This is a genomic window from Arsukibacterium perlucidum DSM 18276 (assembly GCF_000382165.1).
Lineage (GTDB): Bacteria > Pseudomonadota > Gammaproteobacteria > Enterobacterales > Alteromonadaceae > Alishewanella > Alishewanella perlucidum.
Genome location: NZ_KB907720.1, coordinates 1 through 57,002, shown reverse-complemented (window position 1 = coordinate 57,002; position 57,002 = coordinate 1). Strand labels below are relative to the sequence as shown.

Sequence of the window (57,002 nt, the reverse complement as noted above, 5' to 3'; positions counted from 1 at the left end):
AATAGGCCTGCAACACCCTGCCTTAAGGTAAATATTACTGTGCTGAGGTGTAATTAATTGATTCCGCCAAGTGTGCAAGATGATGATGGTTAAGTTTGCTTTAACCAGATGGCCACTTTTTTGGCAAAGTAAGTCAGAATGCCATCGGCTCCGGCCCGTTTAAAAGCCAGCAGGGATTCCATAACTACCGGCTGTTCAGCCAGCCAGCCGTTTTCAATAGCTGCCATATGCATGGCATATTCACCGCTAACCTGATAAGCAAAAGTCGGCACCCCAAATTCGTCCTTTACCCGGCGCACAATATCCAGATAGGGCATGCCGGGTTTTACCATGATCATATCGGCGCCTTCTTCCAGATCCATCGCCACTTCGTGCAGCGCTTCGTTACTGTTGGCCGGATCCATCTGATAGTTCTTCTTATTGCCACCTTTTAAATTGGCAGCAGAACCGACAGCATCCCGGAACGGGCCATAATAGCTGGAGGCATATTTAGCCGAGTACGCCAGAATACGGGTATTAACATAACCAGCTTCTTCCAGGGCTTCCCGGATCGCCCCAATCCGGCCGTCCATCATGTCTGATGGTGCAACTATATCAGCGCCGGCTTCGGCATGTGATAACGCCTGCTTAACCAGCGCAGCGGTAGTGATGTCATTCTGAACATAGCCATGCTCATCAATAATGCCGTCCTGACCATGGGTGGTAAAAGGGTCGAGTGCTACGTCGGTAATGATGCCGAGCTCAGGGGTATGTTGTTTCAGCAGTCGCACCGCCCGCTGAGCCAGGCCGTCCGGATTCCAGGCCTCTTCCGCCTCAAGCGATTTACAATCAGCCGGTGTCACCGGAAACAGGGCGATGGCTGGTATGCCCAGTGCCACCAGTTCTCTCGCTTCGCTGACCAGTAAATCCAGACTTAAGCGCTCGATGCCCGGCATCGAAGTAATGGTTTGCCGCTGATTTTTACCCTCGATAATAAACATCGGATAAATTAAATCGTTGACGGTAAGTTGATGCTCAGCCATTAACCGCCGGCTGAAGTCGTGCTCACGCATCCGGCGCGGCCTGCTGGCCGGGAAAAAACGGTTAGCTTTCATTTGCTGATTCCTGAATGATGGGGGTCACATTGACATTGGCATTGGCATTGGCACTGGCCGTGCGGTTTCGCCCGAGTTTTTTAGCCTGGTACAGTGCACTGTCTGCCGCAGCAATATAGTCATTGCTGCTACTATTGGCGTCTGCGACAGCAGCATAACAGCCAGCGCTGAGCGTCACGTTTAAATTAAGTGAGTCAATCTCGATTGGCGTGGCACTGATTTTCTGCCGAACGTGCTCAGCCAACTCGATACAGCCGGCGAGTTCAGTGCCAGGCAGCAACAGGGCGAACTCTTCTCCGCCATAACGAAATACCGCATCGCTGCTGCGCTTTAAACTGGCAGCCAGCACACTGGCTATTTGTTGGATCGCCGCATCGCCTGCCAAATGGCCATGGCTGTCATTAATTTTTTTAAAATGGTCGATATCCACAAAAACCAGGCCTAAGGTGGTTTGTTCCCGCCGGCTGCGTTTCAGTTCATTGCTTAACCGTTTATCGAAACAGGCGCGGTTATAAATACCGCTTAAGGTATCCAGCATATTTTGTTGTTCCAGCAGCCGGTTTTTTTCAGCCAGCTCATCCAGGGCAATTTGCAGTTCCAGATTATGACTCTGCATGCTGGTCTCAAGCTGCTCAGTATGTTGCTGTTGCCAGCGTCGCCACTGCCATGCAATCAGCATGGCGGTGATGAGGGCCCCTGCCAGAGCCCCAGCAGCCAGCCATAGTATGCTGTTCATGCCTGCTCCCCGGTTAGCTTGAACAAACTGCGGGCATTGTCGCGGCAAACTGCAGCGAGTTGCAGGCTATCGATATTTTTCAGGCGGCAAACTTCGGCAGCAATGGCGCTCAGCAACGCCGGCTCATTATATTTGGGGCGGGGTTTTATGGTACGTGGCAGCAAATAGGGGGCATCGGTTTCCAGTAGGATCCGGTCCAGTGGCAGATAGCGGATAGCCTGTTGCAGGCTCTGGCCACGGCGTTCATCACATAGCCAGCCGGTAATGCCGATATATAATCCTAAATCAAGGTATGCTTTAAGCTGGCTGCTATCGCCGGTAAAACAGTGGGCAACGCCCTGGTTTATTTGCTGCTCTGTCAGCATGGCTAGCTGCGTATCAAAAGCATCACGTTCATGTAAATAAACAGGTTTTTTCTGCTGTTTTGCCAGTTGTAACTGACTGGCAAATATTTGTTGCTGCACGAGGCGTGGTGAAAAATCACGGTTGAAGTCCAGACCACATTCACCAACGGCTACTACTGCCGGCAGCGCGAGTAAGTGGTTAAGTTGTGCCAGCCAATCCTCTGTTACTTTAGCCGCCTGATGCGGATGCACGCCGGCGGTAGTGAAGCAACCAGAGTGGCTGCTGCAGAACTGTTGATTCTGTCGGCTTTCAGTGATATCTGAGCCAATAAGCAACATATTACTAACCCCGGCTTGCTGCGCCTGGAGCCATATTTGTTGCTCAACCCCGGCAAACTGCGCACTGAACAGGTTTACCCCGCAGTCGAACCAGCCTGGCTTGGCATTATCCATATTATTCGACCCGGCGAACCTTGATGGTCCGGTTATTGTCGTCATTACCCAGGCTAAAAGAATTCAGCATGCCACGTTTGATGTAGTGACGCTCACCTACGGCTATCTGATAGTTTCCTCTGCCAGTCTGGCGCCAGGTCTGGCCGTTATCAAACCCGACGATCAGTTCTTTACGTGGGCTGTAGCTGATGCTGCTGACCGTCAGATACAATTGGTCAGTTTCTTTATCCGCTGCTTTTTTATGCTCTAAACCAAAATCGTTTTGGGCTGGCGCGGCAGTTACCGCTGGCGTTGGGCGGCTGCTGGCAGCTGCCGGGCGAACCGGGGCCTGGCTATGGGTTTGCACTGCGCTATTTGTTGAGGTTACTGCTGTATCTACCTTGATTTCATCGTAGCAAACCAGCCGTTTTAAGGCGTTCTGTTGCTGTCGGCATTCTGTAAGGGCAGCATTTACCTGATCAGCATGGGCCAGTTGAGAGTGCAAACTGCTGGTTGTCAGCAATAGCATAGTGGCCAGGCATAACGGTTTGTTCATTGTTGTTCTTCCTCTGCAGCATGTTCGGGATCGGGCTTTGGTTGATAAAAGCGACTTAGCCAAAGTCCGGCTTCAAATAATAACCACATTGGTACGGCCAGCAAAGTCTGTGACAACACATCAGGCGGGGTAAGGAACATGCCCAGCACAAAAGCGCCCACTATTATGTAGGGCCGCTTGCTGGCAAGGGTGGCCGGGGTGACGGTGCCGGTCCAGACCAGCAATAAAATAGCTACCGGAATTTCAAATGACAAGCCAAAGGCAAAAAACAACTTTAAGACAAAGTCGAGATAGCTGCTGATATCGGTAGCCACGGTAACGCCTGCCGGCGCGACACTGGTAAAAAACGCAAACACCAGTGGAAATACCACAAAATAGGCGAAGGCGATGCCGCTGTAAAATAGCAGGGTGCTGCTGATAACTAATGGCGCTACCAGTCGCTTCTCTTTGCCATATAAGGCCGGAGCAATAAACTGCCACACCTGCAGTAAAATATACGGAATGGCCAGACAGATAGCGACGATAAAGGTCAATTTAAATGGCGCAAAAAAAGGCGCTGCAACGTCGGTGGCGATCATGCTGCTACCCTCTGGCAGCACCGCAATCAGCGGTGCGGCCAGCAACTGATAAATATCAGCGGCAAAATAGGCCAGGCAAGCGAATACTGCAATCACTGCGATAACACAGCGCAGCAGCCGATTACGAAGTTCCAGCAAATGACCGAGCAGACTATCGGCTTCCGGTTTAGTTTTCATGTTTATGTTCAACAGACTTGGTGTCAGTGTCAGTTTTCACTGCTGCAGTATCTCTGGTTTCTGGTTTAGCCAGATCTGCCGGCGGCGGGTTAACGGATTTTGCCGCTGCCCTTAATTCATCTAACGCAGCTTGCTCATCCGGGGTCAGATTAAGCAGGTTTTTGCTCTCTGCATCTTTTAATTTCCGATGCAGCTCATGGACCCGCAGGTTTTCGCTAAGCTCTGCCTGCATCTGGCTGCCAAACTGTTTAATGCTACGTATCGTTTTTACGGTGCTGCGGATGGCGCCAGGTAATCGTTCCGGCCCCAGCACCAGTAAGGCAATAACAGCAATAACCAACAGCTCCCAGAAACCCATTTAGTGCTTTTCTTTATCTGTATGTTTGGCTTTGTCAGCCGGAATATCGCTTTGGTCGCGCTTTTGTTCAGCCAACTGTTCCGGCTTGTCTTCTTCTGCCGTTTCATCTTTTATAGAGCTGCGAAAGCCCTTAATGGCCGAACCCAGATCGGTACCAATACCCCGTAATTTTTTCGTACCAAAAAGTAAGACAATAATTGCCAGAACAATAAGTAACTGCCATATACTAATGCCGCTAATACCCATAATAACACCCTCTGTAATCTGTGCTGAAATGCTGCGCTAGTTTGCAACAAGTTTATGACAATAGTGCTTTTACGCCGAAAAAGATAGCCCCGCCCAGCAGCGTACCCGCCAGCCATAGTGGGCCGATGCTGAAGGCTATAGTACCACTTATCAGGGTGCCTGCAGCAAGCGCCGCTGCAATAATTTGCCGGTTGGCTTTATGTTGTTGTAACTGTAATAACTGAAGTTGTTGCAACATTATTGCCTGCTGTTTGGGCCCCTGTTCCAGATAGCGGTGCAGCAGGGTTGGCATTTGCGGCAGCTTTTCAGCCCAGAAAGGTGCATTGTCTTTTATCTGGCGCCATAACGCAGGTAAGCCCACCTGTTGCTTTACCCAGCTTTCAAGAAAGGGCTTGGCGGTTTTCCATAAATCGAGCTGCGGATAGAGCTGCCGGCCCAACCCTTCGACATACAATAAGGTTTTTTGCAGCAATACTAATTGCGGCTGAACCTGCATATTAAACCGCCGCGCGGTACTGAATAAATTCAGTAACACATGACCAAAGGAAATCTCTGCCAGCGGCTTTTGAAAAATTGGCTCGCAAACGGTACGAATTGCACTTTCAAATTCTTCAACGTTGGTGTCTACAGGCACCCAACCGGAATCGAGGTGTAACTGGGCGACTTTGCGATAATCGCGGTTAAAAAAGGCGACAAAGTTTTCAGCCAGATAACGTTTGTCTTCACTGTTCAGGGTGCCGACAATACCGCAATCGATGCCAATATATTTCGGGTTGTCAGGGTGTTCGCGCGAGACAAAAATATTGCCCGGGTGCATATCGGCGTGAAAAAAGCTGTCACGAAATACCTGAGTAAAAAAGACTTCTACGCCGCGCTTCGCCAGCAATTCCATATCGGTATGCTGCGCATTAAGCGCCGCAATGTCTGATACTGGAATGCCGTAAATCCGTTCCATTACCATCACATTCGGCCGGCTGAAATCACTGTATACATAGGGAATGTATAGTGAGTCAGAACCTTCAAAATTTCGCCGCAGCTGAATAGCGTTTGCTGCTTCGCGCTGCAAGTCGAGTTCGTCGAGGATAGTTTTGCGGTATTCAGATACGACTTCACGTGGCCGCAAGCGTTTACCATCGGGTAAGTAGCGGGCAGCAATAGCTGCCAGACCGTCCATTAAATCAAGATCAGCGATAATCTGTTTGCGGATATCCGGCCGGATAACCTTGATGACAACATCGGCGTCATTGCCATCAGCCTGGCGCAGCACGGCGGCATGCACCTGCGCGATGGAAGCAGATGCCAGGGGTGTCACGCTAAAACTACTGAACAGCTCACTGATATCTGTCAGCTCCAGCGCCTGCTCAATTAGTTGCTGTGCCTGTTCGCCTGGAAAGGGGTCTACTTTATCCTGCAGCCTGGCCAGCTCGTCAGCAATGTCGGCTGGCAATAAATCGCGGCGGGTGGATAACATTTGGCCGAATTTTATCCATACCGGCCCCAGGCTCTGCAATGCCAGCCTTAACCTTTTACCTATCGGATAATTCGGATAACGGTTGCGCAACCAGAACGCGCTTTTGCGCATAGCCCGGGCATACCAGGGTTGCCAGGTAGCTGGAATGAGTTCGTCAAGGCCGTATTGCAGTAAGGTTTTCTGTATGTGGTAAAAACGGCTGAATCGCACCTGTTACTCCTTAACGCCAGGCAGACGGGCGAGCAACCGGTCAACCCGGGCACTGATTTCGCTGACATCCTGGCTAAACTGTTGCAATTCAAGGCTGCCGGGAGTGAGTAATAACTCGTCTTGCGCCAGCATGGTGAAGCTTTGCTCAAGTAAGCCCGCTTTTTGCTGCATATATTGTTGTAGCTGGCCGATACTCAGAGCGATTTTATGGGCCATGGCATCGCCAACATAGCCGGATAAGGCTTCCTGCCAATCGGGATTCAGACTTTGCAAAAAAAAACTGTATTGTTGAGCAACCTGAATATCTCCATCAATCTGCAGGGCATCGGCTTTAATTAACCGGGTTAGCTGGCTGGCGTCACGCAGTTGGCGCAGACTGGCCAGGTCGGTGCTGATGGCGCAGTCAACCACTTCATTATGCTGGTTGAATAGTAAGCGATCAGCCCCGGCAGTAACCACTAAGCGCACATTAAATTCGCGCACCGTAAAGGCCAATTGTTTGCCCTGCAACCTTTTTAAGCGCGCAATAGCACCGCTATCCATATTTATCAGACTCTGGCACAGGCGTTCGGCACTGGCACAAAGCAGTTGTGGTAGCAGCGCAGTTAACATCAGAATTTAAAGCCGCGGTGCAGGGCGACAATGCCACCGGTCAGGTTGTGGTAGCTGACTTCGGCAAAGCCGGCTTCAACCATCATAGTTTTCAGCGTTTCCTGGTCCGGATGCATCCGGATAGATTCTGCCAGATACTGATAGCTTTCTTTGTCATTGGCGATTAACTGGCCCATTACGGGTAACAGCTTAAAGGAGTACATATCGTACACTTTACTTAACCATTGTTGCTCAGGCTTGGAGAATTCTAAAACCAGCAGGCGGCCGCCGGGTTTCAGCACCCGGAACATCGATTTTAACGCGGCAGCCTTGTCTGTTACGTTTCTAAGGCCAAAACCAATACTGATAATATCAAAGCTATTGTCGGCAAACGGCAGAGCTTCGGCATTCGCCTGCACGAATTCAATGTTATTAATCAAGCCTAAATCGCGAAGTTTATCGCGACCAACATTCAGCATAGACTCGTTGATATCAGCCAGCACCACTTTGCCAGACGGGCCCACCCGGCGCGAGAACAGGGCAGCAATATCACCGGTACCACCTGCCAGGTCAAGTACTTGCTGGCCGGGTCTTACGCCGCTGCAATCAAGAGTAAAACGCTTCCATAAGCGGTGAATACCCAGTGACATAACGTCATTCATAATGTCGTATTTGGCGGCAACTGAATGAAACACATTTGCCACCAGCGAGACTTTTTCAGCTGCAGGAACGGTTTTATATCCGAAATGGGTCGTATCGTGTTTAGGTTCAGTCATCAGGTTGCCTGTTTCAGCGCTAAAAAGAATGGTTAGTGTAAAAGAATTGGCTGCGCTAGCCAACTGCTGCTTATATACGGGACTGATGGTTTAGGGTTCAGCCAGCTTGCAACATTAATTCATCTGCCACCTGATTGCGTCCGCGCTCTTTCGCCAGTTTCAACACTTGTGAACTGCGGGCCAGAAACTGATACCAGCTTTCTTTCGCCTGAAACAACGCTACGCCGAGAGATATAGTGACTTTAGGCAGGCTTTTTTTATCGCGGGATGATACAAATCGCAGTTTTTCGACACCTTTACGCACTTGTTCAGCAATTTCATTGGCGGTACGTAAATCAATATCAGGCAGTAACAATAAAAACTCTTCACCACCTGAACGCACCGGCATGCCGCTGGCCTGGACATAACTACCGACTTTACGCGCCACTTTGCTTAAGATTACATCGCCAATGGTCTGGCCATAATCCTGATTAAACCGACTGAAGTGATCTATGTCGACAACAATAGCTGCAATTCGGCGATCCGGCTGCTCAGTTAACCAGAGATCAACCTGATTTTGCATGGCAATTCGGTTATACAGGCCAGTGAGAGGATCCTGCATCCGCTGTAATTTCAGCTGCTCCAGTTCATGGCGCAGCTGATGGCTTTGCTTATTAGCCATCGCCAGCTGGTTATGTAATTGTTGTTGTTGTAGTTGATAAGACTGCGCCTGAGACTTAATAACGCCGGCAATATCTACCAGCTTGGCAGGAGCTGCAGCTAAATTATCTAATTGTTGTTCCAGTTGCTGGATAAACTGACCTGTCGCTTCAGCCGCCAAATCGGTATAACCTGATAACCGGCCAACAATACCGGTGACCTCTTGCAGCAGCTGTTCTTGTTCGGCATTTTCGTCGGCCAGCCAGCGTTGATACAATTCGGCCATAATAAAATCATCTAATGCCGTTTTGCTGGCCAGTTTTTGCTCAATAGCCTGACACAGACCAGCATTATTGCCGCTTATATAATCGTATACCACCGCATAATTGATTGGGTGGATAGCAAGTTGGTTGTGCTGCAGGAAAGCTTTTACTAAGCCCGCTTTTTCCAGCGCTTGTTGCAGCGAATCCTTATACTTCATAAGACGATGTATAGCTCCGGGGCCAATCACTTTATTAGATGCGGCTCCCATAGTAACCGAATCCGGCTCGCAGGCAACCTGCTATGTAAACAAAATCGTTCAGTCGCTGAAAATAGCGGCAAACAGATCGGAAAATGTCGGTTCAGTTGCCGGTTTTGTCAGTTTAACTGGCTTTCTTCCGGGGTAAATCGGGTTACAATCGAAGGACAAGCACCTCAAAGGAACAACAAAATGCGTATTTTGCTTCTCATCATTACTTTACTGGCTGGTTTGGCAGGTTGCGCAGTGGTCCCATTGCAGACTGATCCGAACCAGCGTTTTAGCCAGTTGGCAGAGCAAATCTGGCAGGCAGAAACCAGGTTAGCTGCCAGCGAACCAGACCGCTTACCCGATATGTCGCCGGCAGCACTGAGTGTAAGACAGCAAAAGCGACTTGAGTGGCAACAACAATTGCTGCAAGTGGATGTGGCACAATTATCAGAACAAAACCAGATTAATCACGCCATATTGCAGTACCGGTTAGCTGATCACATAGATGAGTACCGGTTTAATGCTCACCTTACCCCGCTGACTTCAGAGTCTGGCTTTCATACATCGGTAGCCATGCTATTGCAGCGAACCGGCCTGCAGCAAAAAGCGGATTATGAAAACTATCTGCAGAAGCTGGCGACCGTGCCGCTGTATATGCAACAACAAACAGACTGGATGCGCCAGGGGTTGCTCAGTGGCATTACCCAGCCGAAAGCCGTGCTGACGGGCTTTGAGCATAGCATCAGCTCTTATATCACTGAAGATATGCCAGCGAGCGTGTTTTACCGGCCTTTTTTGACCAGACCCGACACTATTAATAACTCGGAGTGGCAACAGCTGCAAGCCAGAGCGCAGCAGTTGATTGTCAATGAGGTGAATCCGGCATATCAGGCATTTTATGAGTTTATGGTGCAGGAATATATTCCTGGCGCCCGCAGTTCTATCGCCGCCAGCGCTTTGCCAGATGGTGCCGCATTTTACCAGAACAGGCTGGAGCACTATACCACCCTCAAATTGACGCCCCGGCAGGTTCACGATACCGGCTTAGCTGAAGTAAAGCGGATTCGCTCTGAAATGCAGGCGATTATTGAGCAACTGGAATTTACTGGCAGCTTTGCCGAATTTATTCACTTTTTGCGTACTGATCCGCAGTTTTATCCGCAGTCTGAGCAGGAGTTGATGCGTTATGCTGCCTGGTTGTCCAAGAAAGCCGATGCCGAATTGCCCCGTTTATTTAAAACGTTGCCACGAACGCCTTATGGTGTAGTGCCGGTGCCGGCAGAAATCGCGCCTAAGTACACCACTGGCAGGTATTCCGGAGCCTCACGGGATGAACAGGCAGGCTATTATTGGGTAAATACTTATGCGCTGAATCGCCGGCCTTTATATGAAATGCCAGCACTAACGTTGCATGAGGCAGTGCCAGGACACCATTTACAAATATCGCTGGCCCGCGAACAAGCCAGCCTGCCTGATTACCGGCGTAGTTTTTATACCTCTGCCTTTGGTGAGGGGTGGGGCTTATATGCAGAATATCTTGGGTTGGAAATGGGCTTTTATGACGACCCTTATGCTGACTTTGGCCGTTTAACTTATGAGATGTGGCGTGCTGCACGATTGGTAGTTGATACCGGCATGCATAGTATGGGCTGGAGCAGACAGCAGGCTATTGATTTTCTGGCCGAGAATACTGCGCTGTCCATGCACAATGTGATGACGGAAATTGACCGTTATATCAGCTGGCCAGCTCAGGCATTGTCTTACAAATTAGGTGAGCTGACCATCAGGCGGCTGAGAGTGGAAGCTGAGCAAAAGCTGGCTGACAAATTTGATATTCGTCGTTTTCATGACGTGGTGCTAAGTAATGGTAGTGTGCCGCTGGCAGTGCTGGAACAACAGGTTGCTGCTTACATAGCAGCAGATCTGGCTAAATAGCTCTGATATAAAAAAGCCGGCAAAGGCCGGCTATTTAGTGATGTAATGACGTTAATGCCTTAAGGCAACCGTGGGCTCAGTGTCAATTTGACCTTCGCTGTCTATGGCTGCCATCTTGTTACCAGCAAACAATACCGCCACTTTGTGATTGTTTTGTTGCCGGACAAACCTTAACTCATAGCCGAATCGCTGCAACTCTGCTACAGAAAACTTCTGTGCTAAATTGAGTTCGTCCCAGAAATAATGCATATCCTTATCCGTCTGGCGCCGCTCTTGAATCATACCTGGCTCCAACTACATGGATTTACGTTTTGGGATTCAGTCAGGCCGGTCAGGTTAGCGCTGAAATGGTTCGCCACTCTGCACAGGTAACAGGCATAACAGAAAGTCTGTTGCCTTTGCGTACCAAGGGCAACTCTATCAGAGTAGCTAAAGTTTTCAGTTTGTCCAGTCGGATGAGTTGGGGAAATTTACTAACAAACAGTAAATCAACCGCTATCCAGCGTGGATTGATGGTTGTCGATTTCTGATCAAAATAAATACTGCTGTGGTCAAATTGACTCGGATCAGGGTAAGCCGCCCTGACCACTCTGGCAATACCGGCGATACCTATATCTTTGCAACTGGAGTGGTAGATAAAAACCTGATCGCCAACCCTAACATCATCCCGCAGATAGTTTCTGGCCTGATAATTACGGACTCCCTCCCAGACTACAGGCGTGTCGGGTGCATTGGCAAAATCGTCAATACTGCATTCGTCCGGTTCAGTTTTAAATAACCAGTAGTTCATCTTTGCCAGGCACCTTGCTTTGCGGCAGAATAGAGACTGCAAAGTGTAGCAAAAGGGCCCGCTGAATGAGTCAGGTATTAGAAAATTTGTTGTCGTTGTTAAAACTGGAGACGATTGAGTTGGGGCTGTACCGTGGGCAAAGTCAGGACTTAGGTTTTAAAGCGGTTTTCGGTGGTCAGGTTATGGGCCAGGCGCTGTCAGCGGCGAAAGAAACCCTGACCGAAGAACGTAAGGTGCATTCATTTCACTCTTATTTTTTACGGCCGGGTGATGCCAGTAAACCGATAGTGTACGAGGTCGAAAACATCAGGGATGGTAAAAGCTTCAGTACCCGCCGGGTTAGTGCCATTCAGTATGGTAAACCTATTTTTTATATGACAGCATCTTTTCAGACGGAAGAGCAAGGGTTCAGCCATCACGATCCTATGCCTGAGGTACCCGGACCAGATGAACTGGTTTCCGATTTAGCTTTTTATCAGCAGCATGCTTCGCTGATCCCGGAGGCATTGCGCAGTAAGTTTATTTGTGAAAAGCCAATCGAGATGCGGCCGGTAGATTTTCAGAATCCGTTTCAGCCGCAAATCAGTGCGCCTAAACGCTATGTCTGGTTTAAGGCTAACGGTAATATGCCCAATGATATCCGGGTACATAAATACTTACTGGCTTACGCCTCTGATTTTAACTTTTTGCCTACCGCATTGCAGCCGCACGGAGCGTCATTTATGGCTGCGAATATGCAGGTGGCGACAATTGACCACGCCATGTGGTTTCATCAGGACTTCCGTTTCGATGACTGGTTGCTATATGCAGTAGACAGCCCGCGGGCCAGCGGGGGGCGGGGCCTGGTGCGGGGCCAGTTTTTCAATCGCAGTGGCGAACTGGTTGCATCAACCATGCAGGAAGGAGTGATTCGCCAGTACGCCAGCGCCCGCTAAGACGCCTCCTGCTGCGGCATAATGCTCTGCAGGCTTTGCAGAATATCATGGCGCAGCAAGGTGTTGACAGTCTGAGTAAGTTGCTCCAGACGAAGAGTGCTGCAAACCTGATTACTACTGTTGGTATGGCTTAATCCTGCGTCTTTTAATGCATTTATCAGCGTGGTAAACAGCCCTTTATCATAGTATTCAGGTGCGACAATGCCATGCAGATTAAGTAACCGCTGGGCCAGTTGGTGGCCACGTTGTTCCAGTTCAGGGCGGCTTAGAGGCCCCTGCGCCTGGAGCAGATTCAGCACTATGGCATAGCGTTGCAGGGTATCTTCGGCATTGTGAGCCAGCAGGCTTAATTTAAAGTATTGGCGGCTTTGCTGAGCCGGCGCGCAGTAATTGTCGCCTTCGCACTCGATTAAACCTTGTTCGGTCATAAATTGCAGCAATGCCTGACAGTAGGTATGTAGTGAGCTGACATATAAAAACAATTCTGCACGCAGTAATGGATACAACTGCTCTATATAACCAAGTAGCTGCTGACTGCTGATAGTGCGCTGATGCAACACCGCTGAGGCCAACAATGAGGGCAGCATAAATAAATGCAGCACGTTATTCCGGTAATAAGTCGCCAGAATGCTGTGATCTTCGCTAAAACCAATCAGCTCGCCAAAACCGTCGGTGCTGCTTTGCACTTTCTGTAACGCCAGGGCATGGTTAATCAGGCTGTCAGCATCGCCTTCCGGCAGGCTGACATGAGGGTGATAAGGCACCTGACGTTGCAAATTAAGATATAAGTCGAGTTGCTGGGTCAGCTCATGCCTGGTCAGAATATGTTTGTCCGTAGCAAGAATGCTGAGCGCAATCAGGTTGGTGGCATTGAGGGCGGCTGCCTGATTAATATGCTGCATCACCTGGTTGGCCAGCTTGGCGACCACCGGATTAAGCCAGTTAGGTTTCTGTACCTCCAGTGGGTGAATACTGCTTTTCCAGTTGCTTACCTGCTGGTTAAGGTACTGGTTAAGCTGAATGGGCTCACCAAAATTGACATAGCCGTAGCCGTAGTCGCGCAAATTCCTGATGGCCTTTAATACGCCACCGATCGATTCTTTTTTCTTACCAGAACCCTGTAACTCGTTGACATAGGTGCTGACCTCCATCACATGCTCATAGCCCAGATAAACCGGTACCAGGGTTACCGGGCGTTCAATACCACGTAACATTGACTGCACCGTCATTGCCAGCATGCCGGTTTTCGGTTGCAACAGCCGGCCGGTGCGGCTGCGGCCACCCTCTGAGTAATACTTAACGGCATAGCCTTTACTGAATAACTGACTCAGGTATTCGCGAAACACTGCTGAGTACAATTTATTGCCGCTAAAACTTCGCCGGATAAAAAAAGCGCCACCGCGGCGGAAAATAGTCCCGGCCGGCCAGAAATTTAAATTAATACCGGCTGCGATATGAGGTGGTACCAAACCCTGATGATAAATGACATAGCTCAGCAACAGGTAATCCATATGACTACGATGACAAGGCACGTAGACAATCTCATGGCCTTTTTGCGCCAGATCGCGCAACATATCGGCATTATTAATTTTGATGCCGCTATATAGCTTTTTCCAGAGCCAGCTCAGGACTCTGTCGCCAACCCGCAAAGTAGACTCCCGATAATCGGCAGCGATTTCCTGCAATAACTTATGTGCCTCGTTCCGGGCAACCTTTACAGAGATTTTTTTACTGCGGGCTTCATCTTCAATAGCTTGTTTTAATGCCGGTGATGCCAGCAAAGCATTAAACAGCTGACTGCGATTGACCAGTTTTGGTCCGGTTGCCGCCAGTTTTTGCCGGTAAAAATGAAACCGTGACATCCTCAGTAGCTTGCGCGCCGTATCTTGTTTGTCGCCAAACTTTGCTGCCATCTGGTTAAGAGATACTGCGCGGCTTAAGCGGACCAAGGTGTGACGACCAGATACCAGTACAATTAACAATTTAGCCAGCCAGTGTGGCGCATTTGCCTCGCCGAGTAGCCATTTGATACTGTTTTCCTTGCCGGGCGCCCGTCCCCACAATATGGCGACAGGGACCAGCTGCGCATTCAATTCAGGGTCGGCCAGATGCAGCTGCAAGAGGTGTTGGCCCTGCTCCAGCGCCCGGGTTTTTGATCTGGCGCCAATAACACTATGGGGCTTAGCCAAAAACAGGGTGCGGGGCAGTTGTTGTCCTGCCAGTGAAACGGGGAGCAGTGGATCTGGCAGCGTCAACTTCTGACATACCCGACGCAATGTCGCCAGATCGCTGGCCGACTCAGTATGGCAAATATAGAAAATAGGCCGGTTCACATCCAGCGCCAGTTCACTGACAGGGTTGCCAGGTACAACTTTAAACTTTACTAACAGCCTTAAAGGCCATTTTAATAAGGCAGTAAACAACGACAACGGAGAAAACATAACAATACCGGCGGCGAATCACAGACATGCAAGAATATCATGGATGCGAATACTGGCAACTTTGTCGTGTTGACAAAAACTTGGCAATTGCAAAAAGGCTGTATATACTCACAGTACTAACTGTATAGGTAGCCAGCATTATGAGACCACTTACGCCTCGTCAGGCAGAAATTCTGCAACTTATTAAAGATTATCAGGCTGAGACCGGCATGCCTCCCACCCGTGCTGAAATAGCCAGCCAGCTTGGTTTTAAATCTGCTAATGCAGCGGAAGAGCACTTAAAAGCGTTGGCTAAAAAAGGCGTGTTGACCATGATGCCCGGTACTTCGCGCGGCATTCGGTTGCTGGAGGACGAAAATGAACCGGAGCAACTGGGCTTACCATTGATAGGTAAAGTTGCCGCAGGACAACCGATTCTGGCGGCAGAACATATCCAGAATCATTACCAGGTTGATGCCCATTTATTTAAACCCCATGCTGACTTTCTACTTAAAGTTGAGGGTATGAGCATGCAGGATATTGGTATTCTGGATGGTGATTTACTGGCCGTGCATAAAACCTCTCAGGCACAACCCGGGCAAGTGGTTGTTGCCAGGGTTGACGAGGACGTAACGGTTAAGCGGTTCCAGCGCGATGGCCATCAGGTGCTGCTATACCCCGAAAATAAAGAATTCAGTGTCATTAAAGTAGACTTACGCCAACAGCAATTTGCCATAGAAGGATTGGCCGTTGGAGTAATCCGCAATGGAAGCTGGTTATAAAAAACTATTAGCTCAATAAGTTAATTGTTAATCAAGGCGCTGGTATGACCTGTTGGTTTTGCCTGCGCTTTTGTTATTTAGGGGTTTACACTGGCGCTGATTTGGATGATTCTTAGACAAAGGTTGCTGAAATAATATCAGTTACCAATTTGGGTTACTGCACGGGCAGTTAAAATTAAAAAAACTATAACAATAATAAACTAAAGAAACGTCATACATAGGTTCGGGGGCTAGCGGTATTCACCGTATTTTCTATCGGTATTCGCTGTGTATTACTGTGTACAGGTTTCTGCGGTTTGCTTTGCAAATGACAGAGGAGAAGTACAGTGGCGAAGACGCGTAGTATACGTTGGTCGCTGCCGACCTTGCTTTTAGCCGCATCGGCTAATGCAGCAGCCATGCCTTTAAATATGACTAAAGGCGTAACGGAGATCAGTCAGGAGGTGTATAACCTGCACATGACAATCTTCTGGATTTGCTGTGTTATCGGAGCAGTGGTTTTCGGGATAATGTTTATATCTATCCTGTTACACCGAAAAGCGCGGGGCGTGCAACCGGCTCAATTCCATGAAAGTACCAAAATTGAAATTCTGTGGACTGCTATTCCGGTAGTCATCCTTATTGGTATGGCCATACCGGCCACAAAAACTCTGATTGCTATGGAAGACAGCTCAGCTGCTGACGTAACAGTGCAGATTACAGGGTCGCAGTGGAAATGGCATTACAAGTATCTTGGTAGTGATCTGGAGTACTTCTCTGTTCTGGCAACCCCTCGTGAGCAAATCACTAACCGGTTCGAAAAAGGCGAAAACTATTTGCTGGAAGTCGACCGGCCGTTGGTTATTCCTACTGGCCAGAAAGTGCGTTTTTTAATGACGTCGGATGATGTTATCCACTCCTGGTGGGTACCTGCTTTTGCAGTGAAAAAAGACGCCAACCCCGGCTTTATTAACGAAGCATGGACCAGAGTAGATGAGCCCGGCATATATCGTGGCCAGTGTGCTGAGCTTTGCGGTAAAGACCATGCCTATATGCCGGTAGTGGTTGTTGCAAAGAGCCCTGAAGACTATGCAGCCTGGAAACTGGCAGAAGAAACCCGGATTGCCGACGCTAAAGCAGCAGAGCAGGAACTACTGGCAATGAACATGGATATGAGTGAGCTAATGGCTAATGGCGAACGCACTTATATTGCTTACTGTGCAGCCTGCCATCAGCCCAATGGTGGTGGTTTGCCGGGTATTTTTCCGGCTTTGGCTGGTAGTAACCTGATTCTTAACGATAAAACGGCACATATCGATATTATCTTAAATGGTAAAGCCGGCACGTCAATGCAGGCGTTCGGCCGTCAGTTAAGTTTAAAAGAATTAGCTTCTGTTGTGACATACACCCGTAATGCCTGGGGTAACGACACTGGTGACGCTGTCCAGGCTGCCGATGTTTATAAAGTGCAGCAGGGTGAGGGAGAATAACAATGACTGTAGTAATTACTGAACCAAATGATCACGAGCATCATGAACATGAACATCATGATCATAAACCCGGCGGTATAAAACGCTGGTTGTACACTACCAACCATAAAGACATTGGCACCATGTACCTGGTGTTCGCGTTAATCATGTTCTTTATTGGTGGCGCAATGGCGATGGTTATCCGGCTGGAGCTGTTCCAACCGGGAATGCAGTTTGTCGACCCACACTTTTTTAACCAGATGACAACAGTGCACGGCCTGATTATGGTATTCGGAGCTGTGATGCCAGCTTTTACCGGCTTAGCTAACTGGATGATTCCGATGATGATTGGCGCACCGGATATGGCGCTGCCAAGGATGAATAACTGGAGCTTCTGGATCCTGCCGTTTGCTTTCCTTATCCTGTTATTGTCATTGTTTATGCCTGGCGGCGGGCCAAGTTTCGGTTGGACTTTCTACGCACCTCTGTCAACTACTTATAGTGGTGACAGCACGGCATTATTTGTGTTCTCTGTCCACATTATGGGTATATCGTCTATTATGGGCGCTATTAACGTCATCGTAACCATCTGGAATATGCGGGCGCCGGGCATGACCTGGATGAAAATGCCACTATTTGTCTGGACCTGGTTTATTACCGCGTTTCTGCTGATCATGGTTATGCCCGTGCTGGCTGGTGTGGTAACTATGGTATTGACTGATAAGTACTTTGGCACCAGTTTCTTTGATGCTGCAGGCGGAGGAGACCCGGTACTGTTTCAGCATATCTTCTGGTTCTTCGGCCATCCTGAAGTTTACATTATGATCCTGCCGGCCTTTGGTATTGTCTCGGCTATTATTCCGACTTTTGCCCGCAAGCGGCTGTTTGGCTATGCCTCAATGGTGTATGCCACTGCCAGTATTGCGATATTGTCGTTTCTGGTCTGGGCGCACCATATGTTTACCACTGGCATGCCGGTGTTTGCCACGCTGTTCTTTATGTATGCCACCATGCTGATTGCAGTGCCAACCGGGGTTAAAGTATTTAACTGGGTGGCTACTATGTGGCGGGGTGCCATGACTTTTGAAGTGCCGATGATGTTTGCCCTAGCCTTTATTGTGCTGTTTACCATAGGCGGTTTCTCGGGTCTGATGCTGGCGATAACACCGGCAGACTTCCAGTATCATGATACTTACTTTGTGGTTGCTCACTTCCATTATGTACTGGTAACCGGTGCGGTATTTTCGATTGTTGCCGCTGTGTATTACTGGCTACCAAAATGGACCGGTAATATGTATGACGAAACGTTGGGCCAGTGGCATTTCTGGTGCTCGTTAATCTCAGTTAACCTGTTGTTTTTTCCTATGCATTTTGTTGGCTTAGCGGGTATGCCACGGCGGATCCCTGATTATGCCCTGCAGTTTGCTGATTTTAATGCCTTTATCAGCATTGGCGGTTTCCTGTTTGGTCTGTCGCAACTAATCTTTGTCTGGGTGCTGATCAAATGTGCCCGTGGTGGTGTCAAAGCAACTGATCAAGTGTGGGAAGGCGCCGAAGGCCTGGAATGGGAAGTGCCTTCACCTGCGCCATACCATACCTTTGAAACTCCACCGGTAATTAAGTAAGGAGCAAGCCATGGCGCAAAACAAACCATTAATTGGCAAGCTACTGCTGGTAACTCTGGCAATGTTCGGCTTTGGTTTCGCCCTGGTTCCGCTATACGATGTATTTTGCGACATCACGGGTATTAATGGTAAAACCGCGGAGGTGGCAGCGACAAGCGACAATGCAATTGTTGATACCAGCCGCGAGATAACTATTGAGTTCCTGGCGCGGCCCAATAAAGACATGCCATGGGTGTTTAAACCTGAAGTGCACAGCATGAAGGTGCACCCTGGTGAAATTCATATTATGAATTATCTGGCGCTGAACCCGACTGGCAAGATGATCGTTGGTCAGGCTGTACCCTCTGTATCACCGGGCCAGGCTGCGTTATATTTTAATAAAATTGAGTGTTTTTGCTTTAGTCAGCAGCAGCTGGCTGCTGGCAAAGATATGCTGATGCCGTTACAGTTTTATGTGGATCCGGCGTTGCCGGCGCATTTTCATACTATAACCCTGAATTATACTTTGTATGATGTCACTCAGGCTTGGGCAGCACAGCAACCACAACAAGATAATATTGGGGAATAAGATGACAACAAAAACCTACGAAAAATATTATGTTCCCGCTCAGAGTCCGTGGCCGATTGTTGGCGCGATAGCGTTGTTTTTTATAGCATTTGGTGCCGGGCACTATGTTATTGATATTAGTAACCAGCAAAGTGGTTTTGGCGGCTATTTGTTGCTGCTGGGTTTTGCTGTATTGGTATTTATGCTGGTGGGCTGGTTTCGCAATGTAATAGATGAGTCGATGAGTGGCTTGTACAGCGCCCAGATGGATCGTTCGTTCCGACAGGGTATGAGCTGGTTTATCGTCTCTGAAGTAATGTTCTTTATGGCGTTTTTTGGTGCGCTGTTTTACGGCCGGGTCATCGCCATGCAGTGGCTTGGCGGCTCCAGCAATAATGCCATGACCTTCGAGCTGTTGTGGCCAAATTTTGAACCGGTATGGCCACTGGTAAAAACACCTGGCGGCATTGAAACTCAGGCAATGCCCTGGACGGGTTTGCCGCTGATCAACACTGCTATTCTGATAGTGTCATCGGTTACCTTACATTTTGCCCATACCGGGCTGGAACAGCAAAAACGCGGCCAGCTGAAGCTGATGTTGTTACTGACGCTGTTGCTGGGTGCTACCTTCCTGAGCTTGCAGGTGTATGAGTATATTCATGCTTATCGTGATCTGGGGTTGCGGTTAGATTCCGGTTTTTACGGCAATACCTTTTTCTTACTGACAGGTTTTCACGGCTTGCACGTGACATTGGGTGCCATCATTCTGTTATTCGTGTTTTTCCGGGTATTAAAGGGGCACTTTACCCCGGAAAAACATTTCGCGTTCCAAGCGGCAGCCTGGTACTGGCACTTTGTTGACGTCGTTTGGATCTGTCTGTTCGTAATAGTGTATATGCTGTAACCGGCAGGATTAATAAGGCCTGGGGTTGGGGGTTATCCAACCCAGTGCCATCGCCACCAGAATAATCAGTAGCACCAGCACTGAGTAAAATACCCGGCGTCCAAGAAAACGCGACATTTGTTTTTGTTCCGGATCGTTTCTAAGCATAATAAATCCGGCCCGGAACAGGTTGAAAACAATAAATAGTAGTAATGCAATGATAACAAGCTTAAGCAACATTCTTCTCGATCTCCGGTTGGCAAATTATGCGGGTTAAAATATTTGGCCGTTATTTCGGCATTCACAAAATGTGGTTGCTGATTACTCTGACGGCTTTTGCTATTTTAAGCAAGCTCGGCTATTGGCAGTTGCAGCGAGCAGAGCAAAAAACTATCCAAATCAGTCAGCTAGAACAGTTGCAACAACAAGGTGCCGTTAGCTGGCCGCAGTTGGCGGTGCTAAGCGCAAGCGCAGCCGATGGCGTGTTGTTTGCGGGGACGGGACAGTGGTTACGGCCTTATATCTGGTTGCTGGATAACCAGATTGTTGAAGGCAAAGTGGGTTACGATGTCATTATTCCAGTGCAATATACTGATAAAAGCCGGCTGCTGATGGTTAATCTGGGTTGGGTTGCCGCCGGAAACAACCGGGCAGTACTGCCTGAGTTGAACATTCCTGAACAAATACAGTTGCAAGGGCTTATTCGCAGTAAAGTAGGGGGCTTCCGGCTGGGTCCTAATACCGAGAGCGAAGGCTGGCCTCAGCGCATCCAACAGCCAGAATTGGAGCAAATGGCAGCTCAGCTATCGCTAAGCTCTTTTCCGGTACTGTTGTATCAACAAGGTGACAGTCCTTTCTTACCTCATTATCAGCCGGTGGTGATGCCACCGGAAAAACACCACGGCTATGCCTTTCAATGGTTTATGCTGGCAATCGCGGTAGTGGCTGTGGCACTTGCTGCTGCCAGACGCAGCGGGAGAGAAAATGAATAAAAATAAATTTATGCTGTTGTTTGTTATATGTTGTGCACTACCGCTGGCCGCCGCTAAATTGGTACTGGAACTGGGTTGGTTTAATCCTGGTTCATCCAGTAAAGGTCATTGGCTGGAGCAGGAAATTTTTTTACTGGACGATATTAGCGGCCAGAAAAAACATTGGCGTATAGTGATGCTGGCGGATACTCCTTGCGATCAGCGCTGTCAAAATGCCTTGCATACGGTAAAGCAGTTATATATTGGCCTGGGACGCAAACAAGAGCAGGTGCAGCCGATAGTCGTCGGTACCCTGAATGAACCCGATGCTTATCCGATGTTTGTATTGCAACAGGCCGAGATTAACGATGTGTCGTTACTGCAGCAGCAAATTTTACTGGTAGATCAAAAGGGCCTGGTTCTGCTGAGCTATCCGATGCCGGAGCAAGAGACAGAAATGGCAGATATTGCCCGTAATATCCGTTACGACTTATTAAAGTTATTAAATTATGACAGGACCAGCGTATGACCAGACATAAATGGTTAGTATCTATTACTTTACTGCTGACAATGGTAGTGATTATTTATGGCGCTTTTACCCGGTTAACCGATGCCGGTTTAGGCTGTCCTGACTGGCCAGGCTGTTATGGTTTTTTGAAAGTACCGGCAAAACCAGAAAGTATTGCCATGGCAGCTCAGGCTTTTCCTGAGCGACCTTTAGAGCCGCAAAAAGCGTGGAATGAAATGATCCATCGTTATCTGGCTGGTACCTTAGGCTTATTAATAGCAGCGATATTTATTTCCAGTATTGCCAGCAAGGGACAGCAACCACGCGCCTTACCTACGGCTTTGTTATTGTTGGTGATATTTCAAGCGGCATTAGGTGCCTGGACAGTAACCCTGGGCTTGCTGCCAATTGTAGTATTGGCGCATTTGCTTGGAGGGTTTACGCTTTATTGTTTACTGGCGTTGTACTGGATGCAGCTGACACCAGAATTAAGGGTGGCAGAGCCGGCATTAGCAAAATTAAAGCCACTGGCAATAGGTGCAGCCATAGTGGTGATGTTACAAATTGGTCTTGGTGGCTGGACTGCCGCCAACTATGCTGCTCTTGCCTGTATTGAACTGCCGATATGTGAGCCCGGCTGGTTAAGTCGACTGGCTCTTGATGAGGCCTTTGATTTACATCTCGGATACAGTGATTATGAGTATGGCGTAATGTCAGCAGAAGCTCGTCAGACGGTGCACGTGTTTCACCGGATAGGCGCATTTATAACGCTCGGCTTAGTTAGCTGGTTCGCCGTTAGCTTATATCGGGCTGCAAAAACTAAAGTAATGCAGAATTTTGCTCTGGCGATTGGCGTGGTATTGTTGTTGCAGTTTATTCTGGGCCTGCTAAATGTAATGCTGCATCTGCCACTGGCCAACGCTGTGGCGCATAATTTTGTCGGGGCGAACTTACTCATGATCATGGTGGTTGTACTGTATCAACTTTACCGCCCCGCTAGCAGGGAGGCATAAATGGCAACAATAATTGCATCTAGACTGGGTATTTCCCGCTGGCGCGACTATCTGGAACTAACCAAGCCTAAGGTTGTAGCTTTGCTGGTGTTAACGGCCTGGGTCGGGATGATGCTGGCCTCACCAGGCTTGCCTGATATAGCAGTAGTGATATTCGCTACCATTGGTATTGGCTTGCTGTCCGGAGCTGCTGCAGCGCTAAACCACGTTGTTGATCAGCGAATAGATGCGCAGATGGCCCGCACTCACAGCCGGCCGGTTGCTAAAGGCCGTGTGAGCTCTCAGCAGGCTATTACCTTTGCCTGCGCATTGGCGGCCACCGGTTTTGTGTTGTTATATACCGGTGTTAACGCACTCACTGCCTGGCTGACCCTGCTAAGCTTATTTGGTTATGCTGTGGTTTACACCATGTTTTTAAAACGGGCCACCCCCCAAAATATTGTGATTGGCGGCCTGGCCGGTGCAATGCCACCTTTGCTGGGCTGGACAGCTGTTACCGGCGATATTCATGGTTATGCATTGCTGCTGGTAATGATCATCTTTGCCTGGACGCCGCCGCATTTCTGGGCGCTGGCGATCCATCGTCGCGACGACTACGCCAAGGTCAATATGCCGATGCTGCCAGTTACCCACGGTATTGAATACACGAAAAGTGCCATTTTGCTATATACCGTGCTGCTATGTCTGGTGTGCTTGCTGCCTTATATAGTAGGGATGACAGGTGCAGTGTATCTGCTGGGCAGCACCTTACTGAATTTGCGGTTTCTGCAGTATGCCTGGAAGTTAAAATTTAATGCTGACAGTACAACGGCAATGGCAACTTTCAAGTTTTCAATTGTGCATTTAATGATACTGTTTTTAGTGTTGCTGGTTGATCATTACTTTAAGGTGTCACCATTTTATGTTTCGTAATCTAATAATTGTTATGTTGTCGGCTGCCGCCGTTGTGGCCGGCGTACTGTTATATTTGTTGTTGCAACATCAACCGTTACCAAAGCAAGCATTAGTTTATCCGCAACCGCGCAATCTGGCTGAATTTACGCTAACAGATCAGGACAATAAAGCGCGTAGTCGCGCTGATCTGATGGACAAGTGGACACTGGCGTTTGTTGGCTATACTTTTTGTCCGGACATCTGCCCGCTAACACTTGCCAAGCTGGCTGGTGTGCAAGAGGAGCTGGCAGCTAACGTCACTCAGCCCCTGCAAATCTGGTTTATTTCGGTTGACCCACAACGTGATACGCCAGAGCAACTCAAGCAATATGTTGATTATTTTAATCAGCCGGCATTAACCGGGTTAACCGCCGGCCATGATCAGTTATTTCCATTCGTTCGTGAACTGGGGTTAATGTATGCCATGAGCAGTACTACAGAGCAGGACTATCTGGTTGACCATAGTGCTTCGGTAGTATTAATAAACCCGCTGGGACAGGTTGATGCAATTTTTAAACCTGAAATGGCGCCTGGTGAGGTGCCACTTATTAACAGGGAGCAGCTACTAAGCGACTTCCCGTTGGTGCTGAATCAATTACAACTTCGTTAATTTAACCAGGGCTGCGAATACCAGTAAAAATAGCCTTTTTTACTCAGTGAAGGTGCGGTGCAGTTATACCGACTGCGGCCGCGATTAACTGGCTTACTGGCAGTGACTTCAAAAGTATTTTCATCCAGCCATTTTGGTTCAAGCGTTTCGGTACCAGCGTAACAGCGTAACTGGCCAGGCAGAAAATCTGCCACTTCAAGTTGCAGGCGCAAAGTAGGAGGATTAGCACTAATTTGCTGATCAGCCGCTAAATAATCAGTGATATTAAATGCCAGGGTGCGTAATTTCTGCGCCAGATTAGTCAGTTCGCTGTACTGACCGGCTGCCGGGTAGCGGGGAATGCGAGTTAGCAAGGTAGCAGGGCCTATAGCGCCAGATTGCTGACCAATACCAATAAAGCCCAGTCTTTTTACCAATGCCTCCAATTGATTATTGAATTCACCGTATGGATAGGCCAGCCACTGGTGATTCTGACCGGTTTCCTGTTTGATCCGTCGTTCGGCTTCCAGAATATTCTGTTCCATCCGGGTCAGCCATTCGGCTTCACTTTCACCAGATTCAAGTCGGGTCATATGTTCGTGGTTCATTGCGTGATTGGCTACCAACACACCATCATCTGCCATTTTTCTGACCTGGTCCCAGTTAAGGACTGGACCTACCCGGTTGTCTATGCTGCCAGGGCTGATAAAAATAGTGTAGGGATAACCGAACTCCATCAGGATGGGGTGAGCGGTGGTATAGTTATTCTCGAAACTGTCGTCGAAGGTTAATACTACAGCGTTGTCGGCGATGGGTTTATCGTTTTTGAGCTGGTCAACTAATATGTCCAGCCCGATAACCTGAAAATTATTATCTTTCAGATATTGCAGATGTTGGCGCAGTTCATCTGCAGTAACACTACTTACCCGGGGAGTGTCATCGGCAACGTGATGGTAGATCAGCATTACTGCCGCCTGAGCCGGCAACAGCAAACTAAGCAACAAACTAAAAATAAAAAAAATGCGCATAAAAAACCCCGGTAATTAGCTAAACCAGGGTTGTTATACCATAAGCGGGAGCGAGCTTAATAGTATGAGTGTTCGCCACGCTGGTGCTCGGTAATGTCACGCACACCGTTTAATTCGCCACTAAAACGGGCCAGCAATTCTTTTTCAATACCCTCTTTCAAGGTTAAATCGACTTGCGAACAGCCGTTACAGCCACCACCAAATTGCAATACGGCTACGCCATCTCCGGTTAATTCCATAACCGACACCCGGCCACCATGATTAGCCAGCTGCGGATTAATTTCAGCATCAATAACATACTGCACCCGCTCCATTAGTGGCGCGTTGTCATTCACCTTGCGCACTTTGGCGTTCGGCGCTTTTAATGTTAGCTGTGAACCCATCTGATCGGTTACAAAATCAATCTCTGCATCCACCAAAAAGGGTTTGCTTTCCGCGTCAACAACAGCATTAAAACCGTTAAATTCGATTTGCATATCGCTAGTTTCAATGGCGTCTGCCGGACAATAAGATACGCCACACTCCGCCTGAGCCGTGCCAGGGTTAACAACAAATACCCGGATGCTGGTACCGGCAGCTTGTTTTTCCAGCAGCTTTGCAAAATGGGCTTGCGCCTGTTCTGAAATAGAAATCATCTTAGTACCTGACTAAATTACTAGGTTAATGGCTATCATACTCCGAGTCGGGCGCTGATGCCAGCCCTGCTTGAGTTTTGCTGCAGTTTCTGGCTAACTGAACAAGCAAAAAAATTAAAGGAAGCAGGCATGAAATTGAGTGTAGTGGTTTTTTTCGCACTCTGGGCCGCAATGGCGCAGGCGCAGTATTTTAATGAGCCGGTAGACACGACGCTACCGTCACCGCAACAAAGCCTTGGCCATGCCGTGGGCGACTGGCACGCCCGGCATGATCAAATACAGCGCTATTTCGAACAACTTGCCAACCAGTCAGACCATGCCATGTTAGAAGTGATCGGCTACAGTCATGAACAGCGGCCGTTATTGCAACTTGTTATTTCATCACCTGAAAATTTAAGCCGGCTGGACGATATACGTCAACAACATCTGGAGCAGGCGAAACAAGATAAAAGCATTGCCAGTGACGCTCCCATCATTATCTGGCTGGGTTATGGTGTTCATGGCAACGAGCCCAGTGCGGCGAACGCCGCTTTGGTGCTGGCTTATTATTTAACAGCTGTTAAAACTGAAGAAGTCGCAGCCTGGCTCAGCCGGGCGGTCATTTTAATTCAACCCAGCCTGAACCCGGATGGCCACGATCGCTTTGCACTGTGGGCAAATATGCATAAAGGTAGTACGCCGGTTGCTGATCCCCAGCATCGCGAACATATCGAGCCCTGGCCAAATGGCCGGCCTAATCATTACTGGTTTGATTTAAACCGGGACTGGTTACTGCTGCAGCATCCGGAAAGCCAGGCCCGGATTGCCCAGTTTCACCAATGGCTGCCAAATGTCGTGGGTGATTTCCATGAAATGGGCACTAACAGCAGTTATTTTTTTCAGCCTGGTATTCCCAGCCGCAATTATCCACTAACGCCAAAACGTAATTTTGAATTAACAGCAGCAATGGCACAATTTCATGCGTCGGCTTTTGACGAGCGAAAGCAGCTGTACTATAGCGAGGAGAGTTTTGACGATTTCTATATTGGTAAAGGGTCAACTTATCCGGATGTGAACGGCAGTGTTGGTATCCTGTTTGAACAGGCCAGCAGCCGCGGCCATTTACAGGAATCGATTAATGGCTTGCTGAGTTTCAGTGATACCATCAAAAACCAGTTTACAGCGTCGTTATCGACTATCCGTGGCGCGGTGGCAAAACGGCAGGAGCTGCTGGCATATCAGCAGGAATTTTATCAGAGCGCGCTGGCTCAGGCTAAAGCCGATAAGACCAAAGGTTATATGTTAACGGATGACGGTGACCACAGTCGCTTGCACGCTTTGCTGGATTTGTTGCAACGCCATCATATTGCGGTATATCCGTTGAATCGTGACTGGCAGGACGACGATGACAACTATCTGGCTGGACAAAGTTATTTTGTCCCTTTGCAACAAGCTCAATACCGTTTAATCAAAGCCGCATTCTCAACCGAAAAAAACTTTAAAGACAATACTTTTTATGACGTATCAAGCTGGACCTTGCCTTACGCCTACAACATCGAATTTAAGGCGGTAAGCCGTGAACCGGGGCGTGCGCTCGCCAGTCAGCAATGGCAGGCAAAGCCCTTGCTGAAGCAGTCGTTAGCGGCCGGAGCTTATGCTTATGCATTTAGCTGGCAAGACCAGCAGGCACCATTATTGCTGCAGGCATTATTGGCTGAGGGGGTGGTAGTGCGTTCAGCCCTGCGCAGTTTTAGCGCCCTGACTAACGACAGCACAGTGCAGTTCCCGCCCGGCAGTATGGTGGTTGCCGCCGGCCTGCAACAGGACAAAGAATGGTTTAGCCATTTGCAGCAACTGCAGCAGCGTTATCCGGTAAAAGTACATGCGATTCACAGCGGTCTGACGCCGGAGGGCAGTGATTTGGGTAGTCATAATTTTGCCGTCATTAACAAACCTGAAGTACTGCTGATTGCCGGACCGGGGGTAAGCTCCACCGAAGCGGGCGAAGTATGGTACAACCTCGAACGATTAGCCGGTATTTCGCCAAGTATGGTGGAACCCGATCGCATAAGCAGAATCAATTTAAGTCGTTATACCCATATTATTCTGGCAGATGGCAACTACCGGCAATGGCAGGACAGCCATAGCAGCCTGCTTAAAGAATGGACCGAGCAGGGCGGCGTGCTTTGGGGGCACAAAGATGGCGCGGCCTGGTTGGCTAAAGCGGGGCTGTTGCAGGCGGGTGTATGGCAAAGCAAAGAAATGCAGCAGCTGATCCCACAACAAGATTTAAGCTACGCTGATCGGGAGGCGTTAGCGGCAAAGCAGCGGATCGCCGGCGCGATTTTCAGTGCGGAACTTGATTTAACCCATCCGTTAACTTTTGGGATCCCCCGGGTACGCTTACCATTGTTTAAAAACGATATTATGTTACTGCAGCCCAGTAGCTCGCCTTTTGTCAACGTGGCGTTATACAGTGCAAATCCGCATTTAGCGGGTTATAGCGCCAGTGAATATGTACCAAAAATTGCGCAGGGGGCGGCAATTATTGCCCATAACCTTGGGCGAGGTCGGGTTATTGGCATGACGGATAACCCGGTATTCCGCGGTTATTTCTTTGGCTCCAGCCGTATCCTGGTTAACGCAATGTTTTTGGGCAACAGCTTTAACGCGCCTCTTCAGGCAGAGTAACCTGGCGCAGGCGTGACTGTCAGCGTCCAGACGCTGACAGTGCAGACCCCGGCCCGGCGTAATAGCCTGGTCAGGGCGTTGGCTGTGGCGCCGGTGGTAATCACATCGTCAACTAATGCAACATGCGATGGTAGCGGCTCTGGCAGTGGCTTCAGCTTAAATGAATGTCGCAAGTTGTGCAGCCGCTGCCGCCGGTTAAGGCCGCGCTGGCTGTGGCTGGCTTCTTTACTGAACAATGCCAATACCGGTATCTGTAATTGCTGGCCTAATGCCTCTGCCAGTAACTGCGCCTGATTAAAGCCGCGCTGTTGCTGTTTGCGCCAATGCAGCGGAACATAAGTCAGCGCCTGTGGCATCTGCATATTGTTGGCTTTACATCTGATCAGTAGATGACACATTTGCTGCTGTAACAACTGGCCTGCAGCTAAATCTGCATAGTATTTCCAGTGCGGTATCCAGTGCTGGTAGGGCAGTTGATAATGGGCCAGACACAACAGGCGATCAAACTTTGCTCTTTTCAGGCCACGTGCTACTGCTGGTAACCAGAGTAAATTGCAATGGCATAGTTGGTAGGGTAGCTCAGGCAGTGCTTGCTGACAGTAAACACAGAGTTGTTTCTTGGGTTCAGCCAGCGGTAAACTGCACCACATGCATTGGGCCGGTAGTAAGTAATGCCAGCAGCGGCGATATAAAGCGCCAATTAAATTAATCATAAAATTAACACATTGGATACATAAAGATAGCATGGCAGATATTAGCAATACTGACAAACCTGTGCTGGTACTTCTGCATGGCTGGGGAGTTAATCAGGGCGTCTGGCAAACGATTCTTGCCGCTATTACGCCGGGTGTACAAGTGATGACCCTTGATATTGCCGGCTTTGGCCTGGCGCAGCAGCTACCAGAGCCTTATAATTTTGACACTGTATTGGCTGAATTAGCTACTCAGGTTCCAGCTAACAGCTTGGTCTGTGGCTGGTCGATGGGCGGATTGCTGGCTATTGCGCTGGCTGAACGATATCCGGCTAAAGTAAAGCAGCTGGCTCTGGTGGCGGCAACGCCCTGCTTTTTACAACAAGCGGGCTGGCCCGGAATGAAAGCTGCAGTAATGCAACAGTTTGCCCAGTCATTACAGCGTGATCTGGCTCAGACTATCAGCCGGTTTTTAGCTATCCAGGCGATGGGCTCGGCAACGGCTAAAAGTGATGCAGCAGCGCTTAAGCAGGCGATCACTGCCTTTCCGCAAGCCAGTGCAATGGCGCTGAGTGCCGGGCTGGACTTTCTTTCCAGTCAGGATATGCGGCAATGCTTTGCAGGTTTAAGCCAGCCGCTGGTGGGGTGTTTTGGTGCGCTGGACTCGCTGGTACCGGTTGCAGTGGTTCCTCAACTGCAGAGATTACAGCCGCAAGCCAGATTTCACGTGCTGGCTAAAGCATCACATGCACCTTTTATCTCCCATCGTGCTGAATTTCTGATCTGGCTGAACAACTGGCTGGCCGAAATAACGGAGTCTGGCGTTTAACCACCTTTCTTTTTAGTGGATTTTGGTTAATAATTAAGCATTATTTAAGCGAGTGGAGGCAATGATGGAGATTCAATCAGCATTTAATGCCGGTTTGCAAGGATTTCAGCGTGCTTCAGCCGGCATATCAGAGGCGACAACTGATATTAACCGGCAGACCAGCGCCAACCGCGAGCAGGTTGCGGCTGCCGAAACTGATGTGCGTCAGGCTGAAGCGCCGGAGCAAAGCCGGGCTACCCAGCCACAAACACCGTCGGTAGAGCAAAGTTTAGTGCAGCTAACCAACGAGTCACGTAATGCAGAAGCAAACGTGCGCTCTATTCAGGCGGCAGATCAGGCGCTTGGAACTATTATTGATGTTCGGGTGTAAGCAAAATGCAGATCACCTCCCATTATCCTAACGTCAGCTTAAACACGGCTAACCCACCTACCGAGTTGGCTCGTCGTGAGATGCAGCGACGTGAACTGGTAGAGCCGGTTCGTGAGATGGATAAGGGTAAAGCAGAACGAGCGGTTGCGACCGATGAAAAAGGTCGGAGCAGCACTGCCGGGTCGGTAAATGGTTACGATGCTAGCGGTAAATCTACAGAAACTCAGCAGGCTATAGAGGGTCGGTCTGAGCAGCCTGAAGATAAAAACCCGCAGCAACAGCAGCGGGATTCAGAACAGCAACAAGCCGAGCAGCAAGAATTGCAAGAGTTGCAGGCGCGTGACCGGGAAGTTCGCAGCCATGAGCAAGCCCATGCCAGTATTGGCGGGCGCTATGCCGGTGCGCCCAGCTATAGTTTTCAGCAGGGTCCGGATGGCCGCCAGTATGCCATAGGCGGTGAGGTGCAAATTGATATTGCACCGATAGCAGGCGACCCGCAGGCGACAATCCAGAAGATGCAACAAGTCAAAGCTGCAGCCTTGGCGCCGGCAGAACCCTCTTCGGCTGATCGGCGGATTGCCGCCGAAGCCAGTCAGCGTATGTTGCAGGCGCAAACAGAGTTGGTGGCTGAAAAAACCGCGCCTGTAGAGACAAAACCGCTGGACGCCGGTAAAGCTTCAGCTAGTGAAGACACCGCTCAGGCTGGCGCTGCTATCGACAATTCGCAAATCCGTTATGATAACGAAGCCATCAGTAATACTAGTAGCGCTGCGGGTTTAGTTTTTCCCGAGCTTGACACCCTGGCACAAATGCAGCGCCGCAGCCAGGTTATCAGCCAGTTTTATCAGTTGGCGACTGAGCCGGCCCAGCGACCTCTGCGCCAGCAAGCCTGAGTAATTACCCTTTGTAAATTAATCCCTTCACTTTTTAAATTTTGCCAGTGCTTCGGCGAAAGCATTACCCATGGCCGCATTGGCTGGTTCGGTTTTAGCGGCTTTTGGCGCCAGGCGGTTGGTTTTGGCGTTATTCTGATTTGCCGCTTTAGCCGCAGGTTTATCCTGGGTTTTAGCTTGAGGTTGCTCGTCCAGTCGCATGGTAAGAGCAATTCGCTTACGATTAATATCAACTTCCAGTACTTTTACTTTGACAATGTCACCTGCTTTTACCACCTGATGCGGGTCGCTGACAAACTTATCGGTTAGTGATGAAATATGCACCAAACCATCCTGGTGTACACCAATATCGACAAAAGCACCAAAATTTGTGACGTTGGTAATTACCCCTTCCAGCAGCATGCCAGCTTTCAGATCCTGCAGTGTTTCCACGCCATCTTTAAAGCTTGCAGTTTTAAACTCCGGCCGTGGATCGCGTCCGGGTTTATCCAGCTCTTTCAAAATATCACTGACGGTAGGCAAGCCAAAATAGTCATCAACAAAAGCGGCCGGGTCGACACTGCTAAGAAAGCTGCTGTTGCCAATTATGGCGCTAACTGGTTGGCTGGCCATTTTAAGAATTTTCTCGACCAGAGGGTAGGCTTCAGGGTGCACGGCCGACGCATCCAGCGGGTTGATACCATTGTTAATCCGCAAAAAACCGGCGGCTTGCTCGTAAGCTTTTGGCCCCAGCCGTGGTACTTTTAGCAGTTCCTTCCGTTCATTAAAGCGGCCATTGTCGTCGCGGTACTGCACAATATTCTGAGCCAGCGTTTTATTCAGGCCGGCTACCCGGGCGAGTAAAGCAGCAGAGGCAGTGTTTAGATCTACGCCAACCGCAGTCACACAATCTTCAACCACGGCATCCAGTGAACGGGTAAGCAGGCTTTGGTTTACATCATGCTGATATTGGCCTACACCAATGGCTTTTGGCTCAATTTTTACCAATTCGGCCAATGGGTCCTGCAAGCGACGACCAATTGACACTGCACCGCGTAGTGACACATCCAGATTCGGAAACTCCTGCGCCGCCAGCTCGGATGCCGAGTATATTGAGGCGCCAGCTTCCGAAACCATTACTTTACTTAAGGTTTCATTGTTAACGGCCTTGATAACATCGCCGGCCAGTTTATCGGTTTCACGAGAGGCCGTGCCGTTGCCAATCGCTATCAATTCTACTTTATGTTGCTGACACAACTGGCTTAGGGTGCGCACTGACTTATCCCATAAGTTTTGTGGCGCATGCGGAAAGATCGTGGTGTGAGTTAAAAGCTTACCGGTTTCATCGATAACTGTGCATTTAACACCGGTACGCAAGCCTGGATCCAGCGCCAGGGTGCGGCGCATGCCCGCTGGCGCCGCCATCAATAAATCGGCCATATTACGCGCAAATACTTTAATGGCCTCCAGTTCAGCACGTTCACGCAGTTCACTTAATAAGTCGTTTTCCAGATGCAAATGCAGTTTTACTTTCCAGGTCCATTGCACCACGGTACGTAGAAATGTATCTGCCGGCCGCTGCTGTTGTCGAATGTCAAAGTGCTCGGCAACCATTTGTTCGCACAGTGCATGGGCATTGGCCTCGTCGCTGTCAGGCACTAGCTGCAACTGCAGCACGCCTTCATTGCGACCACGAAACATCGCAAGGGCACGGTGCGACGGAATATTTTTCCATAGCTCGGTATGACTGAAATAATCGCGGAATTTCGCGCCTTCCTGCTCTTTACCGGCGACGACAGTACTTTTTAATACGGCATCGCGGCTGAGCTTAGCCCGCAGCCGGGCCAGCAGGGTTGCATCTTCGGCGAAGCGTTCCATTAAAATAAACTTAACGCCCTCCAGCACAGCTTTCACGTCAGCAAAGCCGGCATCAGCATTGAGGTAGGCGGTGGCTTGCTGCTCCGGGTCCAGCTCTGGGTTAGCAACAATTGCATCAGCCAACGGCGCCAGGCCGGCTTCAATCGCCATCTGGCCTTTGGTGCGTCGTTTTGCCTTGTAAGGCAGGTATAAATCTTCCAACCGGGTTTTGTTATCGGCGGCCAGAATATCGAGTTCCAGTTCCGCGCTAAGCTTACCTTGCTCGGCAATAGTTTTTAAAATAACCTGCCGCCGCTCTTCCAGCTCTCTCAGGTAATTCAGTCGTTGATCGAGTAAACGTAATTGGGTATCGTCCAACGCGCCGGTGGCCTCTTTGCGGTAGCGGGCAATAAAAGGTACGGTTGCGCCTTCATCTAAAAGGGCGATTGCGGCAGCCACCTGTTCTGGCCGGGCGGCAATTTCGCTGGCTATTTGTTTAACAATCATTGACATAACTATAGAATCCTTCGACTTTGCAGCCCCTGTGGCAGGCAAAGTATGATACGAAATATGAAAAGCAGGGTGAATTGTCTACTTTCAGCACCAAAAAATCCAATCTGATTACACGTGAAGGCTACGATACCCTCGAGCGGGAATTACGTTTCCTTTGGAAAGAGGAGCGGCCGCGGGTAACTCAGCAGGTATCTGACGCCGCCGCGCTGGGTGATCGTTCTGAAAACGCTGAGTATATCTATGGCAAAAAACGTTTACGTGAAATTGACCGGCGGGTGCGTTTTTTAACTAAACGGCTGGAGCAATTGCAGGTGGTGTACCCGTCGCCAAAACAGCAGGGCAAAGTATATTTTGGTGCCTGGGTGCAGCTGGAAGACGAAGCCGGTGGATTAAGGCAGTACCGGTTGGTTGGCGCGGACGAATTTGATTTACGCTTGAATAAGCTGAGTATTGACTCGCCACTGGCCCGGGCGCTGCTGGGGAAGTCGCTGGATGACGAAGTAAAAGTGCTGACCCCAACCGGTGAGCATTGGTATGTGATAACAGCAATTAGCTACCAGCCAATAACGGACAAGGAATAATTTGCTGGTTAAAAAATGTACTATACTCAAGTTGGATTTTAGCTTTATGGGAGGGCCTTAAGATGAAATCCCGTCGCCAGCTATACCTGCTTATACCAGCCGTTGTGTTAACGGCTTGCAGTAGCACGCCAGCACAGTATGTGATGGAACCCGATTACGATTATATTCAGAAAGTGGAAGCCTCAAGTAAATACAGCACGCATGCTGCTCAGATTTACTGGGTTAATCCGCCAATGAAACGTCAACAGCTACCGAATAACAAGCAAGACTGAAAAGTTTTGTAACACAGTTTAACCGCCATGGTAGTAACAATGGCGGTTTTTTCGTTTATAGTGAGCAAAAACAACGGAAGCATGTGTGATGACCAGCCAGGAAACTCTGAAAATTATTGTAGTAGATGATGATTTACGTTTGCGCGCTTTACTTGAGCGCTACCTGGTTGAACAGGGTTATCAGGTGCGCAGCGTTGGTAACTATGAGCAGATGCAACGATTGATGGAGCGTGAGCATTTTCATCTGGTGGTTCTCGATCTTATGTTGCCCGGTGAGGATGGCTTATCTATTTGTCGCAAGTTACGCCAGCAAAATAATGATGTACCTATTATTATGTTAACCGCAAAGGGAGATGAGGTTGACCGGATTATTGGTTTAGAAATGGGGGCAGATGATTACTTGCCTAAACCTTTTAATCCCCGCGAGTTACTGGCACGCATTCGCGCAGTGTTGCGGCGTAAAAGTAAGGACTTGCCTGGCGCTCCGTCGCAGGAAGAAACCATTATCAGCTTCGGCCCCTTTACGTTTAACTTAGCCACCCGCGAGATGCGCAAAGGCGACCAGCCCCTGCCGCTGACCAGCGGTGAATATGCGGTGCTTAAAGTGTTGGTTAGTCACCCGCGGGAGCCGCTGTCACGCGATAAGCTGATGAACCAGGCCCGTGGCCGCGATTATTCGGCGATGGAGCGCAGTATCGATGTTCAGGTTTCACGCTTACGACGCATGCTGGAAGACGATGCGACTAACCCGCGCTATATCCAAACCGTTTGGGGTTTAGGGTACGTTTTTGTGCCTGACGGTAGCATTGCCTGATGCGGTTGCTACCCCGTAGCGCTTTTGGCCAGACCGTATTTTTAATTGGTTTTTTATTGCTGATTAACCAGCTGGTGTCCTATGTGTCGGTAGCACTGTATTTTATAAAACCTACCACTCAGCAAATAAACCACTTAATAGCCAAACAAATTAAAGTGGTATTTATCGATGTGGGCCAGAACACGCCGCTGTTATCAGCAGAGCTGACCCGCCGTTTTAGTGAGGCCACCGGAATTGAGGTTTACCACGAAGCTGAGGCTATGCAACAGGGTTTGGCCAATGCCCGCTACTATGGTTATTTTTCAGAGCAAATGTCGGCTGAGCTGGGTGGCGAGGCCGAGGTGCGTATTGAGCAGGGCAATGCTTTTGCTTTTTGGGTAAAGCCGCCGCAAGCACCAGAATTTTGGGTGAAGGTGCCATTATCCGGGTTGGACGAAACTGACTTTTCACCCCTGACGTTTTATTTATTATTAATTGGTATTTTAAGTGTTGGTGGTGCGTGGGTATTTGCGCGACATTTAAACCAGCCTTTGAAATCGTTACAGCAAGCAGCGTTGCAAGTGGGGCGCGGCGATATTCCGCCACCGTTAAACGCAGACAAAGGCTCTACCGAAATTATTGCCGTGATCCGGGCATTTAATTACATGGCAGAGGGCATTAAACGGCTGGAACAGGATCGGGCATTGCTAATGGCTGGGGTATCCCATGATTTACGTACGCCACTAACCCGGATCCGTCTCGCCTCGGAAATGATGACTGAGCAGGATAGCTGGATCCGGGATGGTATTGTAAACGACATTGAAGATATGAACGCCATTATCGACCAGTTTATTGATTTTTTACGCCACCATAAGCAAGAAGGCCTGCAAAGTGTCAATTTAAATGACTTGATAGAAGAACAAGTACTGGCTGAGCAGGTACAGCAGCGAAATTTTATTACCGAGCTTGACCCAAAACTGCCGGCAATTATGCTGCGTAAAATAGCGATAAAACGGGTTCTGAATAACCTGTTGGAAAATGCGTTGCGCTATAGTGATGGTGATATAGAAATTAACACTGGCTATGAGAAAAGCCGCAAACAGCTATATCTTGAAGTGCGGGATCATGGCCCTGGGATTCCCGAGCATAAAATGGAAGCGATGTTTGCGCCTTTCACCCAGGGTGATGAAGCCCGTGGCAGCGGTGGCTCAGGTTTAGGCCTGGCTATCATAAAGAAAATTGTTGATATGCATCAGGGCAGTATCAGTTTATTTAATCATGCTCATGGTGGTTTGGTAGTACGGGTTTACTTGCCGGTTTAAGGCCGCAAATACATCCTGGAATATTCGGTTAAGTATTCGATATTAAATCCATTTTATGGATGGCGGCTTTCGCTGTTGATATTAAATGCTCGGATTTTTGCATTTGAACTGTCAACTTTTGATAACAAAGTTGACTTTATTTAGACTGACTTCTAAATTCTTTTATAATTTTACTATTACATCTGATTTTATCTGTGATAAAACCAATATGCTAGTCATCAAATTAAAACTCATTTTATTGGCTACCAGCCGTTAGGCGAAAGCTGGATAACAGATAAAAATTAACGTTATATGTGCTTTGAGCTAAATCCTCTTTAGCAGCACGGTCACGCAAAAATAATATAAAGTACAACAGCAGCACAAAAGGAGTATACCTTGGGAACCATGAATAAAGCTTTATTGGCGACGGCTATCAGCCTCGCTATTTCTGGCACAGCAAATGCGAGCATTGAACAATACCGAGCTGGTTTTGGCCAAAGCGTGCACGAAGTCATTGGCAAAGTTACCGTTAGCCTGAATGAACAGGAGCAAGCTCCAAGCGCTTGGTTTGTAGTCTTAAATGCTCCGGCAGCGGGTGCAGCATTGTCTGGATCTGACTTTGATCAGCAACGTGCTCAGCTCTATGTTGCTCAGGCAGAACAAGCCCAGCAGCAAGTAAGTGCAGCATTAATGCAATTGGATACCGATGCACAAATTCTGCTTACGACGAAAAACCTGGCAGCAGGTCTGGTGGTCAATGCCTCTGCTCAGGCATTAAATGCATTGCAGCAAAATCCATTGGTGGCGTCTATTATGCCACTTTACGACAGTGAGCTGCATGTGGCCGATAGTGCTGCCTATATTAAGGCAGTGCAAACTGTTCAGTCTGGTAAGGCAACTGGCGAAGGTGTGCGGGTAGCAATCCTGGATACCGGTATCGATTATACCCATGCTGCCTTCGGTGGCCCAGGCACTGCAGAAGCTTATGCAGCGGCAATGGCCGACCCAACTGCCGCACCAAGCTGGCCTCAAGGTCAGGTGGTGGGTGGATATGATTTCATCAATATGGACCCGGACCCAATTGACCCACCGTTTGCTGGTCACGGCACTTCAGTGGCGCACTCTGTTTCGGGTATTGCACCAAACGTTCAATTGTATGGTTACACTGTTTGTGAGCAATTTTGTCCTGCTGTGGCGCAAATAGGCGCTTTGGAAGCGGCAATGGATCCAAATGGTGATGGCAATCTGGCTGATCGGGTTGATATTGTTAACATGTCACTGGGTGGTCAGTTTGGCTCAACTCAAACTCAATCTGGGGCCCAATTTTTAATTCAGCGTGCCGCTGAGTTGGGTGTAAATATGGTCATCTCAGCCGGCAACGACGGCAATGTGCCATTCAGGGTCGGCGGCCCCAGCACTACCCCTAACGCCCTATCTGTGGGTGCGATGACTCATCCAACTGGAATGGTAGGTGTCTTTAGCAGTGCTCAAATTGACGGCGACACCGTAGCGATGGTTGCTGCCGGTTTTAACCCGGATTTTAACTTTTCCTTTAATTCAACTGACGCGCCGTTAGTGCTGGTACCTGGCCCATACACTGCCTGTGACGCCCTGGCCGAAGATGTTGACCTGACTGGTAAAGCGGTGCTGATTTCCCGTGGTGTTTGTGCATTCGTGCAAAAAGTGATGAATGCGCAGGAACGTGGTGCAGCTTTTGTTATTATTGCCAATAGCAATCCGGGCGAAGCTCCGTTTGTAATGGGTGGCGGAGATGCCAATATCTCCATTCCATCAGTGATGGTTAGCAAAGCTGTTGGTGATGCAATGCGCGATAAGCTGCTAGAAAATATAGCAGTGAGTTATGCTATTACTTCAGAAGCGAAATCAGGCGCTGGCGCGGTAGCGGGTTTCACTTCACGTGGGCCATCAATGGATGGTTTATTAAAACCTGAAATTACTGCGCCTGGCGTAAATATCATGGTAGCTGATGTTGGTTCAGGTGACGGTTTGGCACCTGCAACAGGGACGTCATTCTCTGGCCCTATTACCGCTGGTGCTGCAGCGCTGGTGCGAGGTGCTCTGCCAGAACGGAATGCCTTTGAAATAAAAGCCACCATGATGAACACCGCTAATATGACGGTCCATCGTCAATCGGTTGAGATAAACCCGGACGCGGCATTAGCGCCAATCAGTATGATTGGTTCCGGCTTGGTTGATGTTGAAAAAGCGGTTAACAGCCCGGTGGCTGCCTGGGTGTATAGTGCTGAGCACAATACTCGGCAAGCGGCGTTGTCATTTGGTTTACAGACATTGTCAGAAACCAGCAGCATGACTAAAACGGTTAGCCTGAAAAACTTCAGCGATCAGGCAAAAACCTATTCACTGTCAATCAGTGACCGTTTTGCTGATAAAACGGAAACAGCAGCATTAAGCTGGCAGTACCCTGCGACTGTTACCGTGCAACCAGGCCAAACCATCAACTTTGATGTCACTGTGACCGTTAACCCTGCCAATTTACCTGACTTTACGCTGTCTAACGGGGTAACCTGGATGTCGTTAATGGCGGCGCAAATGATGGATCAGTCGGAATACGACGGTGCCTTAATCTTTAATGACACCAGTACAAGCACCAGCCATGATCTCCATCTGGTGTATCACATGGTACCAAAAGCGGCCGGTAAGCTGGCGTTAAGCAGTGAGATGGCGGCTGATCAGATTGCGTTGAAATTGACCAACACCGGTGTAATTGACGTTGAGCCTTTTGCCTCAGCACTGGTTGCAACATCTCCTGTCAACCCTGCGTTACAACCTATGCATGATATCCGGGCGATAACCATGGATATTGCAAGTGCGCCTTGGTGTAGCAGCGGTTATGCACTATATCCATCCATCCATCTGGAAGGTGGGTTAAACCATCTGTTGCAGGGCAATTATGCGCTGGATCTGGATATCGATAATGACGGTATGCTTGATTACACAATGAATACCTTGCTGGTAACCCGCTTTGGCCCTGCCTACGCCGCTTTCCCGGGTGTGATGGTGTCTTTTAATACGGCTTACGGCACGCTGTCTGGTGCGTTTGGAGACGTGTATCACTATGCTGGTGGTAAGCAGGTTACGCTGGAGTCTTGTTTTGAAGACGTTGGCTTAACCGCTTCGGATATCGGACGTACTATTACGGCACGGTTCCGTACCGATACCAACAGCTTCTCGCTCTTTGCAAACTCTATTGCGGATCAGGTGATTACTCCGGTGGAAATAGCAGCCTCTCCGGCAATTGGGTTAGTAAGTGAGCTGCCAGTTGGGCCAGCAGGTGTTAGCAATGTTGATGAAGTCGTTGATACTGCAGTGGAAGTGTTAGCACCAGGTGAGTCAGCGTTCGTCATGCGTGCCAGCGATGATAATCGCAGCTTTGTAATGATGTCGGGCCAGGCAGAAGCGGTTGCAATTGCTAATTTTGCCGCACCAATGGCACAACCTGTTGTTACTGCAGGACAGACCCTGAATGTTAACGAAAATGCGGCTAATGGCACTGTTGTCGGTCAGTTGTCAGCTACCGCTGATTTCCGTAGCGCGATTACCGAGTTTGTAACTCTGGCAAGTACATCTGATGCAGTTGTATTGCAGGCTGATGGTTCTGTGGTAGTGGCAAATTCTGCAATACTGGATTTCGAAGCTGGAATGACTCAGATAGAAATGGAAGTTGCGGCCCTTGATTCTAACGGCGGTGTTTCTGCACCGGTTACTGTGACAGTTATGGTAAATAACGTGCCAGATGAGCAGCCAGTGGTAACGGTAAACATGACTACTCCTGAGTTGCGGGTCGGCAGTGCTGCTGGCATGACGCTTGGGAATGTGGCGGTTGCAGTTACTGAAGCTAATGCCAGTCTGGCTTCTGTCAGCACCAATAACCCGCTGTTTAAGGTTGAGAATGGTCAGTTGAAGTTAGCCAGAATGCCGGTTAAATCTGATGTCAAGGTGCATACTGTCATGATTACGGCAACCGACAGCTCTGGTATGCAGGGCTCGGCTAATGCTCAGGTCACAGTTAACAAGGGCTCAGGCGGCAGCTTTGGGATCTTTGGTTTACTGCTACTGCCATTAGCATTGCTGCGTCGTCGCAACAAAGCTAACTAAGGTGTTTTAAAACAAAGTCACTTTAAGATAAATTAAGTGAGTTACCAAAAAAACGCCCCGCAGTCGCGGGGCGTTTTTATTACAGCTGGTTGCTTATCTGCTGCAACTCGTCTGCGCTAAACAGATACTGCGTATTGCAATACTCACAGGTCATCTCCAGCTTTCCCTCAGCAATATGCTCGCCAAGGGCTTCTTTGCCAATGCTATACAGAGCCGTTTCGCATTTTTGGCGGGAGCAACCACAAACAAATCTGACATCCTGCGCCGAAAATAATTCTACTTGCTCCTGATGAAACAACCGGTACAGCATTTGCTCTGCAGGCAGGGTTAGTAATTCGTCGGCGGTAACAGTGTCGGCCAGTACCACCAACTCGGCAAAATCCTCGACCGCTTTTTGCGGTTCAACCGGCAGTACCTGCAGCATTAAACCAGCGGCGATGTTTTGTTGGGAAATGTCAGTATAAATGTACAAGCGGGTGGGTAGCTGTTCGGACTGGGCGAAATAGCCTTCCAGCGTACTGGTCAGGGTAGCGCCGGTTAATGGAATTATGCCCTGGTAGCGCTCTCCCTGCCGTGGGGTTATGGTCACAATCATGTAACCTTCGCCAATCAGCTCGCGAAAACTGCTGCCGCTAAGCTCTGCCTGCAGTCGCACCATGGCCCGGAAATTTTGTTGGTTGTCACCATTAACAGCGGCAAACTTAACCGGGCCCTCGCCTTGTAACTGCACTGCAATTTCGCCATCTAACTTCAGGGTGGCAGTAATTAAACTGGTTGCCACCACTAACTCAGCCAGCAATTGTTTAACCGGCAACGGATAATGATGATTTTTCAGCATCTGGTCCAGGCTATCTGTCAGCTGCACCAGCTCGCCTCTGACGTGTTTTTGCTGAAACAAAAAACGGTGTAACTTATCCGGATTCATAAAGTCTCTCTTACTGCTTGGATTTTAAAAGTAATAACTGGCGACGCATTTTTTTATCTGGCTTAGTGTCCGGGTGTGGGGCAAACAGACTGTTGGTTTTCCGCAGCTCCGCCCGGGCGAGGCGTTGTTCAGTGCTGGCGGCGGTTTCCTGATACAAAGCCTGCGCCAGTGGCGCAGCCAGACGTCTTTCAGACAAGCCCATTACGATAACTGTCTTGTCATCGGTCCCCTGGGCCAACTTAATGGTGGCGCCAATTTCGACCTGGCGGCTTGCTTTGCAGCGCTGGTCATTATAGTGTACTTTGCCGCCTTCAATCATGCTTTTAGCCAGGGCGCGGGTTTTGTAAAAACGGCAGGCCCAGAGCCATTTATCCAGCCTGATGCTGTCGTTTTGCTGTGTAGCGGCCGGTGATGAAGTCATAATTATCCTGTATGCTGAACTGAATGTGCATTATAGTGCCAAACAATGGCTGAAGCGTAGCCCCGGCCATATTTTCACTGTTAGTGTTTTGTGAAAATGTCGGCAGGCACTTGTTGGCATGCTGACAACTGAGTAAGATGAAACCGAATTTATTATAAGAAAGCTGAAATGAATCTGTCCTTGTCGATGCAAGAGTTAAATCGCGTTAGCCAGCGCCTGCCGGTAAGCACCTTACGCAAGCTAGTGAACCTGGTTCTGGTGCTGTTGCTTGCCTGGTTGCTGGCACGTTTAAGCTGGCAGCTGTTGCCAGCGCCTGAAGCTGCAGGTCCGGTTTTGCTGCAACAAACCGCGCCAGTATCGACAGGCAAAGCGGCTACCGATCTCGAGCAACTGCTAAGTTATTCACTATTTGGTAAGGTTACTGCCGAGCCACAAAGGGCAGCGCCAGTTGTTACTGAAGCGCCAAAAACCCAACTCAATGTTAAGCTGACCGGTGTGGTTGCCCAGGCTAATCCAAACAGTGGCAGTGCCATTATAGAAAGCCGCGGTAGCGAAGGTACTTATGCCATCGATGACACCATAGAAGGCACCAATGCGGTATTAAAACAGGTGCTAATTGACCGGGTATTAATTCAGCAAGCTGGCCGTTTCGAAACACTGATGCTGGACGGTATTGAATATACCAGAATGGCGCAAGCCAATGCCGGCCTGGGGCGCGAAGATAACCCGGAACCCAGCTACGAAAACGAATTAGTTGTTTCGCCGCAGGCAGCGGCGCCGACTCTGGATGATAGTGATTTAGGAATAAGCCGCGATGAACTGCTGGCAGAGCCTATGAAGTTTTTTGATTATATCCGGGTATCACCGCAGCATGACAACAGTGGTGTCCTGCTGGGTTACCGTTTAATGCCGGGTAAAGACCCTGCGCTGTTTAATCAGCTGGGGCTTCAGCAGAATGACCTGGCGTTAGAGATTAACGGTATCCCGCTAAACGATATGCAACAGGCAATGCGGGTTATTAACGACCTCAGAGATGCCAGTGAAGCAGCGATTAAAATAGAACGTGACGGCGAAATCAGAGATATTCTGTTTAGTCTTTCGCAATAAAATAATTAGATAACAATTGGTTAAATTCTCATGATATCAGGTGGTTTTTTCAGGGGTTCAGGACGTGTATTAGCAGGATTACTAGCTGGCGCCGTTTTTAGTTTCGCGGTATTGGCTGATACTGAACAAGTGCAGTATTCACCAAATTTTAAAGGTACTGATATTAACGAGTTTATTAATATCGTTGGTATGAACCTGAAAAAAACTATTATTGTTGACCCGCAGGTGCGTGGCCGGATAAATGTCCGTAGTTATGAAATGCTTAATGAAGAGCAGTACTACCAGTTTTTCTTAAATGTACTGGAAGTATACAGCTTTGCTGTTGTGGAAATGGAAAGCGGTATCTTAAAAGTTGTGCGCAACAAAGATGCTAAAACATCCAATATACCAGTGGTGGGGGATGACGATCCCGGATACGGCGATGAGATGGTTACCCGCGTGGTACAGGTGCGGAACGTATCAGTGCGCGAGTTGGCACCTTTACTGCGCCAGTTCAGTAATCAGGCCGGTGGTGGCCATGTAGTAAACTATGACCCCTCTAACGTTATTATGATGACGGGGCCAGCGGCTGTGGTAAACCGGATAGTCGATATTATTCAGCGGGTAGATAAAGCCGGCGATCAGGAACTGGAAATTCTGAAACTGGAATTTGCTTCAGCTGGCGAAATTGTCCGGATTCTGGAAAGCATTTATAAAAGCCAGGGCCGGGCGGAGCAGCCTGATTTCCTGATCCCGAAAATTGTGGCTGATGAGCGCACCAACAGCGTGATTGTCAGTGGCGAATTACAAGCCCGGCAGCGGGTAATTGAGCTGGCCAGGCGGCTGGATGCCGAGCTGAAAACCAGCGGCAATACCCGGGTTTATTATTTGAAATATGCCAAAGCAGAAGAGCTGGTGCCGGTACTAAAAGGCGTAAGCGAATCTATTGTGGCTGAAGTGCAGGGCGGTGCAGGAACAGCGGCTGCCCAGGGGGGCCGGCGTACTCAAAGCTCTGGCCGGGAAATCAGTATTGAGGCCCATGCCGACAGCAACTCGCTGGTCGTTACCGCTCAGCCCGATATGATGCGCTCGTTAGAAGATGTTATCCGCCAGCTGGATATCCGCCGTGCTCAGGTACTGGTAGAGGCTATTATTGTTGAAGTATTTGAAGGCGATGGCACTGACTTTGGCGTGCAGTGGATCAACGCTAATGCGGGTGGCACTAATTTTAGCAGCGGTAATACTATACCAATCATAGGGGTCGCGGCAGGTGCCGTTCAGGCATCACAAATTACGCGGGGAACCGAACAAACTGTTGCGAATCCAAGTGGCGGATCAACAACAACCCGGACTCCTGATTCTAATCGCGATTACTCTGGGCTGGCAACGGCATTGCAAGGCTTAAATGGAGCCTTATTAGGTTTTGTACAAGGCGACTGGGCGGCACTTCTACAAGCGGTTCGCACCAGTACCAATTCTAATGTGCTGGCCACGCCGCATATTACTACGATGGATAATCAGGAAGCATTTTTCTTAGTCGGGCAGGAAGTGCCGGTGATCACCGGCTCTACCACAGGCGCCAACAATACTAACCCGTTCCAGCAGGTACAACGGCAGGAAGTGGGGATTAAGCTGAAAGTGACCCCGCAAATTAATGAAGGCAATGCCGTGCAACTTACCATAGAGCAGGAGGTGTCGAGCATTGGTGGTGCAACGGCTGTGGATATCACTATTAATAAGCGGGAAATTAAAACCACGGTAATGACCGACGATGGTGCCACTGTGGTATTGGGCGGTTTAATTGATGAAGATGTACAAGAAAGTGAATCCAAGGTGCCATTGCTTGGCGATATTCCTTTGTTAGGCCATTTATTTAAATCAACCAGTGTTACCAAGCAAAAGCGTAACCTGATGGTATTTATTAAGGCCACTATAGTGCGGGAGGGTTCGGCAATTTCCGGTATTTCCAAAGCCAAATATAACCATATCCGGGCCGAGCAATTACTGCGTGATGAACAAGGTATCCGCTTAATGCCTAATACCAAACAAGTGGTATTGCCGGAGTGGGATGATTCGCTGGTTTTACCGCCAACCTTTGACCGCTTTATGGAAGAGCAGCAACAGCAACCGGCTGAGCAGCAGCCCGCTACCGGAACACGCGACTGATGGAAGGCCTGGTAGCAGAAGAAGAAGTTAAACCGGTCAGCAGCCGTATCCGGCTGCCGTTTAGTTTTGCCAAACGCCATGGGGTACTGCTGCAACAACAGCAGCAAGGCTGGCTGCTGTATGTGCAACCTGGCACCCGGCCAGAATCGGTGTTGGAAGTGCGGCGTTTACTGGCCGAGAGTTTTAGCGTGACGGCATTGTCGGCGACCGAATTTGAAGCTTTGCTGGAAGCCAGCTATCAGCGCGATTCTTCCGAAGCCCAACAGTTAATGGAAGATATTGGCAATGAGGTTAATCTGGCCTCGCTGGCTGATGATATTCCGGAAACCGAAGATTTACTGGAAAATGAAGACGATGCGCCCATCATCAAGCTGATCAACGCCATGCTGGGTGAGGCGATTAAACTTGGCGCGTCTGACATTCATATCGAAACCTTTGAAAAAGCGCTGATTATCCGTTTCCGGGTTGATGGTTTGCTTCGTGAAGTACTGCGACCTAACCGCCGTTTGTCCAGCTTGCTGGTATCGCGGATTAAAGTAATGTCAAAAATGGACATCGCCGAGAAACGGGTGCCGCAAGATGGCAGGATCAGCCTGCGGATTGCCGGCCGGGCTGTCGATGTCCGGGTATCCACTATGCCGTCAAGCCATGGTGAGCGGGTGGTGCTACGCTTGCTGGATAAAAATAACTCGCACTTAAATCTGGCCGACCTTGGCATGACCCTGGCAGTGCAGCAGGCGTTTTCCAAACTGATTTTGAAACCGCATGGCATTATTCTGGTTACCGGACCCACTGGTTCCGGTAAAAGCACTACTTTATATGCCGGCTTAACGGAAATTAATACCAAAGACCGCAACATTCTTACCGTCGAAGACCCAATAGAATATGAGCTGGAAGGCGTAGGCCAGACTCAGGTAAATACCAAGGTTAATATGACCTTTGCCCGTGGTCTGCGGGCAATACTGCGCCAGGACCCGGATGTGGTCATGGTAGGTGAAATTCGTGATCTGGAAACAGCGCAAATCGCCGTGCAGGCCAGTTTAACCGGCCACCTGGTATTGTCTACCCTGCACACCAATACTGCTGCGGGTGCGATTACCCGCTTAGAAGACATGGGCGTTGAAGCGTTTTTATTATCATCCAGTTTACTCGGGGTATTGGCCCAGCGGCTGGTGCGCACCTTGTGTAGTCACTGTAAAGAATTACACGATCCGGATAAGGAAGAGCGTAATCTACTGGGCATCAGCAAAAAAGAGGGCCAGCAGATATATCGTGCCAAAGGCTGTGAGCATTGCAACTATACCGGCTATCGCGGCCGCACCGGGATCCATGAGCTGCTGCAGGTTGATGAAACCATTCGCGAGATGATCCATAACGGCAAAGGCGAGCAGTCTATCGAAAAGTATGCCCGGGCGCATTGCCCCAGTATCCGGCTGGATGGTTTCAGCAAGGTGCTGGCTGGCGAAACCACCCTGGAAGAGGTGTTGCGCGTTACCCGTGAGGATGTGTAATGGCAGCATTTGAGTATCAGGCGCTCGATTTACGCGGCAAGAAGAATAAAGGGGTATTGGAGGCTGACAATGCCCGCCATGCCCGGCAGATGCTGCGTGAGCAAAAACTGCAACCACTCAGCGTAGAGCTGGCGTCGCAACAGGAAAAGCTGGTCGCTTCCGGACGCAACTGGTTAAGCCGGAAAATTTCTGCGGCAGAACTCGCCTTACTTACCCGCCAACTGGCGACGCTGGTAGAAGCCGCCCTGCCCATTGAAAGCGCCTTATTGGCTGTGGCTGAGCAATGTGAAAAGCCCCGTTTACAGAATATGATGATGGCGGTGCGCTCAAAAGTGGTGGAAGGCTATACCCTGGCAGAAGGTCTGGCGGAGTTTCCACACGTATTTGACCATTTGTTTCGCTCCATGGTGGCAGCGGGAGAAAAGTCCGGCCACTTGGAGCAAGTGCTGAACCGGCTGGCCGATTATACCGAGCAGCGCCAGTATATGCGCAGTCAGATTTTACAGGCGTTGTTATATCCGATAATTTTAACCTGCTTTGCGGTGCTGGTGATTAGTATTTTGCTGGCGGCGGTAGTACCAAAAATAGTCGGCCAATTCGAGCATATGGGCCAGTCGTTACCAGGCACCACCTTGTTTCTGATAGCGGCCAGTGATTTTATTCGAAACTACGGTGTCTTACTGCTGATCGCTATTATGCTGGCGGCAGTGTTCTGGCAACGGGCGCTGCGCAAACCTGAGCTTAAGTATCGCTGGGACCGCTTTACTTTGCGGCTGGGGATGTTTGGTAAGGTAAGCCGGGGCCTGAATACCGCCCGTTTCGCCCGTACCTTAAGTATTCTGAATGCCAGCTCAGTACCATTGCTAGAAGCGATGCGGATCAGTGCTGACGTGCTTAGCAATAGTTATATGAAAGAAGCGGTGGCTGATGCAACGGGCCGGGTGCGTGAAGGTACCTCGCTGCGAAATGCGCTGGAGCAGACGAAGATGTTTCCGCCAATGATGCTGCATATGATAGCCAGTGGTGAAAAAAGTGGTCAGCTGGACAGCATGCTGGAGCGCGCAGCTAATGCCCAGGATAAAGAATTTGAGTCGTTGGTAACAGTGTCGTTAAAAGTATTTGAACCTGTGCTGGTATCAGTAATGGCCGGCATGGTGTTATTTATTGTGATGGCAATATTGCAGCCCATTTTAGCGTTAAATAATATGGTAGGTGGTTAACATGTTAAGGCAGATACAAAAAGGCTTTACCTTACTTGAGGTAATGGTGGTAATCGTTATTCTGGGCATTATTGCCAGTATGGTAGTGCCAAATTTAATGGGTAATCAGGAGCAGGCCGCCCGTCAGAAAGTGGTAGTAGATATTCAGCAACTGGAAAGTGCGCTGGATATGTACCGCTTGCGCAACGGTTTTTACCCGACGACTGAACAAGGCATGCAAGCGCTGGTTACCGCCCCGACGTCTCAACCTGCGCCACGTTCTTTTCCGGAGGGTGGCTTTATCCGTCGCTTACCAAAGGACCCGTGGAACGAAGACTATATTCTGGTGAGCCCGGGTCAGCTTGGCAGGATTGATGTATACAGCAAAGGTCCGGATCGGGTAGCGGGAACTGATGACGATATTGGTAACTGGAACCTGGACGCGGCAGAAAGCGACAATAATTAATGCCAACCCGCCAGCCAGCCAGGTTGCGTCAAGCCGGCTTCACCTTGTTAGAAGTGATGTTGGTAATGCTGTTAATTGGTTTACTGGCTACTACCGTTGTGCTTAATTTCAGTGGTGACTCGCCAGAGCAACGGCTGCATAAAGAAACTGAACGCTTCCAGCAGGTTTTTCAGTTTATTGCTGAAACCGCTATGCTGAAACAGCAGGAGTGGGGCCTGGTACTGCAGCAAGGTAGTTACAGTTTTGTCTATTTTGATGGTGAAAAATGGCTACAGGCCGATGAACCGAAAGCGGCTGAAACCTATGAGTTAGCAGAAGATATCCGCCTACAACTGGAACTGGAGGGCCTGCCGGGATCAGAGCTAAGCTTATTAAGCCAGCTAAACTGGCAGCAAGCTGATGAGTTTGAAAACACCGATAGTGAGCAGCCGCCGGTACTACCGCAGGTATTTATTTTGTCATCAGGTGAAATCAGCCCATTCCGCTTAACTTTTCAACTGGGGGAACGGCTGGATCAGGTGAGCCAGACTGTTGGTACTGATTTTACCATCCCGCTGACCCGCTCAGATGTAATCACGGTGCGTTGATGAACAATCGCGGCTTTACCTTGTTAGAACTGCTGGTAGCGATGGCGATATTTGCCACCGCCGGCCTGGCAATAATGCAAGCCAGCTCTGGCCATATCCGGGCGCTTAGCCAGATAGAGGAACTGACGATTGCCGGTTATGTTGCTAACAACCAGTTGCACCTGGCAATGCTGGAATCCAACTGGCCGCCGCGGGAGTTATTGCAGGGGGAGGTGGAAATGGCTAACCGGCAATGGCTGTGGCGTCAGCAGGCCACTACTGTGCCCGACGCCGATTTACGGCAGCTGGTGGTAAGCATCAGTCTGGCTGAGCAGCCTGACGACGTGCTGTTGCAACTTACTACTTTTATAGGTAAGCCCAGTGGTTAAGCAGCAGGGTTTTACTTTTATTGAGATGTTACTGGCTACTGCCATTTTTGCGATGGTTGGGCTGGCCTCTGTTGCGGTGTTAACCAGTGTTACCAATAGCGATGAGTTATCGCAGGAAGCAACAGAAAGAATTCAGCAGTTACAGCGCACCATGCTGATGCTGGAGCGCGATTTTATGCAAATAAGCACCCGCCATGTCCGGTTGGATGGCGAAGCACCGGTTAAATACCGGCTGTACGGCGAGCAGTATTTATTGGATAGCGAAGATCACGGTTTGAGCTTTACCCGCCAGGGCTGGCGTAACCCGGGCCATATTCTGCCACGGGGCGAAGTTCAGCTGGTGGCGTACCGCTTAGAGCAAGGGGAGCTACAACGTTTGTTCAGCCTGTATGCCGATGCGGTGGCCGGAAGTGAACCGTTGAAACAGACGTTGCAACAAGATCTTACGGCGTTTTCAGTCAGCTATCTGCAGGGTGAGGAATGGCTGGAAAAATGGCAGGACAGCCTTATGCCAAAAGCCGTAAAAGTAACCCTGACGCATGAATATCTGGGGGAAATAGAACGGATATTTACCCTGCCGTCTGGGATGGTCGTGTCACGCATCGTCACTAATCCTGATCCGAATTCGTCCGGACAGGATCAGCAAGATAATAAGCGGGACAGCCCGGCAACCCCGGACAACCCAGGACAGCCTGATGATCAGCGGCGGGGGCGACGCTAATGCGACAAGTCGAGCGTGGCGCCGCCCTGATCACCGTATTAATGATTGTGGCGATAGTGGTAGTGATAGCGGTAAACATGACCGGACGCCTGCAATTACAATTACAACGCCAGCACAATCTGCAACAACAACAGCAGGCTTTCTGGTATGCAATGGGAGCGGAGCACTTCGCCAGGGTGTTGTTAAGCCGCAGTCTCAGCGGCGAGCAAACCGTAAATCTTGAGCAGGACTGGGCCCAAAGTGGCGCCAGCTTTCCGGTTGCTGATGGCAATATCGCCGGCGAAATCACTGATTTGCAAGCTTGCTTTAATTTAAATGCTTTGCAACGGGCAGGCCAGCGGGGGCCCTCTGGTAGAATTGAGCAGAGCGCAGCGCAGCGCAGTTTCAACCGTTTGCTTGAGCTGGTTGCCGCTGACTTGTCGATGCCGGCAGAGTATTTGGTTGCCAGGGTGCACGACTGGCTGGATGAAGACAGTTTGCTTAGTACTGCTGGTAGTGCAGAGGAAGATGATTACGCGTCATTACAGTTTCCGTATTACACTGCCAACTCGTTGATGGTGTCGACCAGTGAACTGAGGCTGATGCTGGATATTACGCCGGCAGATATGCAGCTGGTGCTACCTTATGTTTGTGTGATACCTGAAAATAGCCAGTTACAGATAAATATTAATACCCTGACCGAACAGACGGCGGTATTGCTGGCAGCGCTTGTGCCGGAACTCAGCGAAGCTGACGCTGTTGATATGATTGCCGATCGGCCGGAGGGGGGCTTTAACAGTGTCGATGAATTACTGGCATTGCCGCAACTGGCTGGTATGGAGATAGCAGATGATGTTAAAGCACTTTTAACGATAAAATCCAGTTACTTTCAGTTGCTCGCAACCACTTCTTATCTGGAAAGTGGTTTCGTGCTAACGTCAATATTCAGAGTAGATGATGATAATACAGTCAGGGTATTGGCCCGGCGATTTGGAGGCCAGGGGTGAGTGAACAGTTAATTATCAGGTTGGGGAGCCGGGCCGGCCAAACTATAAGCTGGCTGGTTTGGGCCAGCCATAGCGATGAGGTAATTGCGTCAGGCGAGATAGCCAGTGCTGACGAGCTGGGCCAACTTGCTGAGCGTTTGGGTGCCCGGCCTGCTATTGCTCTGGTACCAGCGTCTGATGTGGTGTTAAAGCAGGTTAGTTTGCCGACCCGGCCCACCCGGCAAATTTTGCAGGCACTGCCTTATATGCTGGAAGATGAGCAGGCAGAAGATATTGACCAGCTGTGGTTGGCGTTGGGTGCGTTAGAACAACATGACGGCCATTACCAGCAACAGGTTGCGGTAGTGCAACGAGAGCGAATGGACGGCTGGCTTAGCTGGTTGCAGGACGCCGGTTTTAACGTAGTAAGAATGCTGCCAGATGCGTTATTGCTGCCTGATAATCCATTGCCTGCCTGTATTGAGCTGAATACACAATGGCTGATTAAACAGGGGCCCTGGCAGGCCAGTGCTATCGACAGCAGCTGGTGGCCACAATATCTGGCGTTGGCCGCCCTGCCAAATATTGCCAGTTATAGCCCGTGGCCCGCTGATATTATGCAGTCCCAGCAAAGTATGGAACCTGAGCTGCCTTTAGCACTGCTGGCTCGCCAGCTGCAGCGGGTAAGCTTTACTTTGTTACAAGGGCCTTATGCACCAAAACGACAAGCCAATAAACAGTGGCAGCAGTGGCGCAGCACTATTGTATTGGCAGCAAGCTGTTTTGTGGCTTATCTGCTGGTGCAGGGCTTTTCTGTCTGGCAACTGGAGCGCCAGTTAATGCAGGTACAGCAACAAAGCCTGGCTGAGTATCAGCAAGCCTTTCCCGGCGAAACTATTGTTAATTTATCCCGCCAGGTCGAGCAGAAGCTGGCCTCAGTAGGTATGAGCGGCGAATCTGCGAATTTCCTGACTTTATTAAGTGCACTGCAACGTCAGTTAACAGCGGTGGGCGATATTAAAGTTGATAGTTTACGCTTCGATGCGGCCCGGACCGAACTGCGGTTCTCTGCTAATGCCGGCGGTTTTCAAAATTTCGAACGCTTAAAAACGGCGCTGGAAAGTGCCGGCTACGTCATTGAACAGGGTGCACTAAGCAATGACGGCGCCAGGGTGCAAGGTACAGTGGTGATGCGGAGCAGAACATGAAGCAACAAATACAAAACTGGTGGGCCGGTTTGGCGTTACGAGAGCAGCGGCTGGTTGTGATCGCGGCTGTAGTGCTGGCTGTTGGTGCCCTTTACTGGTTTATCTGGCAGCCTTTGCAGCAAGGATACGCCACTAAGCAAGCCGCGTTAAGTCAGGCTCAGCTGCAACTGGCAAAATTACAACAGGCGTTGCCACAGTTACAGCAGGCAGGGGCCAGTCAGGCCCGGGTTGGTGGCAGTCTGGCGCAGATTGTCAGTAACAGTTCCCGTACTTACAATATTCAGGTAAGCCGGATGCAACCGCAGAATGATCAATTGCAACTGGTGTTGGAAGACGTGCCTTTTGAGCAGTTACTGCGCTGGCTGGCCCAACTGCAAAGTACTAATGGCGTGAAACTGGTCAGTCTGGATGTGGCAAATACCGACAGCAGCGGCATTGTGCGGGTAAGGCGGATGGTAATCGAATAGTATGAAGTATTGGAAATTAGCCTTAGTAGCACTGGTCGCTTATCTGTTTTTTTTGTTGTATTTATTACCTGCTGCCTGGTTGGTGCATTGGCTGGGATTACCTGCCGGTATGCAACTTGGCCAGGTACAGGGTACCATCTGGCAAGGTTCAGTAACGGTTGCTCAATACCAGAATTTACAGTTGCAGCAGCTACGCTGGCAATTAAATGGCTGGTCGTTGTTGCGGTTGGCGCCGCAAATCAAAATAACCGCTGGCAGCGTTGGAGAACGTGAACAACCTTATGCCACAGCCAGTATAGCCTACAGTTTTAGTGGCCTTAATATGCAACAAGCATTGCTGCGATTACCTGTTAGCCAGTTGTTGCCACTATTAGAATTACCCTTACCTGTAGCGGCAAGTGGCGAGCTGATGGTTGAGGTGCAGGATTTTCAGCAGGGCAAGCCCTGGTGTAGCAGCCTTGCTGGCAATGCCAGCTGGCTGGATGCGCGGTTACAACCGCCTACCGGCACCTGGCTGGAGTTAAACAGCATAGTAGCCGACTTACGTTGCGAGCAAGGCAGCCCGGTACTGGTAACTGATGGCAATAACAGCCTGGGGCTGGCGGTCACTGCCGCTGTTGAAAATAACCGTTTAACGGTTAGTGGCACGCTAAAACCTGAAGCCAGCCTGCCGCAGGAAGTGCATCAGGCTATGAAGTTTGTTGGCCGGCCAGATGCACAGGGCCGCTATACCATCAGATTTTAGCGCTACTTGTGCTGGTGGCTAGTCCGCCGCTGACGGTAATTTCGAGTGCGCCAGAATATCTGCTAATAGCGGTGTGTAATCTGTAATGGCCGGAAACTCGTCGATGGTTCTGGCCTGTTGCTGACTGTCAGGGTTAGCCACTGCCAGTAAGTGTTTAATGCCAAAGTTTTGGGCGGCAGTCAGAATTGGCAGACTGTCGTCGACAAACAAAGTTGTTTCATTTTTAAAGCCAAGCCGTTGCTGCAGTTTTTGCCACAGTGCCCAACTCTCCTTCGTTACGCCAAATTCGTGAGTTGAAATCAGGGTATCGATATATTTGGCTAAATCGGTGCGCTCAAGTTTTAGCGATAAACTGTCCGGGTGCGCATTGGTCACTAACACAACCTCACGGCCAGACTGTTTAAGCGCGGTTAAAAATGCCGGTACATCCGGGCGCATCTGAATTTTATCCATTACTTCGCGTTTTAACTCAGTAATCGGCAGTTGCAACCGCTCTCCCCAGTAGTCGAGGCAGTACCACTGTATTTTGCCATTGAGCTCAGCATATTCACTTTGTAACTGACGTTTGGCCTCGGCCAGACTAATACCGCTGATTTCGGACCAGCGTTGTGGCAAATGTTCCAGCCAGAAATGGTTGTCAAAGTGTAAGTCAAGTAAGGTGCCATCCATATCCAGTAACACGGTATCAATTTCTGCCCAGTCCAGCATAGGTTTTTCCTGTTATTCGTTTTATAGTAACCACCGCAGATTGTAACAGAGGGTAAGTGATGACGCAGCGCCATACGAGCAAACAGGTACCGGAAATTCTGGCGCAGGAAATCGTGGCTCAAAGTAAGTTATTTAAAATTGAGCAGTTGCAGTTACGCTTTAGTAACGGTGCAGAGCGCACATATGAGCGAATGCGTGGCGCAGGTCGTGGCGCGGTAATGATAGTGGCCTGCCCGGACCCGGAGCATTTTTACCTGATCCGCGAATACAGCGCCGGCACTCATGATTACCAACTGGGTTTTCCAAAGGGCTTAATTGACCCGGGTGAAGATGTGCTGACGGCAGCGAATCGTGAATTAAAAGAAGAAATTGGCTTTGGTGCCGGCCGTTTTGTTACCTTAAAGTCACTGGCGCTCGCACCGGGATATTTTAATGCTACAATGCATATAGTTATGGCATTCGATTTATATCCCGAGCAGCAACAGGGAGATGAACCTGAACCGCTGGAACTCATCAGTTGGGCGCGCGGTGACAGTGACTTGTTACTACAGCAAGTTGATTTCACCGAAGCACGGAGCGTTGCCGCCCTGTTACTGGCACAGCAATACCTGGAAGCAAACCCGGATGTTTTTAAGCAAACTGCTTGAGAGTGTAAAACAGACCGCCCGCGAAGCCGGCCAGCATTTATGGCAGCTGTATCAAAGCGGGGATTTCGTTGCCGAACAAAAAGCCGATACCAGCCCGGTTACTTCAGCTGACCTTGCTGCTAACGCGATGATTATCGCCAGGCTGTCGGATCTGACCCCGGATATCCCGATAATATCTGAAGAAACTACCATTATGCCTTTAGCGCAGCGCCAGCACTGGCCGCGTTACTGGTTAATTGACCCAATGGATGGCACTCAGGAGTTTGTTGCCAGAAGTGGCGATTTTGCGGTTAGTATAGCGCTGGTGGAACATGGCTGGCCGGCACTGGGCGTTATTTACTGGCCAAAAGAAGATATTCTTTATTACGCCACCCGTGGTCACGGCTCTTTTAAACAACAACGCAATTTAATTAACCGCATCCAGGTGCATCAGCACCAGCAGGGTGAGGTGTTGCGGATTGCGGTTAGCCGGCGCCAGCCGTTACAACCTATAGTGGCCTTACTAAGCGAAAGGCAAACTGTTGAATATATTCCGTTGGGCAGTTGTTCGCTGAAAAGTTGCCTGGTGGCCGAGGGCAAAGCGGATTGTTATTTGCGGCTTGGCCCGACCGGTGAATGGGATACCGGTGCAGTGCATATTATTGTTGAAGAAGCCGGTGGCAAAATTCTTGATAGTCAGTTTGCGCCGCTTAGTTACAACCAGCGCGAAACCCTCGCTAACCCCGATTTTATGGTGATTGGTCAGGCAGACTTGCCGTGGCGTGAATTGATCCAGGCCAAGCCAACCACCCGGCCACTCATATCATAACCAATCATTTATTTTGCATAACTTTGCTATAGCCCAAGCAGCGCGTGGTTTACTGCGGTTTTAGCGATAATCTCAACTATCTTTTTTCTGCTGAAAACGCTAAGATACACGGGTATTTTTTGCGCAAAAACCAGGCTGTTGCCCAAAGAATAACATAATTAATAAGTCCGCTAGAGACTGCACCCTTACCTACAGTACCCTTAGGAGTTACATCATGTCCGATCTGGATCTGGGCCAATACGGCATTACAGATGTCACGGAAATCGTTTATAACCCATCATATGACTTATTGTTTGCGGAAGAAACCCGCAGTGATTTGCAAGGTTATGAACAAGGCAAACTGACCAAGCTGGGCGCGGTTTCGGTTGATACCGGTATCTTCACTGGCCGCTCCCCGAAAGATAAATATATTGTTCGTGACGACACCACCCGCGATACCGTCTGGTGGTCTGATCAAGGTAAGAACGACAATAAACCAATCAGTACTGCAGTATGGGCTGATTTAAAATCGCTGGTTACCCGTCAGTTATCAGGCAAACGTTTATTTGTGGTCGATACTTACTGTGGTGCCAACGCCGACACCCGTCTGGCCGTTCGCTTTATTACTGAAGTAGCCTGGCAGGCCCATTTCGTTAAAAACATGTTTATCCGGCCAACTGACGAAGAGCTGAAAAGCTATAAGCCTGATTTTATCGTAATGAATGGTGCTAAATGCACTAACCCGAACTGGCAGCAGCAGGGTTTAAACTCGGAAAACTTCGTGGCTTTTAACCTGACTGAACGTATTCAGTTAATAGGCGGTACCTGGTACGGCGGCGAAATGAAAAAAGGTATGTTCTCAATGATGAACTACTTTTTACCATTAAAAGGCATAGCGTCGATGCACTGCTCCGCTAACGTCGGTAAAGATGGCGATGTTGCAATATTCTTTGGCTTGTCTGGCACCGGCAAAACAACGCTGTCTACCGACCCGAAGCGGCAGCTGATTGGCGATGATGAGCATGGCTGGGACGACGATGGTGTATTTAACTTTGAAGGCGGCTGTTACGCTAAAACCATCAACTTGTCGCAGGAAAACGAACCGGATATTTATCAGGCTATTCGTCGTGACGCCCTGTTAGAAAACGTTAGCGTAGCCGCCGATGGCACTATCGATTTTGACGATGGTTCAAAAACCGAAAATACCCGGGTGTCTTACCCGATTTACCATATCGACAATATCGTTACACCGGTTTCGAAAGCCGGCCATGCCAAAAAGGTTATTTTCTTAACGGCTGATGCCTTCGGTGTATTGCCGCCGGTATCTAAGTTAACGAAGGAACAGGCTAAATATCACTTTTTATCAGGCTTTACCGC

Annotated in this window: 58 protein-coding genes and 1 pseudogene (1 of these 59 running past the window's edge); 37 read left to right on the top strand and 22 right to left on the bottom strand. The window is 49.4% G+C overall.

Going from position 1 to position 57,002, the window contains the following annotated elements:
- Window positions 1-5, top strand: the 3' portion of a protein-coding gene (gene gppA / locus H141_RS0114030; protein WP_019676915.1) for a guanosine-5'-triphosphate,3'-diphosphate diphosphatase. The gene continues 1,555 nt to the left of window position 1, outside the view; 5 of the gene's 1,560 nt are visible here — the last part of the coding sequence; its start codon lies off the left edge, out of view; it ends in the stop codon at window positions 3-5.
- Between the two features lie 84 nt (window positions 6-89).
- Here the strand turns inward: gppA and hemB are convergent, their stop codons facing one another.
- From hemB to H141_RS0113975, 11 genes are all read right to left on the bottom strand, one after another.
- Window positions 90-1,094 carry a porphobilinogen synthase gene (gene hemB / locus H141_RS0114025; protein WP_019676914.1) on the bottom strand — a complete coding sequence of 335 codons (1,005 nt, stop codon included), beginning with the start codon at window positions 1,092-1,094 and terminating at the stop codon, window positions 90-92.
- Window positions 1,084-1,830, bottom strand: a complete 747-nt coding sequence (locus H141_RS0114020; protein WP_019676913.1) for a GGDEF domain-containing protein — start codon at window positions 1,828-1,830, stop codon at window positions 1,084-1,086. The genes hemB and H141_RS0114020 overlap by 11 nt, the downstream gene beginning before the upstream one ends.
- A complete protein-coding gene (locus H141_RS0114015; protein WP_019676912.1) occupies window positions 1,827-2,627 on the bottom strand; it encodes a TatD family hydrolase in 801 nt (266 codons plus the stop codon). Before H141_RS0114015 ends, H141_RS0114020 begins: the two co-directional genes overlap by 4 nt.
- A 1-nt stretch (window position 2,628) precedes the next feature.
- A complete protein-coding gene (locus tag H141_RS0114010) occupies window positions 2,629-3,162 on the bottom strand; it encodes a hypothetical protein (protein ID WP_019676911.1) in 534 nt (177 codons plus the stop codon).
- Entirely contained in the window at window positions 3,159-3,917 is a 759-nt protein-coding gene (tatC, locus tag H141_RS0114005) for a twin-arginine translocase subunit TatC (RefSeq protein ID WP_026349471.1), read from the bottom strand. The genes H141_RS0114010 and tatC overlap by 4 nt, the downstream gene beginning before the upstream one ends.
- Complete coding sequence (tatB, locus tag H141_RS20310) at window positions 3,907-4,275, bottom strand: Sec-independent protein translocase protein TatB (RefSeq protein ID WP_019676909.1); 369 nt, start codon at window positions 4,273-4,275, stop codon at window positions 3,907-3,909. Before tatB ends, tatC begins: the two co-directional genes overlap by 11 nt.
- The gene (tatA, locus tag H141_RS0113995) at window positions 4,276-4,521 is read right to left on the bottom strand and encodes a twin-arginine translocase TatA/TatE family subunit (RefSeq protein ID WP_019676908.1); all 246 of its coding nucleotides are present in this window, start codon (window positions 4,519-4,521) and stop codon (window positions 4,276-4,278) included.
- Between the two features lie 52 nt (window positions 4,522-4,573).
- Window positions 4,574-6,202, bottom strand: coding sequence for a ubiquinone biosynthesis regulatory protein kinase UbiB (ubiB, locus tag H141_RS0113990; protein WP_019676907.1), 1,629 nt, complete (start codon window positions 6,200-6,202; stop codon window positions 4,574-4,576).
- Between the two features lie 3 nt (window positions 6,203-6,205).
- Window positions 6,206-6,814, bottom strand: a complete 609-nt coding sequence (locus tag H141_RS0113985; protein WP_019676906.1) for a ubiquinone biosynthesis accessory factor UbiJ — start codon at window positions 6,812-6,814, stop codon at window positions 6,206-6,208.
- Window positions 6,814-7,569 carry a bifunctional demethylmenaquinone methyltransferase/2-methoxy-6-polyprenyl-1,4-benzoquinol methylase UbiE gene (gene ubiE / locus H141_RS0113980; RefSeq protein WP_019676905.1) on the bottom strand — a complete coding sequence of 252 codons (756 nt, stop codon included), beginning with the start codon at window positions 7,567-7,569 and terminating at the stop codon, window positions 6,814-6,816. Before ubiE ends, H141_RS0113985 begins: the two co-directional genes overlap by 1 nt.
- A 97-nt stretch (window positions 7,570-7,666) precedes the next feature.
- Window positions 7,667-8,689: a GGDEF domain-containing protein gene (locus H141_RS0113975; RefSeq protein ID WP_019676904.1), complete on the bottom strand. Its 1,023-nt coding sequence runs from the start codon at window positions 8,687-8,689 to the stop codon at window positions 7,667-7,669.
- A gap of 231 nt (window positions 8,690-8,920) precedes the next feature.
- On the opposite strand from H141_RS0113975, the gene H141_RS0113970 reads away from it, so the two are divergent.
- Window positions 8,921-10,654 (top strand): DUF885 domain-containing protein, encoded by a 1,734-nt coding sequence (locus H141_RS0113970; protein WP_019676903.1) that lies wholly within the window; start codon window positions 8,921-8,923, stop codon window positions 10,652-10,654.
- 51 nt (window positions 10,655-10,705) lie between these two features.
- Here H141_RS0113970 and H141_RS0113965 read toward each other — a convergent pair whose 3' ends face one another.
- Window positions 10,706-10,936 carry a hypothetical protein gene (locus H141_RS0113965; RefSeq protein ID WP_019676902.1) on the bottom strand — a complete coding sequence of 77 codons (231 nt, stop codon included), beginning with the start codon at window positions 10,934-10,936 and terminating at the stop codon, window positions 10,706-10,708.
- Between the two features lie 49 nt (window positions 10,937-10,985).
- Window positions 10,986-11,444 (bottom strand): EVE domain-containing protein, encoded by a 459-nt coding sequence (locus H141_RS0113960; protein ID WP_019676901.1) that lies wholly within the window; start codon window positions 11,442-11,444, stop codon window positions 10,986-10,988.
- Between the two features lie 65 nt (window positions 11,445-11,509).
- Between H141_RS0113960 and tesB the strand changes: the two genes are divergently transcribed.
- Window positions 11,510-12,379 carry an acyl-CoA thioesterase II gene (tesB, locus tag H141_RS0113955; RefSeq protein WP_019676900.1) on the top strand — a complete coding sequence of 290 codons (870 nt, stop codon included), beginning with the start codon at window positions 11,510-11,512 and terminating at the stop codon, window positions 12,377-12,379.
- Here tesB and plsB read toward each other — a convergent pair.
- Window positions 12,376-14,820, bottom strand: a complete 2,445-nt coding sequence (plsB, locus tag H141_RS0113950; RefSeq protein ID WP_019676899.1) for a glycerol-3-phosphate 1-O-acyltransferase PlsB — start codon at window positions 14,818-14,820, stop codon at window positions 12,376-12,378. The two genes, tesB and plsB, sit on opposite strands and share 4 nt — an antisense overlap.
- Before the next feature lie 140 nt (window positions 14,821-14,960).
- Between plsB and lexA the strand changes: the two genes are divergently transcribed.
- The 5 genes from lexA to H141_RS0113925 all read left to right on the top strand — a co-directional run bounded on the left by lexA (window position 14,961) and on the right by H141_RS0113925 (window position 20,105).
- On the top strand, window positions 14,961-15,581 hold the full coding sequence (gene lexA / locus H141_RS0113945; protein ID WP_026349469.1) for a transcriptional repressor LexA: 621 nt from the start codon (window positions 14,961-14,963) through the stop codon (window positions 15,579-15,581).
- A gap of 398 nt (window positions 15,582-15,979) precedes the next feature.
- The gene (gene coxB, locus H141_RS0113940; protein ID WP_019676898.1) at window positions 15,980-17,050 is read left to right on the top strand and encodes a cytochrome c oxidase subunit II; all 1,071 of its coding nucleotides are present in this window, start codon (window positions 15,980-15,982) and stop codon (window positions 17,048-17,050) included.
- A gap of 2 nt (window positions 17,051-17,052) precedes the next feature.
- The gene (gene ctaD / locus H141_RS0113935; RefSeq protein WP_019676897.1) at window positions 17,053-18,654 is read left to right on the top strand and encodes a cytochrome c oxidase subunit I; all 1,602 of its coding nucleotides are present in this window, start codon (window positions 17,053-17,055) and stop codon (window positions 18,652-18,654) included.
- A gap of 10 nt (window positions 18,655-18,664) precedes the next feature.
- Window positions 18,665-19,222, top strand: a complete 558-nt coding sequence (locus H141_RS0113930; protein ID WP_019676896.1) for a cytochrome c oxidase assembly protein — start codon at window positions 18,665-18,667, stop codon at window positions 19,220-19,222.
- 1 nt (window position 19,223) lies between these two features.
- Window positions 19,224-20,105, top strand: coding sequence for a cytochrome c oxidase subunit 3 (locus H141_RS0113925; protein WP_019676895.1), 882 nt, complete (start codon window positions 19,224-19,226; stop codon window positions 20,103-20,105).
- Window positions 20,106-20,114: 9 nt separating this feature from the next.
- On the opposite strand, the pseudogene H141_RS0113920 reads toward H141_RS0113925, so the two are convergent.
- Window positions 20,115-20,330: pseudogene (locus tag H141_RS0113920) on the bottom strand (DUF2909 domain-containing protein); the annotation flags it as partial.
- Window positions 20,331-20,350: 20 nt separating this feature from the next.
- Between H141_RS0113920 and H141_RS0113915 the strand changes: the two are divergent.
- The 5 genes from H141_RS0113915 to H141_RS0113895 are packed head-to-tail and all read left to right on the top strand — an operon-like array spanning window position 20,351 to window position 24,119.
- Window positions 20,351-21,076, top strand: a complete 726-nt coding sequence (locus H141_RS0113915) for an SURF1 family protein (RefSeq protein WP_019676893.1) — start codon at window positions 20,351-20,353, stop codon at window positions 21,074-21,076.
- Entirely contained in the window at window positions 21,069-21,584 is a 516-nt protein-coding gene (locus H141_RS0113910) for a hypothetical protein (RefSeq protein ID WP_019676892.1), read from the top strand. Before H141_RS0113915 ends, H141_RS0113910 begins: the two co-directional genes overlap by 8 nt.
- Entirely contained in the window at window positions 21,581-22,576 is a 996-nt protein-coding gene (locus H141_RS0113905) for a COX15/CtaA family protein (protein WP_019676891.1), read from the top strand. The genes H141_RS0113910 and H141_RS0113905 overlap by 4 nt, the downstream gene beginning before the upstream one ends.
- Window positions 22,577-23,488: a heme o synthase gene (gene cyoE / locus H141_RS0113900; RefSeq protein ID WP_019676890.1), complete on the top strand. Its 912-nt coding sequence runs from the start codon at window positions 22,577-22,579 to the stop codon at window positions 23,486-23,488.
- Window positions 23,478-24,119 carry an SCO family protein gene (locus tag H141_RS0113895; protein ID WP_019676889.1) on the top strand — a complete coding sequence of 214 codons (642 nt, stop codon included), beginning with the start codon at window positions 23,478-23,480 and terminating at the stop codon, window positions 24,117-24,119. Before cyoE ends, H141_RS0113895 begins: the two co-directional genes overlap by 11 nt.
- Here the strand turns inward: H141_RS0113895 and H141_RS0113890 are convergent.
- Together H141_RS0113890 and nfuA are read right to left on the bottom strand one after the other, a co-directional pair.
- On the bottom strand, window positions 24,116-25,126 hold the full coding sequence (locus H141_RS0113890) for a polysaccharide deacetylase family protein (protein WP_019676888.1): 1,011 nt from the start codon (window positions 25,124-25,126) through the stop codon (window positions 24,116-24,118). The two genes, H141_RS0113895 and H141_RS0113890, sit on opposite strands and share 4 nt — an antisense overlap.
- A gap of 56 nt (window positions 25,127-25,182) precedes the next feature.
- On the bottom strand, window positions 25,183-25,761 hold the full coding sequence (nfuA, locus tag H141_RS0113885) for a Fe-S biogenesis protein NfuA (RefSeq protein ID WP_019676887.1): 579 nt from the start codon (window positions 25,759-25,761) through the stop codon (window positions 25,183-25,185).
- Window positions 25,762-25,890: 129 nt separating this feature from the next.
- On the opposite strand from nfuA, the gene H141_RS0113880 reads away from it, so the two are divergent.
- Window positions 25,891-28,431, top strand: coding sequence for a M14 family zinc carboxypeptidase (locus tag H141_RS0113880; RefSeq protein WP_026349467.1), 2,541 nt, complete (start codon window positions 25,891-25,893; stop codon window positions 28,429-28,431).
- On the opposite strand, the gene H141_RS0113875 is transcribed toward H141_RS0113880, so the two are convergent.
- On the bottom strand, window positions 28,419-29,144 hold the full coding sequence (locus H141_RS0113875; protein WP_205620399.1) for a ComF family protein: 726 nt from the start codon (window positions 29,142-29,144) through the stop codon (window positions 28,419-28,421). The genes H141_RS0113880 and H141_RS0113875 overlap by 13 nt on opposite strands.
- A 31-nt stretch (window positions 29,145-29,175) precedes the next feature.
- Between H141_RS0113875 and bioH the strand changes: the two genes are divergently transcribed.
- From bioH to H141_RS0113860, 3 genes are all read left to right on the top strand, one after another.
- Window positions 29,176-29,952, top strand: a complete 777-nt coding sequence (gene bioH, locus H141_RS0113870) for a pimeloyl-ACP methyl ester esterase BioH (RefSeq protein WP_019676884.1) — start codon at window positions 29,176-29,178, stop codon at window positions 29,950-29,952.
- A 61-nt stretch (window positions 29,953-30,013) separates the two neighbouring features.
- Entirely contained in the window at window positions 30,014-30,322 is a 309-nt protein-coding gene (locus H141_RS0113865; protein WP_240473130.1) for an excinuclease ATPase subunit, read from the top strand.
- A 5-nt stretch (window positions 30,323-30,327) separates the two neighbouring features.
- A complete protein-coding gene (locus H141_RS0113860) occupies window positions 30,328-31,215 on the top strand; it encodes a putative metalloprotease CJM1_0395 family protein (RefSeq protein WP_019676882.1) in 888 nt (295 codons plus the stop codon).
- 27 nt (window positions 31,216-31,242) lie between these two features.
- On the opposite strand, the gene H141_RS0113855 is transcribed toward H141_RS0113860, so the two are convergent.
- Window positions 31,243-33,564, bottom strand: a complete 2,322-nt coding sequence (locus tag H141_RS0113855) for a Tex family protein (RefSeq protein WP_019676881.1) — start codon at window positions 33,562-33,564, stop codon at window positions 31,243-31,245.
- A gap of 74 nt (window positions 33,565-33,638) precedes the next feature.
- On the opposite strand from H141_RS0113855, the gene greB reads away from it, so the two are divergent.
- From greB to H141_RS0113825, 5 genes are all read left to right on the top strand, one after another.
- Window positions 33,639-34,145 (top strand): transcription elongation factor GreB, encoded by a 507-nt coding sequence (gene greB, locus H141_RS0113850; RefSeq protein ID WP_019676880.1) that lies wholly within the window; start codon window positions 33,639-33,641, stop codon window positions 34,143-34,145.
- A gap of 62 nt (window positions 34,146-34,207) precedes the next feature.
- On the top strand, window positions 34,208-34,417 hold the full coding sequence (locus H141_RS21475) for a hypothetical protein (protein WP_019676879.1): 210 nt from the start codon (window positions 34,208-34,210) through the stop codon (window positions 34,415-34,417).
- An 88-nt stretch (window positions 34,418-34,505) separates the two neighbouring features.
- Window positions 34,506-35,231, top strand: a complete 726-nt coding sequence (ompR, locus tag H141_RS0113840) for an osmolarity response regulator transcription factor OmpR (RefSeq protein ID WP_019676878.1) — start codon at window positions 34,506-34,508, stop codon at window positions 35,229-35,231.
- Window positions 35,231-36,532, top strand: coding sequence for a two-component system sensor histidine kinase EnvZ (envZ, locus tag H141_RS0113835; protein ID WP_019676877.1), 1,302 nt, complete (start codon window positions 35,231-35,233; stop codon window positions 36,530-36,532). Before ompR ends, envZ begins: the two co-directional genes overlap by 1 nt.
- A 384-nt stretch (window positions 36,533-36,916) precedes the next feature.
- Window positions 36,917-40,648, top strand: a complete 3,732-nt coding sequence (locus H141_RS0113825) for a S8 family serine peptidase (protein ID WP_019676875.1) — start codon at window positions 36,917-36,919, stop codon at window positions 40,646-40,648.
- Between the two features lie 79 nt (window positions 40,649-40,727).
- Here H141_RS0113825 and hslO read toward each other — a convergent pair whose 3' ends face one another.
- Together hslO and hslR are read right to left on the bottom strand one after the other, a co-directional pair.
- Window positions 40,728-41,573, bottom strand: coding sequence for an Hsp33 family molecular chaperone HslO (gene hslO, locus H141_RS0113820; RefSeq protein WP_019676874.1), 846 nt, complete (start codon window positions 41,571-41,573; stop codon window positions 40,728-40,730).
- 10 nt (window positions 41,574-41,583) lie between these two features.
- Window positions 41,584-41,994 (bottom strand): ribosome-associated heat shock protein Hsp15, encoded by a 411-nt coding sequence (gene hslR / locus H141_RS0113815; RefSeq protein ID WP_019676873.1) that lies wholly within the window; start codon window positions 41,992-41,994, stop codon window positions 41,584-41,586.
- A gap of 168 nt (window positions 41,995-42,162) precedes the next feature.
- On the opposite strand from hslR, the gene gspC reads away from it, so the two are divergent.
- From gspC to H141_RS0113755, 12 genes are all read left to right on the top strand, one after another.
- A complete protein-coding gene (gene gspC / locus H141_RS0113810; RefSeq protein ID WP_051090413.1) occupies window positions 42,163-43,101 on the top strand; it encodes a type II secretion system protein GspC in 939 nt (312 codons plus the stop codon).
- A 111-nt stretch (window positions 43,102-43,212) separates the two neighbouring features.
- Window positions 43,213-45,246, top strand: a complete 2,034-nt coding sequence (gene gspD, locus H141_RS0113805; protein ID WP_240473129.1) for a type II secretion system secretin GspD — start codon at window positions 43,213-43,215, stop codon at window positions 45,244-45,246.
- Window positions 45,246-46,757, top strand: a complete 1,512-nt coding sequence (gene gspE / locus H141_RS0113800; RefSeq protein ID WP_019676870.1) for a type II secretion system ATPase GspE — start codon at window positions 45,246-45,248, stop codon at window positions 46,755-46,757. Before gspD ends, gspE begins: the two co-directional genes overlap by 1 nt.
- The gene (gspF, locus tag H141_RS0113795; RefSeq protein ID WP_019676869.1) at window positions 46,757-47,977 is read left to right on the top strand and encodes a type II secretion system inner membrane protein GspF; all 1,221 of its coding nucleotides are present in this window, start codon (window positions 46,757-46,759) and stop codon (window positions 47,975-47,977) included. The genes gspE and gspF overlap by 1 nt, the downstream gene beginning before the upstream one ends.
- A 1-nt stretch (window position 47,978) precedes the next feature.
- Window positions 47,979-48,422 carry a type II secretion system major pseudopilin GspG gene (gene gspG, locus H141_RS0113790; protein ID WP_019676868.1) on the top strand — a complete coding sequence of 148 codons (444 nt, stop codon included), beginning with the start codon at window positions 47,979-47,981 and terminating at the stop codon, window positions 48,420-48,422.
- Entirely contained in the window at window positions 48,422-49,009 is a 588-nt protein-coding gene (gspH, locus tag H141_RS0113785) for a type II secretion system minor pseudopilin GspH (protein WP_019676867.1), read from the top strand. The genes gspG and gspH overlap by 1 nt, the downstream gene beginning before the upstream one ends.
- Window positions 49,009-49,377: a type II secretion system minor pseudopilin GspI gene (gspI, locus tag H141_RS0113780; protein ID WP_019676866.1), complete on the top strand. Its 369-nt coding sequence runs from the start codon at window positions 49,009-49,011 to the stop codon at window positions 49,375-49,377. The genes gspH and gspI overlap by 1 nt, the downstream gene beginning before the upstream one ends.
- Window positions 49,370-50,098 (top strand): type II secretion system minor pseudopilin GspJ, encoded by a 729-nt coding sequence (gene gspJ / locus H141_RS0113775; protein WP_019676865.1) that lies wholly within the window; start codon window positions 49,370-49,372, stop codon window positions 50,096-50,098. Before gspI ends, gspJ begins: the two co-directional genes overlap by 8 nt.
- A complete protein-coding gene (gene gspK / locus H141_RS0113770) occupies window positions 50,098-51,084 on the top strand; it encodes a type II secretion system minor pseudopilin GspK (protein WP_019676864.1) in 987 nt (328 codons plus the stop codon). Before gspJ ends, gspK begins: the two co-directional genes overlap by 1 nt.
- Window positions 51,081-52,271 (top strand): type II secretion system protein GspL, encoded by a 1,191-nt coding sequence (gspL, locus tag H141_RS0113765; protein WP_019676863.1) that lies wholly within the window; start codon window positions 51,081-51,083, stop codon window positions 52,269-52,271. The genes gspK and gspL overlap by 4 nt, the downstream gene beginning before the upstream one ends.
- Window positions 52,268-52,738 carry a type II secretion system protein GspM gene (gspM, locus tag H141_RS0113760; protein ID WP_019676862.1) on the top strand — a complete coding sequence of 157 codons (471 nt, stop codon included), beginning with the start codon at window positions 52,268-52,270 and terminating at the stop codon, window positions 52,736-52,738. Before gspL ends, gspM begins: the two co-directional genes overlap by 4 nt.
- 1 nt (window position 52,739) lies before the next feature.
- Entirely contained in the window at window positions 52,740-53,483 is a 744-nt protein-coding gene (locus H141_RS0113755; protein ID WP_019676861.1) for a type II secretion system protein N, read from the top strand.
- Between the two features lie 18 nt (window positions 53,484-53,501).
- On the opposite strand, the gene yrfG is transcribed toward H141_RS0113755, so the two are convergent.
- The gene (yrfG, locus tag H141_RS0113750; RefSeq protein ID WP_019676860.1) at window positions 53,502-54,191 is read right to left on the bottom strand and encodes a GMP/IMP nucleotidase; all 690 of its coding nucleotides are present in this window, start codon (window positions 54,189-54,191) and stop codon (window positions 53,502-53,504) included.
- Window positions 54,192-54,250: 59 nt separating this feature from the next.
- Here yrfG and nudE point away from each other — a divergent pair, with 59 nt between their 5' ends.
- From nudE to pckA, 3 genes are all read left to right on the top strand, one after another.
- A complete protein-coding gene (gene nudE / locus H141_RS0113745) occupies window positions 54,251-54,838 on the top strand; it encodes an ADP compounds hydrolase NudE (protein ID WP_019676859.1) in 588 nt (195 codons plus the stop codon).
- Entirely contained in the window at window positions 54,816-55,646 is an 831-nt protein-coding gene (cysQ, locus tag H141_RS0113740) for a 3'(2'),5'-bisphosphate nucleotidase CysQ (protein WP_019676858.1), read from the top strand. Before nudE ends, cysQ begins: the two co-directional genes overlap by 23 nt.
- Window positions 55,647-55,860: 214 nt before the next feature.
- On the top strand, window positions 55,861-57,002 hold a 1,142-nt coding region (gene pckA, locus H141_RS0113735), incomplete at its 3' end, for a phosphoenolpyruvate carboxykinase (ATP) (RefSeq protein WP_019676857.1).

Excerpts from the sequence above, each read along its gene's own strand:
- H141_RS0114010 (WP_019676911.1), bottom strand. The coding sequence starts at position 3,162 with ATGAACAAACCGTTATGCCTGGCCACTATGCTATTGCTGACAACCAGC.
- H141_RS0113975 (WP_019676904.1), bottom strand. The coding sequence starts at position 8,689 with ATGAAGTATAAGGATTCGCTGCAACAAGCGCTGGAAAAAGCGGGCTTA.
- H141_RS0113925 (WP_019676895.1), top strand. The coding sequence starts at position 19,224 with ATGACAACAAAAACCTACGAAAAATATTATGTTCCCGCTCAGAGTCCG.
- H141_RS0113915 (WP_019676893.1), top strand. The coding sequence starts at position 20,351 with ATGCGGGTTAAAATATTTGGCCGTTATTTCGGCATTCACAAAATGTGG.
- H141_RS0113985 (WP_019676906.1), bottom strand. The coding sequence starts at position 6,814 with ATGTTAACTGCGCTGCTACCACAACTGCTTTGTGCCAGTGCCGAACGC.
- H141_RS0113890 (WP_019676888.1), bottom strand. The coding sequence starts at position 25,126 with ATGCGCATTTTTTTTATTTTTAGTTTGTTGCTTAGTTTGCTGTTGCCG.
- H141_RS0113960 (WP_019676901.1), bottom strand. The coding sequence starts at position 11,444 with ATGAACTACTGGTTATTTAAAACTGAACCGGACGAATGCAGTATTGAC.
- gspM (WP_019676862.1), top strand. The coding sequence starts at position 52,268 with ATGAAGCAACAAATACAAAACTGGTGGGCCGGTTTGGCGTTACGAGAG.
- H141_RS0114015 (WP_019676912.1), bottom strand. The coding sequence starts at position 2,627 with ATGGATAATGCCAAGCCAGGCTGGTTCGACTGCGGGGTAAACCTGTTC.
- H141_RS0113905 (WP_019676891.1), top strand. The coding sequence starts at position 21,581 with ATGACCAGACATAAATGGTTAGTATCTATTACTTTACTGCTGACAATG.
- ubiE (WP_019676905.1), bottom strand. The coding sequence starts at position 7,569 with ATGACTGAACCTAAACACGATACGACCCATTTCGGATATAAAACCGTT.
- H141_RS0113970 (WP_019676903.1), top strand. The coding sequence starts at position 8,921 with ATGCGTATTTTGCTTCTCATCATTACTTTACTGGCTGGTTTGGCAGGT.
- gspF (WP_019676869.1), top strand. The coding sequence starts at position 46,757 with ATGGCAGCATTTGAGTATCAGGCGCTCGATTTACGCGGCAAGAAGAAT.
- H141_RS0113855 (WP_019676881.1), bottom strand. The coding sequence starts at position 33,564 with ATGTCAATGATTGTTAAACAAATAGCCAGCGAAATTGCCGCCCGGCCA.
- gspI (WP_019676866.1), top strand. The coding sequence starts at position 49,009 with ATGAACAATCGCGGCTTTACCTTGTTAGAACTGCTGGTAGCGATGGCG.
- H141_RS0113930 (WP_019676896.1), top strand. The coding sequence starts at position 18,665 with ATGGCGCAAAACAAACCATTAATTGGCAAGCTACTGCTGGTAACTCTG.
- H141_RS21475 (WP_019676879.1), top strand. The coding sequence starts at position 34,208 with ATGAAATCCCGTCGCCAGCTATACCTGCTTATACCAGCCGTTGTGTTA.
- nfuA (WP_019676887.1), bottom strand. The coding sequence starts at position 25,761 with ATGATTTCTATTTCAGAACAGGCGCAAGCCCATTTTGCAAAGCTGCTG.
- H141_RS0113965 (WP_019676902.1), bottom strand. The coding sequence starts at position 10,936 with ATGATTCAAGAGCGGCGCCAGACGGATAAGGATATGCATTATTTCTGG.
- H141_RS0113875 (WP_205620399.1), bottom strand. The coding sequence starts at position 29,144 with ATGATTAATTTAATTGGCGCTTTATATCGCCGCTGCTGGCATTACTTA.
- H141_RS0113755 (WP_019676861.1), top strand. The coding sequence starts at position 52,740 with ATGAAGTATTGGAAATTAGCCTTAGTAGCACTGGTCGCTTATCTGTTT.
- H141_RS0113880 (WP_026349467.1), top strand. The coding sequence starts at position 25,891 with ATGAAATTGAGTGTAGTGGTTTTTTTCGCACTCTGGGCCGCAATGGCG.
- gspC (WP_051090413.1), top strand. The coding sequence starts at position 42,163 with ATGAATCTGTCCTTGTCGATGCAAGAGTTAAATCGCGTTAGCCAGCGC.
- tesB (WP_019676900.1), top strand. The coding sequence starts at position 11,510 with ATGAGTCAGGTATTAGAAAATTTGTTGTCGTTGTTAAAACTGGAGACG.
- gspK (WP_019676864.1), top strand. The coding sequence starts at position 50,098 with ATGCGACAAGTCGAGCGTGGCGCCGCCCTGATCACCGTATTAATGATT.
- tatC (WP_026349471.1), bottom strand. The coding sequence starts at position 3,917 with ATGAAAACTAAACCGGAAGCCGATAGTCTGCTCGGTCATTTGCTGGAA.
- nudE (WP_019676859.1), top strand. The coding sequence starts at position 54,251 with ATGACGCAGCGCCATACGAGCAAACAGGTACCGGAAATTCTGGCGCAG.
- yrfG (WP_019676860.1), bottom strand. The coding sequence starts at position 54,191 with ATGCTGGACTGGGCAGAAATTGATACCGTGTTACTGGATATGGATGGC.
- cysQ (WP_019676858.1), top strand. The coding sequence starts at position 54,816 with ATGTTTTTAAGCAAACTGCTTGAGAGTGTAAAACAGACCGCCCGCGAA.
- H141_RS0113825 (WP_019676875.1), top strand. The coding sequence starts at position 36,917 with ATGAATAAAGCTTTATTGGCGACGGCTATCAGCCTCGCTATTTCTGGC.
- bioH (WP_019676884.1), top strand. The coding sequence starts at position 29,176 with ATGGCAGATATTAGCAATACTGACAAACCTGTGCTGGTACTTCTGCAT.
- ctaD (WP_019676897.1), top strand. The coding sequence starts at position 17,053 with ATGACTGTAGTAATTACTGAACCAAATGATCACGAGCATCATGAACAT.
- tatB (WP_019676909.1), bottom strand. The coding sequence starts at position 4,275 with ATGGGTTTCTGGGAGCTGTTGGTTATTGCTGTTATTGCCTTACTGGTG.
- H141_RS0113895 (WP_019676889.1), top strand. The coding sequence starts at position 23,478 with ATGTTTCGTAATCTAATAATTGTTATGTTGTCGGCTGCCGCCGTTGTG.
- hslO (WP_019676874.1), bottom strand. The coding sequence starts at position 41,573 with ATGAATCCGGATAAGTTACACCGTTTTTTGTTTCAGCAAAAACACGTC.
- gspG (WP_019676868.1), top strand. The coding sequence starts at position 47,979 with ATGTTAAGGCAGATACAAAAAGGCTTTACCTTACTTGAGGTAATGGTG.
- envZ (WP_019676877.1), top strand. The coding sequence starts at position 35,231 with ATGCGGTTGCTACCCCGTAGCGCTTTTGGCCAGACCGTATTTTTAATT.
- cyoE (WP_019676890.1), top strand. The coding sequence starts at position 22,577 with ATGGCAACAATAATTGCATCTAGACTGGGTATTTCCCGCTGGCGCGAC.
- hemB (WP_019676914.1), bottom strand. The coding sequence starts at position 1,094 with ATGAAAGCTAACCGTTTTTTCCCGGCCAGCAGGCCGCGCCGGATGCGT.
- H141_RS0113860 (WP_019676882.1), top strand. The coding sequence starts at position 30,328 with ATGCAGATCACCTCCCATTATCCTAACGTCAGCTTAAACACGGCTAAC.
- gspH (WP_019676867.1), top strand. The coding sequence starts at position 48,422 with ATGCCAACCCGCCAGCCAGCCAGGTTGCGTCAAGCCGGCTTCACCTTG.
- lexA (WP_026349469.1), top strand. The coding sequence starts at position 14,961 with ATGAGACCACTTACGCCTCGTCAGGCAGAAATTCTGCAACTTATTAAA.
- H141_RS0113865 (WP_240473130.1), top strand. The coding sequence starts at position 30,014 with ATGATGGAGATTCAATCAGCATTTAATGCCGGTTTGCAAGGATTTCAG.
- gspE (WP_019676870.1), top strand. The coding sequence starts at position 45,246 with ATGGAAGGCCTGGTAGCAGAAGAAGAAGTTAAACCGGTCAGCAGCCGT.
- H141_RS0113910 (WP_019676892.1), top strand. The coding sequence starts at position 21,069 with ATGAATAAAAATAAATTTATGCTGTTGTTTGTTATATGTTGTGCACTA.
- hslR (WP_019676873.1), bottom strand. The coding sequence starts at position 41,994 with ATGACTTCATCACCGGCCGCTACACAGCAAAACGACAGCATCAGGCTG.
- tatA (WP_019676908.1), bottom strand. The coding sequence starts at position 4,521 with ATGGGTATTAGCGGCATTAGTATATGGCAGTTACTTATTGTTCTGGCA.
- coxB (WP_019676898.1), top strand. The coding sequence starts at position 15,980 with ATGCCTTTAAATATGACTAAAGGCGTAACGGAGATCAGTCAGGAGGTG.
- H141_RS0114020 (WP_019676913.1), bottom strand. The coding sequence starts at position 1,830 with ATGAACAGCATACTATGGCTGGCTGCTGGGGCTCTGGCAGGGGCCCTC.
- plsB (WP_019676899.1), bottom strand. The coding sequence starts at position 14,820 with ATGTTTTCTCCGTTGTCGTTGTTTACTGCCTTATTAAAATGGCCTTTA.
- ompR (WP_019676878.1), top strand. The coding sequence starts at position 34,506 with ATGACCAGCCAGGAAACTCTGAAAATTATTGTAGTAGATGATGATTTA.